At 65.9% G+C, this 57,671-nt stretch carries 24 protein-coding genes (2 of these 24 cut by a window edge); 20 read left to right on the forward strand and 4 right to left on the reverse strand.

Translation table 11 applies throughout. The features are described from left to right. Positions 1-27,659, forward strand: the 3' portion of a protein-coding gene (locus C811_RS13970) for a PASTA domain-containing protein (RefSeq protein ID WP_016310330.1). It extends 10,507 nt beyond the left edge of the window; 27,659 of the gene's 38,166 nt are visible here — the last part of the coding sequence; the start codon falls outside the window, past its left edge; its stop codon occupies positions 27,657-27,659. Positions 27,660-27,884: 225 nt separating this feature from the next. Then, on the forward strand, positions 27,885-29,186 hold the full coding sequence (locus C811_RS13975) for an amidohydrolase (protein ID WP_016310331.1): 1,302 nt from the start codon (positions 27,885-27,887) through the stop codon (positions 29,184-29,186). 95 nt (positions 29,187-29,281) lie between these two features. Here C811_RS13975 and C811_RS16035 read toward each other — a convergent pair whose 3' ends face one another. Continuing rightward, positions 29,282-30,127 carry an Rpn family recombination-promoting nuclease/putative transposase gene (locus C811_RS16035; protein WP_016310332.1) on the reverse strand — a complete coding sequence of 282 codons (846 nt, stop codon included), beginning with the start codon at positions 30,125-30,127 and terminating at the stop codon, positions 29,282-29,284. A 315-nt stretch (positions 30,128-30,442) separates the two neighbouring features. Here C811_RS16035 and C811_RS16040 point away from each other — a divergent pair, with 315 nt between their 5' ends. The 6 genes from C811_RS16040 to C811_RS13995 all read left to right on the forward strand — a co-directional run bounded on the left by C811_RS16040 (position 30,443) and on the right by C811_RS13995 (position 37,821). Further along, positions 30,443-31,774, forward strand: coding sequence for a D-alanyl-D-alanine carboxypeptidase family protein (locus tag C811_RS16040; protein WP_016310333.1), 1,332 nt, complete (start codon positions 30,443-30,445; stop codon positions 31,772-31,774). A gap of 15 nt (positions 31,775-31,789) precedes the next feature. Next, a complete protein-coding gene (locus tag C811_RS16045) occupies positions 31,790-32,713 on the forward strand; it encodes a transglutaminase domain-containing protein (protein WP_016310334.1) in 924 nt (307 codons plus the stop codon). A gap of 31 nt (positions 32,714-32,744) precedes the next feature. Further along, positions 32,745-34,160, forward strand: coding sequence for an MBOAT family O-acyltransferase (locus C811_RS13980; RefSeq protein WP_016310335.1), 1,416 nt, complete (start codon positions 32,745-32,747; stop codon positions 34,158-34,160). A gap of 12 nt (positions 34,161-34,172) precedes the next feature. Then, complete coding sequence (locus C811_RS13985) at positions 34,173-35,684, forward strand: alginate O-acetyltransferase AlgX-related protein (protein ID WP_016310336.1); 1,512 nt, start codon at positions 34,173-34,175, stop codon at positions 35,682-35,684. A gap of 92 nt (positions 35,685-35,776) precedes the next feature. Then, a complete protein-coding gene (locus C811_RS16975) occupies positions 35,777-36,397 on the forward strand; it encodes a hypothetical protein (protein ID WP_016310337.1) in 621 nt (206 codons plus the stop codon). Positions 36,398-36,567: 170 nt separating this feature from the next. Further along, a complete protein-coding gene (locus C811_RS13995; protein WP_016310338.1) occupies positions 36,568-37,821 on the forward strand; it encodes a glycoside hydrolase family 3 N-terminal domain-containing protein in 1,254 nt (417 codons plus the stop codon). On the opposite strand, the gene C811_RS14000 is transcribed toward C811_RS13995, so the two are convergent. Further along, positions 37,818-39,209, reverse strand: coding sequence for a Tat pathway signal protein (locus C811_RS14000; RefSeq protein WP_244874329.1), 1,392 nt, complete (start codon positions 39,207-39,209; stop codon positions 37,818-37,820). The genes C811_RS13995 and C811_RS14000 overlap by 4 nt on opposite strands. 335 nt (positions 39,210-39,544) lie before the next feature. Between C811_RS14000 and C811_RS14005 the strand changes: the two genes are divergently transcribed. The 5 genes from C811_RS14005 to C811_RS14025 all read left to right on the forward strand — a co-directional run bounded on the left by C811_RS14005 (position 39,545) and on the right by C811_RS14025 (position 48,230). Next, positions 39,545-40,249 (forward strand): response regulator transcription factor, encoded by a 705-nt coding sequence (locus tag C811_RS14005; protein WP_016310340.1) that lies wholly within the window; start codon positions 39,545-39,547, stop codon positions 40,247-40,249. 110 nt (positions 40,250-40,359) lie between these two features. After that, complete coding sequence (locus C811_RS14010) at positions 40,360-41,943, forward strand: ATP-binding protein (RefSeq protein WP_016310341.1); 1,584 nt, start codon at positions 40,360-40,362, stop codon at positions 41,941-41,943. Positions 41,944-42,656: 713 nt separating this feature from the next. After that, on the forward strand, positions 42,657-43,538 hold the full coding sequence (locus C811_RS14015) for a phosphoribosylaminoimidazolesuccinocarboxamide synthase (RefSeq protein ID WP_016310343.1): 882 nt from the start codon (positions 42,657-42,659) through the stop codon (positions 43,536-43,538). A gap of 12 nt (positions 43,539-43,550) precedes the next feature. Beyond that, the gene (locus tag C811_RS14020; protein WP_016310344.1) at positions 43,551-44,300 is read left to right on the forward strand and encodes a hypothetical protein; all 750 of its coding nucleotides are present in this window, start codon (positions 43,551-43,553) and stop codon (positions 44,298-44,300) included. 111 nt (positions 44,301-44,411) lie between these two features. Beyond that, a complete protein-coding gene (locus tag C811_RS14025) occupies positions 44,412-48,230 on the forward strand; it encodes a phosphoribosylformylglycinamidine synthase (protein WP_016310345.1) in 3,819 nt (1,272 codons plus the stop codon). 449 nt (positions 48,231-48,679) lie between these two features. Here C811_RS14025 and murB read toward each other — a convergent pair whose 3' ends face one another. Continuing rightward, on the reverse strand, positions 48,680-49,603 hold the full coding sequence (gene murB / locus C811_RS14030; protein ID WP_016310346.1) for a UDP-N-acetylmuramate dehydrogenase: 924 nt from the start codon (positions 49,601-49,603) through the stop codon (positions 48,680-48,682). 123 nt (positions 49,604-49,726) lie between these two features. On the opposite strand from murB, the gene C811_RS17205 reads away from it, so the two are divergent. From C811_RS17205 to C811_RS14050, 6 genes are all read left to right on the forward strand, one after another. Further along, the gene (locus C811_RS17205; RefSeq protein WP_022926665.1) at positions 49,727-49,858 is read left to right on the forward strand and encodes a hypothetical protein; all 132 of its coding nucleotides are present in this window, start codon (positions 49,727-49,729) and stop codon (positions 49,856-49,858) included. 4 nt (positions 49,859-49,862) lie between these two features. Continuing rightward, the gene (locus tag C811_RS14035) at positions 49,863-51,386 is read left to right on the forward strand and encodes a TrkH family potassium uptake protein (RefSeq protein WP_016310347.1); all 1,524 of its coding nucleotides are present in this window, start codon (positions 49,863-49,865) and stop codon (positions 51,384-51,386) included. Positions 51,387-51,403: 17 nt separating this feature from the next. Further along, positions 51,404-52,273, forward strand: coding sequence for a hypothetical protein (locus tag C811_RS16050; protein WP_022926666.1), 870 nt, complete (start codon positions 51,404-51,406; stop codon positions 52,271-52,273). Further along, positions 52,273-53,328 carry a ribosome small subunit-dependent GTPase A gene (gene rsgA / locus C811_RS14040; RefSeq protein WP_016310349.1) on the forward strand — a complete coding sequence of 352 codons (1,056 nt, stop codon included), beginning with the start codon at positions 52,273-52,275 and terminating at the stop codon, positions 53,326-53,328. The genes C811_RS16050 and rsgA overlap by 1 nt, the downstream gene beginning before the upstream one ends. Positions 53,329-53,425: 97 nt before the next feature. Next, a complete protein-coding gene (locus C811_RS14045; protein ID WP_016310350.1) occupies positions 53,426-54,859 on the forward strand; it encodes a glycosyltransferase family 2 protein in 1,434 nt (477 codons plus the stop codon). Between the two features lie 3 nt (positions 54,860-54,862). Continuing rightward, positions 54,863-55,687 carry a sulfite exporter TauE/SafE family protein gene (locus C811_RS14050; RefSeq protein ID WP_022926667.1) on the forward strand — a complete coding sequence of 275 codons (825 nt, stop codon included), beginning with the start codon at positions 54,863-54,865 and terminating at the stop codon, positions 55,685-55,687. Here the strand turns inward: C811_RS14050 and C811_RS14055 are convergent. Further along, positions 55,684-56,655, reverse strand: a complete 972-nt coding sequence (locus tag C811_RS14055; RefSeq protein ID WP_016308429.1) for an IS481 family transposase — start codon at positions 56,653-56,655, stop codon at positions 55,684-55,686. The two genes, C811_RS14050 and C811_RS14055, sit on opposite strands and share 4 nt — an antisense overlap. A gap of 157 nt (positions 56,656-56,812) precedes the next feature. On the opposite strand from C811_RS14055, the gene C811_RS14060 reads away from it, so the two are divergent. Further along, positions 56,813-57,671, forward strand: the 5' portion of a protein-coding gene (locus C811_RS14060; RefSeq protein ID WP_016310352.1) for a GAF domain-containing sensor histidine kinase. The gene runs 611 nt beyond the window's last position; only the first 859 of its 1,470 coding nucleotides appear in the window; the start codon lies at positions 56,813-56,815; the stop codon falls past the right edge of the window.

The raw sequence follows: 57,671 nt of genomic DNA on the forward strand, positions 1-57,671 counted from the left end.
TGGTGAACCTCGGTATGCTGTCGGGTACTGTGTCGGGCACGGGCACGAGCGCCACCTTCACGGGCGACACGAACACGAGCGCAGCCTACCCGGGCACCTACGCCGTCGACCTTGAGAAGTACCTGCGCCTGACCGAGCTGAAGCAGGCGAAGCCCGGCCTGTCGGCCACCCAGCTCTTCGATGAGCTGGCGGCCAGCCACGGGCTGAACCTCGTGGGCCGCACGGGCGATGCGGCTGCGGCCAAGGAGGCCGTGGTGGGCCTCATCCAGGGCGGCATCGTGGGCCACTACAAGGCGGCCGATGACACGGGCTACACCTACACCAACACGCTGGGCGGCAAGTACCTGACCGACGAGAAGGTGAACCTCACCTACGCGGCGCCCTATGTGACGAGCGCGCAGTTCACCTTCATTTCGCCCAACTCCTCCCGCGAGAAGCCCGAGACCATGCTGGATTCGGGCGAGTGGCTCGGCGCCAACTACCAGCGTCCGAGCGGCAAGTCCTACAACGAGGACTACCAGAACAACTTCGCCTTCGCCTATGACGGTGTGTACGCCGACCGCGAGGTGACCGACTTCCGCACCGCCAAGAAAACCGGCAATGACCTGGAGGATGGCAACTGGAATTACTGGTCCACGCCGTCCTTCGACAAGATGGGCAACGCCTTCGCGGGCCAGGATATGTGGGATTACCTGACGGTGTCCAACGTGGTCACCCGCGACCCGAACAAGAAGACCATCGTCAAGCACGAGTCCAACGAGCGCGGCTACGACTTCTCGCACCAGCTAGGGGCGCTTACCACCGACATGCAGCGCGGCAAGAAGGTGACGATGAACGGCAAAAGCCAGACCATCTTCGCCTACGACGCCGACGATTACTCGGTGACCACGCCGGCCAGCTACGCGCCCGACGCTACCCGCGGCGCCAACGGCAACGGCATTCCCAACGGCGACTTGTACGCCGGCGACTACGTGGAGTACTCGCTGTACGTGGGTGCGGGCAACGAGAAGATCCGTACCGACCTCACCTACGATGGTGGCGCCGGTTTCGAGCTCGCCGCCCTGCCGCTCCAACACGTGTCGGCCCGCTTCCAGGTGCCGCGTGGCCAGCGCATCGTGGGCTGGGAAGTGGAGAAGGCCTACGAGGGCGGTAAGTGGGTGGAGCGCAACACCACCGGTCTGCCCGTGACGGCCGTGCTCACCGACGACGGCAATGCCAACCCCGTGGCCGTGGATCCGCAGGTGGACCTGTCGCGCGCCACGGTGAACAGCGACGGCTCCCGCACTTTCGGTACGGGCGACGAGCAGTACGACCAGAACCGCAACCTCATCTTCTCGGTGGGAGAGGCCTACGACGCCTCCAGGGACAACGCGGCTGCCGTGGGCAAGCAGGTGCAGCCGGGCTGCGGCGTGTACATCCGCGTCATCACCCAGGTGACCGACGAGCTGCAGGTGGATGCCGAGGGCAACTACACCGGCGACGCCTACAACAGCAGCGAGAACCAGTCGAACCGCAGCGACAACCCGGTGTACCAGGGCGCATCCATCCCCGCGAACTTCTACGCCGTGGCGGCCCCGCTGCACGGTTTCACCCAGTACCGTACCTATAACAAGAGCGGTTCGGGCGGCGGCAACAACAAGGCCTCCAAGGACTTCGCAAGCGACACTGCCGAGGCTGGTTACATTACCGGTGCCCACACGACGGGCGCGGGCGTGGCCGACAACTGCGTGGCCAACGATTCCACGTTGCTGAAGTACAGCTTCACCCGCGACGTGTCCACGGAGCTTAATGGCTACGAGCAGCTGGCGGCCCACGACCACTCCAACGTGGTGTTCCACAACCATGTGAAGGAGAAGCAGGAGGCCTCCGGTTCCGAGAGTGACCAGAACCGCGTGGGCATCTACCCCGAGTTCTACGACTGGGAGCCCGCCCTGGCCGATCCCACGAAGCCGGGCATCCTGGACCCGAAGTCCGCTTCGGGCCGGCTGGCCAACGCCGACGGCAACCGCATGCGCCTGCGCATCACCAACATCCGCAACAGCACCTGGCATGAGGCCTCCATGACCGTCACCGTGTCGTTCATGCGCTCGGTGGTCGGCGACACCCAGGTGAGCCAGGGCACCTACACCGATGGCACCATGGGCTTCGATGCCAACGGCAACCCGGCCGGTGAGCGCTACTTCGAGCTGACCCGCGTGCCCACCTACACGGCCGACGAGTCCATCCCCGCCCTCGGCTACCCGCTTGCGAAGGTGACGGGCAACGCCAAGTGGAACGACACCACCCCGGCCAAGCGCCTCGGCACCGATGCGGCGGCCAAGGACCAGGCTCTGCTGCCCGATTCCGTGGTCGGCCCCGACCACGATGCAAAGGGCCGCCCCGAGGTGAAGATCGAGTACTACGTGCCCGACTGGAACAAGACCACCACGCCTTCCTCGGTTCCGCTGGAAAGCCGCGAGACCGTGGTGCCCGTGGCCCTGGCCGCGGCGTCCAACGACGGCGCCTGGGTGTCCTACGAAGAGCTCGAGGCCCGCTACGGGTCGGCGGGTTCCGTGGAGACCCCCGAGGGCCACACCGCCAACGGCAACGTCTTCCGCGACGTGACCGGCGTGCGCTGGACCTACTACGACCTGCCCGCCACCGCCGACGGCACCGCGGCCTTCCCGCTGGACGACGTGTCGCTGCTCGGCGTGGCCCGCTACGAGGACACGCGCCTGAACTCCACGGCCGTGAACCACAGCACCGGCGAGCAGCCGAATCTGTGGAGCCCCTTCGGCCAGGTGGACGTGGCCTTCACCCACACCGACCGCCAGAACACCGTGCTCGACTTCGTCGATGTGGCGAAGAGCGGCACCAGCGCCACGCCGACGCTTGTGGACAACGATGCCGTGCAGCACGACACCCTGCTGACCAAGCAGGACGAGGGCAAGCGCAAGCAGACCACCGTGTGGCGCCGCACCCCCGTCATGCGCTTCCAGAACCAGGTGTTCCAGACCGAGAAGGGCGCCAAGAAGCCGTACGATCCCAACGCCATCCAGAAGACGGGCTACGTGGCCGGCGAGCAGTTCTGGTACAAGAACACGCTCGTGAACGTGCCGAAGAAGACCAACACGGGCGTGACCACCCTGGAAGGCGAGCTGTACAACCCCGTCTTCTACGAGATGGTTCCCACGAAATACCTGAAGAACGAGTCTAACGAAGAGATTGACGCGGAGTACTTGGCCAATCACCTGACGGTGAAGTGGTACGAGAACTTCAACCATCAGACCGACCCGTCGCTGTCCACCAAGGACAAGGACGTCTACAACGCCCGCACTAACGGTATGAAGCTGGTGGTGGAGCCCGTGGCCGACTACACCGCGCCCGACTACGGCGGTGCCATGGTGTACAACAACGGCAGCTACCCGAACTACCGCGGCGGCCATGGCGACTACTTCGCCGACCTGGATCCGCGCACGGCGGGCGTGAGCCAGAACACCGAGTTCACCCTGTTCAAGATTTCCTGGTACCCGAAGGACGCTGAGCTGCCCGAGGAGGCGGCGGTGGCCCGCGAGCCTGAGAGTACGACCGGTGCCAGCGGCTCGGTGATCGAGGACAAGCTGCAGTACGATCGTCCCATCGACGAGGTGACCCCCGATTCCACCCGCATGGAGGTGGGCGACCGCATCGAGCTGTACTTCGACGTGTACGCCTCGGTGGACGACCTGCCCCAGGTGTACGCCCGCAACGGCGTGGTGAACACCGCGGCAGCCAACATTACCGGCTGGGGCGCACGCACGGGCGTGGGCACCACGGGGCTGGAGCCGGCTTACTTCCCCCGTGCGGGCGAGTACTACCAGGCCGACTACGCCTCCTGGAGCGGCAGCAACTGGTCGGGCCGTATCTTCCCGCTGTACGGCGACTGGACCGAGTCGGGCCAGAGCTACCACCTGGCCGGCCTGCACGATACGTGGGGCGCGTTCAACTTCGCCACCAACGACGTGCTCATGGACATGGACTACCTCATGCTGGACTCGGCCTTCTCCGGCGACAAGCCCGAGCAGACCGACACCTGGGAGATGTTCGACGGCTCCTACACCTACATTCCCGGCGAGAGCTCGTCCTACGGCCAGTACTCGTCCGGCTGGGATGTGAACGGCTGGGGCGCCAACGGCATGGGCATGTACGCCTATCCCCACAGCACCGACGGCAACAACCAGAACTACCACAGCAACATTAGGAGTAGTGGCGGTACCGACAGCGTGTCGTCGGGCTATTTGTTGGACACCGACATGAAGGCGGCTAACAACAAGCAGGTGGTACGCTACACGCCGCGCCCGTACGAGGGCACCAAGGGCAACGTGGCCACCAAGCTGCCCAACGACGCGCACTTCGTGTGGTGGTACGACGGTTCCAACGGCTGGAACCGCGGCGGAAGCGCCCAGCACGAGGAGAACAACCTCTCCCAGGGCGCCGGCTCGCTGCGCAACCGCCACCGCTACGTGCGCGACTGGTATCAGCTGGTGACCAAGGCCCGTACCCTCGGCACCGCTTCGGTGGACATGACGACCGAGACGGATGCCGAGACGGGCGAGGAGAAGCAGGTGGAAACGGGCACCCGTTGGCATTCCGATACCCCGCTCGTGTGGTCGGAGACGCGCCTGCACATGCAGAAGGCATGGCTGGCCACCTCGTCGCGCTTCATCTCGGCGGCGGCTGCCACCGATGGCTCGGGCGTGAGCAACTACGAGGCCCAGCGCTTCTACAACTCCGAGGACTCCCATGCCGGGTGGATTCCCGGCCGCTACGACTACTCGGGCCAGCACTACCGCGATCATCGCGGCGTATTCGTGGGCCAGTACACCACGGCGCTTCAGTACAACCAGGACTTCGTGACCGAGCTGACCGCCTACAACTACGGCGACCGCAACCTGGATGGCGTGGAGTTCACCTACGTGATGCCCCGCGGCGTGGAACCGCTGCTGTCCGGGTCCTTCGTTCCCGACGCCGATGACGACGAGGAGCTCGAGGGCAACGTGGTCACCTACAAGGGCGCTGTCACCATGACGGTGAACGCCGAGGGCCTGACGGCCCCCATCAAGGTGAGCGTCGTGACGGCCACGGGCAACACGGTGCTGACCGACTTCGAGATCACTCCGAACGAGCCCTGCGTGCTCGGCGGCGAGACCGACGCGGGCCCCTACACCTTCCCCGAGGGCGACTATTGGCTTGTGGTGACCGAGGTGGGCACCACCGAGGAGGGCCTGCCCTTCGAGGAGGGCGAGTACAGCTACCGCGTACTTGTGACCGACGAGGACGGCAACGAGAGCGTGGAGGAGCGCACCTGCGCCTTCAAGCCGCTCAGCTTCCACGTGACCGCCCACGACTCTATGGAGGAGTCGAACCCGGCTACCGACAAGGACGGCAACTCCACAGGTATTTCCGCCTCGGTGGATAATGCCACCGAGGGCACCATGAAGGTGTACGCCGAGAATGGCGTGCCGGTGCGCCTGACCCGCTGGACCGGCGGCGTGACCAACGACAACACGACCCCCGACGGGGTGGGTGTCATCACCATCGGCAAGAAGAACTACATCAAGGATGCGGCGGGCAAGTACGTGGAGTGCTCCGATGCGGGCCGCTTCGTGGAGGTGCCCCGCTACAATCCCGAGACGCCCTCGCAGGTGACCGCCGAGCTGACGCTCAACCGCATCGAGAAGCCGAGCGCGGTGTCGGTGACGGTGAACGCCGAGGGCGCGAGCCCCGACTTCCCGGCTACGGCCCAGATCGTCTCCATGATTGAGAAGCAGGTGGAGCGCGAGGTAGAGGTGCCGGAGCTGAACGAGGACGGCACGTCGAAGCTTGACGCGAACGGCAACCCCGTTACGACCACCGAGACCATCACCGAGACCGTCTACGAAGAGGGCGACGTGGTGGAAGGCTTCGAGAGCATTGCCGTGAAGGCCAACGAGCCGGTGCAGGTGGCCGAGCTGCCGCGCGGCCACTACGGCCTGAAGTTCTTGGCCGCGCCTCAGATGGATGCCGAGTACGGCGGCGGTCGCGGCTTCACCCTGCCCGAGGGCACCCAGCACTTCTACGTGGTGGGCTTGGGCGATGCCATCGAGCTTGCCAGCTACACCCTCGACCACATTTGGGACAAGGCGGCCGTGAACATGACCGTGTCGGCCTACGGTGCCGAGACCGAGGCCTCTTTTATCGTGCGCGATACGGCCGGCAATCCCATCGACCCGGCTACCGGGGAGGCGGTGGTGGCCGCCGAGGGCGAGACGATCGACGAGAGTGCCTACTATGTGAAGGTGGCCCCCGGCACGAAGACCCAGCTGATGGCTCTGCCGCGTGGCAGCTACACGGTCTATATGGTAGAGGCGCCTTCCATGAGCTTCCGCTACACGGTGAAGGAGCCCGAGATTGTGGACGGCGCCCCCACGGGCGGCGATATTGACGTGGAGAAGGTGGGCACCTGGCCGTTCATCGCGCCGACCGAGCCCATCGAGATCGAGGCCGACGGCCATGGTGCCGCCTTCGATCTGGCCATGGAATGCAAGCTGGGCGACATCTCGGCCGTGGTGGCCGGTCAGACCACCATCCGCGCCGACATTCACGCCGAGGGCGCCCGCGCCGACGACGTGCTGACCTACGCCCTGGTGAAGGTGACGACCACCGGCGAGGGCGAGGATGCCGTGGTGGACGAGACCGAGGTCGTGCAGACGGCCACGGTGGGCCTGAACCGCCCGGCGTTCCTGCAGAGCCTGGCCGCGGGCACCTACCGCCTGCGTGTGACGAAGTATCCCACGCTGGCCGACGGCAGCACCTTCACCCTTGACGGCGGCTACTACGAGTTCGAGGTGCCCGAGGGCGCCGAGGGCATGGATGTGTCCTTCACGCTGACTCCGGTCGCCGCCGATGCGGGCGAGCCGAGCGTGCTGTCCGCTATGGTGGACGAGTGCTTCGCCGAGGCCGCCTGGGTGGCCGAGACGAGCGCGTCGGCCATGGCGGCTCAGGCCCGTGCCACGGTGACCTCCGAGCCGGTGCCGCTGGAGAACCGCTCCTTCGACCGCAGCGCCCAGATGACCGCCGACATGTCCAACGACATCGCCGATGCCGATGGGGCCACGGTCTCCGGCGACGGCGTGTACTTCGTGGAAAGCGACCAGCAGGCCATCGAGCAGTTCGCGGCCTCTCTGGGCGCGCCCGATGCCGCGGCGGCGCCGACGAGCGAGACGGCCGATGAGGGCGAGCCTGCGACGCCGGGTGTCACCGACGAGCTGGTGGCCTTCGCTGCCTCCACCGAGCCGGGCGAGGCGCCTTCCGAGAGCGCCGTGGACACGAGCCTGGGCAGCGAGGAGTCCCGCAAGGAGCTGACGTCGCGCATCAAGCAGCAGGTGAAGGTGAGCCTGCTCGGTGCCACGACCGGCGTGGCGGGCAACTACTCCCAGGATCCGCAGATCAGCTTCAGCAGCCCCATCGACATCAGCGACCTGTTCGACATCGAAGTGGTGCAGACTCCCACGAGCGAGTTTGCCGGCTACTACGCGCCGAGCGCCATCCAGGACCCCTACCGCTCCACGGTGGACGCCACGGCCAACACCGATAAGAGCACCTACGAGGCCGTGCGCGCCGAGGGCACGGGCAACCACAGCGTCAGCTACCGCGACAGCTCCCAGCCCTGGGTGCTGAAGATTACCGTGAAGCAGGATCTGGCCAAGTGGTTCGGTCGCACCATCGACGGCACCCCCGAGGATGCCGCTGACCCCGACTTCGTGCGCGAGTACGGTGTCTATCACCAGTATGCCGACGCCATCAGGGAGGCCTTGAACGGTACGGGCGGCTACCAGATTAAGGTGAACATCGCCTCCCACGTGTTCGGCAACAACGAGTCCGAGCGCTGGTACGACCGCGTGCTGACGCGCCCGTGGGACCGCCCCGCCGCCGAGGGTGGCGTGACGGGCCAGGACAAGGCCAGGGGCGAGGAGCCGAGCCGCTCGAGCGCCTACTACCAGGTGTACGACCTCGACCACTTCGAGGGAGAGCACACCGGCTTCGCGGCCACGGGCGGTTCGGGCAAGAGCGCCCACATCCAGCCCTTCGGCATGGACCACAAGTACACCCTGCAGCGCTGGTACCGCAACGGGCCCGAGACCCAGCTGGCCGGTTCCCCCAACATGCCCACGGTGAACGGCTGGACAGTGCTGAACAACACCGTGCGCATCACCGATCCGAATAACCCCTCTCAGGTGGTCGACCCCATGGGCACCGCCGCCGCCAACCTGGACTTCTGGAAGAAGGCCTACAAGGACGAGGGATCTGCCGGCCCGGTGCTCTACGCCCAGACCGGCACCATGGCCGTGATGCGCAAGCCCGTGGTGCGCGTGTGGAATACCATCAGCCTGGCCGATGAGCTCAGCGGCGACCAGGAGAGCGGCACCGTGACCGATGGCGTGGGCTCCACCTCGGCGCACTACTACATGGAGACCGAGACCGATACCCGCCAGGTGAACGTGCATGTGGAGAACCGCTTCTGGTGGGACGCCTTCGCGCGCCAGTACGACAACGACTACAACTACCGCGACTGGGTCGTGAACGAGAACCGTTGGCACACCTATTCCCGCGAGGGCGGCCAGATGGGCGACTTGGTGCTGCCCGTGGTGACGGTGGTGCTGCCCTACGGCATCACGCCGGTGCACCGCGAGACCCGCAAGCCCTACGGCCAGTGGCGCGATGAGGTGCAGGAGTTCCTCTACGAGGACTGGGATATCGCCCAGTCCACGAACGCCACCTGGGGCAACGTGGGCGAGGTGAACCAGAACGAGCCTTTGGAGTGGCTGAAGGCCAACTTCCGCGCCACGGTGACCTACGAGAAGATCGAGGCCGATGCCACCCAGTACCCGGCCGACGAGATCAACGACGACAACTACCGCTTCGTTATTCGCTTCCTGCCCAAGGGCGACGATCTGAACAACGACCGCGAGACCGAGCAGCGCATCAAGTCGCACCAGATGGATACGTTCAAGTTCTCCATCGCCATGACCAATGAGCCCGAGTGGGGCGAGCTGCCCGATCACAAGGAGGCCTCGCGCACCACGGAGAGCATCCGCACCTACGTGTCGAGCGCCATGACCGGCTACAAGGCCCTCACCGACGAGGACATCTCCGGCAACCCCTACACCGTGGGCGCCCCGGCCCGCTTCCGCGGCGCCGGCGACTGGCGCCAGCGCGACGTGCGCCTGGATGCCGTGTCGTCCGCCTATATGTACCGGGTTGACAACAATAGCGACTGGGACGACAACATCTGGCGTACCGGCAGCTATCTGGGCACCACGGCCTACAACGACAGCCACGGCCGCCCGGCCTACCGCTTCCAGTGGGAGTACGACAACGTGTTCCCGGGCCTCGGCAACGAGAACGTGTCGCTGAACACGAACCGCGCCGGTGCTTACAGCGTGACGGGCTACAACCGCGACTGGTACTGCTCGAGCAACTACTATTGCGATGTGAATCGAGAGAGCCACAACCGCACCCACGGGTTCGAGATGGTGTGGCGCATGCCCTACAACTACTACAACGCCGGCACCCAGACCAACGACGGCGTGCAGTACAACCATCTGCTCGGCTACTTCGGCAAGTACACCGAGCAGGGCGGCTCCACCCGCGCCGGCGGCACCACGGTGCCCCTGACCGGTCCGGCCGACAACCTGGGCATGAACGTGTCGGAGTACAACTTCCGCACCCAGTACGGCCTGTCGTCCGAGACGACGAAGAACCTGAACAACAGCTATGTGGACGCCGAGGGCCGTCCCACCACCGACAGCACCAACTCCGAGGCCACCAAGACCGAGAAGTTCGCCAACCGTGCGACGGGCCAGAAGGCCACCCATGTGGATGCCGGCGTATTCGCCGCCAGCAGGCTGCGCCTGAAGACGCCCACCCTGGGGTCGTCCTTCGAGATTCAGAACGAGCCTGCGACCCAGCCTTCTGATACCACGCCCGACAGCGTGGTGTCCCAGGGTAACTTGGGCTCCGATGAGATGCTGCCGCTGCCCGGTGCGGCCAACGGCGCCGAGCTGAAGAACAACGCCGCCGACGCCAAGGAGGGCACCTTCGAGTACGACGACGAGATGTGGTTCTCGGCCACCTTCCGCAACGCCGTCATCGGCAACAAGCGGGCTTCGGGCCAGCAGGGCAAGGAGGGCGCGCTGCTGCACTCGAAGCTCGTGTTCTCGGTGTATCTGCCCGAGCAGGTGACCTTCTACGACCAGGACAAGCTGCGGAATTTGGGCGAGACGGTAACCACCGCCGACTTCGAGCGCTTGTTCTGCGACTACGAGGACGATGAGTATCCCTTCTACGTGGAGTACACCTACCGCGACCGCCATTCCGACACCGGCACGGTGAAGGATCCGGTGACGGGCTCGTCGGTGTACCCGAAGCGCGAGAACCAGCAGAAGAAGTACCTGCGCCTGACGCCCAAGCAGCTGGTGGAGGCCGGCTGGACCGTGCGCGTGCGCGTGCAGCCCGACTACGACAAGGATGCCTACGCCAACCAGACCAACGGCACCTACGGCAAGCATAAGGACTACGGCAAGCCCGACGTGGACGACCCGGACGATCTGGCCGATGGCGAGGACGTGAAGCCGCGAGTCCATGGCGGCGAGACCCTCGTCTTCGAGCTGACGCCGCCCGACGACGCCAACGACGCCGAGTTCGTGAAGCACGACAGCATGCTGTCGGCTTACTGGGACAACGTGCGCGCCGACGGCTACGTGGGCGCCGGCGATGTGGTCACTTTGAAGCTGCGCACCCGTATCGACAACGTGGGCTCCGAGGAGGAGGCCCTGGCCGATCTGACCGACGAGAACGGTGAGCCGCTCACCTACGCCCAGCAGCTGAACCTCATCCGCACCTGGTCTACCGAGGCCTCGAAGGCCTACTTCACCACCGAGGACCGCGACGTGGCCTGGCTGCCCCAGACCACGGGCTGGTCGCATCGCTTCACCGCCGATGTGACGACCACGGTGTCGAAGGACGCCAAGGTGTACCGCGCCATGAAGGACGCCAAGGGCAACGTGCTCTACGACGAGCAGGGCTTCGCCCAGATCGAGCCGGTGGTGGATCCCGACGGCGCCGACGAGCAGGAAATCACCTTCAAGGCCGGCGAGCTGTACTACAAGCCCACGGTGCCGACCGATTCCGCCAACGGCTACGGAGTTGCCGGCTTCAACAACCAGTCGCCCGAGTACTTCCAGTGGGTCGACGAGGCTGGCCTGTCCTACGACGTTGAGGGCCATGAGGACCCGGACACCAAGGACTGGGTAGACGACGTGGACTTTGACAAGGACGGCAAGTTCGAGAGCGGCGGCCGCCCCGAGCGCCACATGACCTCCACTTCGGGCGTCTTCAAGATTCGCAAGCCCTCGGCCTCGGTGCGCATTGACACCGGTGCCGTGCGCGTGCCCACCAACGAGGTGAACTCCACCGACTCCACCCAGTCGGGCAACAACTATCTGTACGTGAACCAGGCTATCAACACCGGTGCGGCCGTGAACAGCTTCATCGTGGACTGGCAGGTGCCCCTGTGGGCCCTGGGCTCTCAGTCGGCCGAGAACGCGCCGCTGAACTCAGCCACCATTCCCACGGGCAAGGTGACCCCCGATATCGACAGCGTGAGCTCCGGTGTGTGGGAGATTCCCGGCACCTACCAGCACGTGCTGAAGAACCCCTACCTGAAGGACGCGGACGGAAAGCCCGTCGAAACCGTGGTGGGCGAGGGCACCTACTACTTCCGCGCCGACGGCAGCCAGGTGGGCGCCTGGCGCGTGGACACGAACCGTTCCATTACCGTGAACGGCGAGACGCGCTACCCCTACTTCGTGAACGAGGACGACGAATATGCCGGCGCCAACGGCGGCCCCAACATTCCCTACAACGACTTCGATCGCGTGCACCGCGAGGATGGCGAGAAGGGAACGACTTCCTTCGACACGGTACAGGCCGTCCGTACTGAGCGCGTGCCCGTGGATACCCCCGAGGCTGCGGCGAACCGTGAGATCGAGAAGAAGCTGTGGGTGCTCGTGTACGTGCGCCGCGCCTCCACGAATCTGCGCGATAAGGTCAACGGCTACGTGGAGCAGAACGGCAGCACGCCGCAAGATCGCGAGAACTTCTCGGTGCCCGGCACCGATGCCGATCGCGACTACTTCTTCGGCGAGGATGACGCGAGCGACTTCAACACGGCCGACCCGGGCATGTACCCCTGGGAGTACGTGGGCTCGGTGCAGGTGTCCAAGAAACAGAACCAGGCCTTTACCAACATCGTGAAGGGCGGCACCCAGATTCGCCAGGTGCGCTGGGTCATCCGCGCCTGCGATGTGGACGAGAACGGCCGGCCCATCATCGACGACGAGACGCTGTCCCACGAGGTGCCGGTGCCCACGGGCTTCCGCCTGGCCACCGACGCCGATCCGGACACGGCCGCCGTCGAGGAGCCCGATGCCATCGACGCGGCCCGCAACAACACCGCCTGGTCCAAGAAGAAGAGCTACACCGACGATACGGTGGAGTACAAGTACACCGAACGCAATCTGGGCAACGTGAACTACCTGGATATGAGCCAGATCTATAAGATCGGACCGAACGAGCTGTACTTCTACGGCGATGTGATCAAGACCGAGAAGGGCGGACGGGTGGATCGCACGCTGAGCGCTGCCGAATACCAGGCGGCCCTGAAGGGCACCGCGCCCAATCCGGCCGTGGGCGGCGAGGACTGCTGGGATCGCACCATCCAGGGCGACCTCATCGTGCGCGAGAACAGCCCCGTGTGGGTGATTGGCTCTTCTATGCCCAGCTCCATCACGAACAATGCCGCCTGCGTGCACGGCTCGGCCTTCATTACCGAGCTGCCCAAGATCCAGGGCACGCCCCAGGCGCTCTACGGCACGCGCACCCTCTCCAATGATGCGGAGGTGGGCCAGTCGCTCACCTTGCTTGCCGACGACGACACGCCGAAAGAGGCGGTTAATGCGGTGGCGTCGGCCTTCGAGGCCAACGGCGCCAAGGTGAATGTGACGTCGGGCGAGACAGGCGGTACCCTGGGCGAGGATCCCGATGTGGTGAAGTCCGACTCGGTGCATGTGAATCACTTTGCCACGGTGGTGCCGCGCTACGATGACACCAAGTATGCTTCCTACGAGCGCAGCCGTTGCGGCTTCTTCCGTTCCGAAGAGAAGCCCACCATCAAGATCGACGCGAAGCAGTGGTACTTCTCCGGCACAGCCAACGACGGCTACGGCTGGAACAGCGAGTCCATCATGCTCGACCCAACCGACTCGTTGTTCCTGCGCTACGAGATCACGCTGTACAACCTGTCCGAGGGCCAGCTGAACCTGCTCGGCCATTCGGCACTCGGCAGCGGGCTCGATAACAGCGGGGAAGTGGGCTACCACGTGGACACCTGCACCAATCCGTCGGTGTCGGCGCTGCTGCCTCGTATCCAGAACTTCGGCCCCACGCCCGGTTCGATGTTCTCCGACCTGCCTGCGCTGACCCGCGATCAGCAGACGCGTCTGAGCCAGGCCGATGCGGTGCAGGCTCTCGGTCAGAAGGTGCAGACCTTCAACTACGACGCGAGCGAAGATATCGTGGACGCCGATGGCAACATCACGCCCGGCCCGTCGCACCAGACCTTCATGAACAACGTGGCGGCCCTGGTGAAGGAGCTCGAGGCCATCAAGATCCTCACCGGCGATCGAGTGCCCGACGGCTCGCGCGATGAGGTGGACAACATCATCAAGGCCATCAACGCTCAGATTGAAGTGTTGAAGGGCTATCAGAAGCGCACGGTGGACGAGAACGGCAACGTGACTGAGGCCCACTACGCGCCCGAGAAGGTCACGCCCACCGATGCGGTGCGCTCCGGCAAGAACATCGTGGCGCAGTCCAATGCGCTGCGCAACCGCGTGACCAAGGAACGCCCCTACAGTCGCGTGGTGAAGTACGTGCCCTACACCGATCTGGACAAGAAAGCCACTCACGATGGCCAGGTGGACGACACGGGCCTGGCCCAGAAGGCCGGCGCGGCCTTGAGCCCCCTGAGCGAGAGCTATCGCCGCAACCCCACCGAGAAGAACGCCTCCAATGCATCGCATATGAACTCCACGGTGCCGCTGTGGACCTACCGCGTGGTGAAGTTCAAGGAGTTCCAGCGCGACACCGAGGGCTACCTGTGGTCGAAGAATGCCGACGACACCTACAACTTCGAGGGTATGGCCGACAGCAACGGCACTATCATCAAGAACCCCGTGCTGCCTGAGGGCGTGCAGCTGCCCACCGAGCCGGTGGGCACCCTGACCGCCTTCGGCAGTCTGACCGATTACGATCCGGTGGAGATCGGCTCGTCGACGGCCGCCCTGCGCGAGGACCCCACCGACCAGACCACGGGCCAGCCGAAGCTCGGCCGCGGCATGGTGGCCAACGGCGGCACTTCCATCTCCGCCAAGGACGAGTTCGCCTACTTGTACAACACGGGCAACGGGGGCACTTCGGCTACGGAGCCCGAGTCGGAGGGATCGACCACGTCCAACACGCGCCGTTCCTTCACGTGGAACTTCGTGGGTCAGAACGACTCCCGCGGCACCCTGAACGCCGGCCAGGCCATCATCGTCGACTTCATGATGCAGTTCTCGCCGAATTCCTCGGCCTCCACCGACGTGGGCAGCGCGCTCGTCTTGTCGTCCTACGCCGACAAGACCGGCTCCTACGACTTCTACGACTGGCCCCTGTTCCAGGTGGAGAACGACCCGGTGACGGGCCAGAAGGTGACGAAGCTCGTGACCAAGGCCATGCTGAACGCCGCCGACAGCTCCATTCAGAAGGACTCCTCCTACCGCTCCGACCTGAACGACGGTAACGGCAACGGCGACCGCTCCGAGACGCTGCTGCGCAAAGACACTTCCTCCATCGGTTGGGCCAACAACGACAACGTGGTGCAGGAGAAGATGGTGCAGCCCGAGTACACCGACGAGAAGTTCTCCAAGCGCTCCCAGACCGCGGCCGTGCCCGAGGGCAGCTCGTACACCTACGAGAACATCCAGCAGTACACGGGCATCAACGAGTCTACGGCGCTTCTGTACAAGCACCCCACCTTCGTGGATGCGCTGCCCTACCCCGGCGACCATATGACGTCCACGTGGGATAGCCGCGCCAAGGCCTACAACCTGCGCCAGTCCCAGTGGTCCGGTTGGCTGGAGGATCTGGACTCCATCAAGGTGGAGTACACCGACACGCGCTCGGTGGAGTCGCTCACCGAGGCCGAGAAAGACGAGCTGGGCCTTACCAACGCCCAGGACGGCGATATTGTAGGCAAGTACGACCTGCGTATCGTCGGAGAGACCGATAAGGTTACCGGCCAGCACCTGGATGCCCAGGCCCAGGTATGGGTGGGCCCCTTCAGCGTGGAGGGAGACGGCGCTGCCAAGAAGATCATCCCGCTTACCCATGAGGATATCGTGCATCCCATCAAGGTGGCCGAAAGCCAGCCCGAGTTCGCCGAGTGGGAGTCCGATAAGGTAGACGAGTTCATGACCCGCTGGGTGGCCGAGCGCACTACGGGCATCGTCGTCGGCGACGATGGCAAGGAAGTGGAAAGCATGGCGGTGTCCTCCTCCATGGCCAAGGCCAACATGGTGGACCTGAACGAGCTGAAGGAGTATGTGAAGGCCCATCCGGCCGAGGAGGAGACTATCACCCGGGCTATCCAGTCGGTGTGGTGCCGTGTGCTCGATGACGAGCTCATCCTCATGGCCCGCAATGGCGACGCGCGTTTGAAGTACACGCTGAAGGCGCCGCTGAACCTTCCCAAGTACCTCGGCAATGCCGGCAAGACCTTCAAGTCCATTGACGGCCTGAAGGAAGACTCCACCGAGCTGCAGAAGCGCCTGTGGGAGACGAGCCAGTGGAACACCTTCATGTCGCAGGTCGACTACCGTTCTGGCGAGAAGGGCCTGACCTATCGCAACCTGGAGGATCGTCCCGCCGGCGTGTACGTGGACGCCCCCGACGGCTACGGCTACATCGGCAGCTACGTGTGGATGGACACCAACTGGGACACGCTGACCAACGACACCGAGGGCGAGCTGACCACCGATACGCTCGGCCGGGAGACCACCTACCACAAGGCCGCCAACGGCCGTTACATCCTGTCCACCGAGAAGTCGGTGAAAGACGGAAAGTACGTATACACCTACGACGGGGGCAAGGACACGAGCGCCCTCATGAAGGACCTCAACTACGACGGCAAGCCCGACGATCCGGGTGTGAACGGCGTGAAGGTAGAGCTGCTGAACGAGTGGGGCGTGCCGGTGAACCGCGAGGGTCAGGCGGTCACCCAGGTGAAGATGGACTCCACCTCTTCGCAGCTGACGTGGGTGAAGGCCGACCCGAAGACCGGTGCGGCCATCCGCGGCCTGTACGGCTACGAGCCGGTGACCACCGCCGAGGGTGTGGATTTGGGCGCCTACGTGTACACCACCGAGTCCGATTACTACAACAACCGGGGCTACTACATGTTCTCTATGCTGACCCCGGGCAAGTACCGCCTGCGCTTCACCTTCCCGAAGCAGTACGCGAACTACGCGCTGACCACCAAGCGCATCGGTGCCACCGAGGCCCCGGTTATCAACGACAAGGGCGTTGACCAGGGCACCACCGAGAATATCTCCTCCTACATGACGGTGAAGCGCTCGGGCAGCACCATGGTGGCCACCTCCGACGTCATCGACGTGAAGCCGGTGGCCTATGACGCCGACAAGTACTCGGTGGGTCAGGATCCGCAGCACGAGGTGTACGACGCGAAGATGACCAGCTACAACGTGGGTATCGCGCTGCCGGTTACCTACGAGGGCGTGGCCTACCGCGACGACAAGCTGGCCGGTTACGAGGATCAGGAGGAAGATCCCGACTTCGGCGACGGCGACGGCGATGGCGGCGAAGAGGAGGGCCCGGGCAATTCCGGCGGCAACTCCGGCGGCGACATCTTCGGCAAATCGGCTACCGCGTCGGCCGCGCCCGCTGCGGCAACCCCCGACCTGACGGGCGAGGCGGGCATCTCCACGATGTCGCTCACGCCCGACAACGCGCCGGCCTACGACGCCTCCAAGGGCGAGCTTCCTCCGTTCATCATGGTGAACGGCAAGCCCACCCTGAACCTGAACAAGTATCTGGAAACCGACGGGTCGGTGGATCCGGAGCTTATCGACGGCGTGCTCGATTGGGTGAACGTGAACCTGGACGAGCCGAATCCCTACGAGTTCGCCCTGGAAGTGGAAGAGCTGCGCCTGAAGAACATGATGGTGCAGGTGATGGTGTACGACGAGAAGACCCGCAGCTGGAAGCAGGCCTACGACACCAACGGCAACAAGGCCATCACCCAAACCGACTGCAACCTGGAGGTGACGCTCGACGGCGGCGCCACCTGGCAGCGCGCCTTCGACGACAACGGCAACAACCTGGTGAGCGCCGAGGTGATCGACGCGCTCGACCAGACCACCGAGTGGCGATGGGTGCCCGCCGCCAGCGGCGCGGCTGCCGAGGCCTCGGGCTCCTTCAAGTTCAACCTGGAGCCGTTCCACAACTACAAGGTGGTCTGCCGCGACACGAAGAACCGCGTGCTGAAGCCCTCGGTTATGAACTGGGAGGACAGCCCGCTGACCCGGCCCACGAAGAACGCCGAGGACCAGACGCTCGATGCCGACGGCAAGCCGAAGGACCAGGTGGCGGCCATGTGGGACAACGACCTGTGGCTGAAGGGCGGCGTGGCCGAGACCAACAGCTTCTACGCCGAGGTGCCCACCGACGCCTCGGGCCGTGCGCTGTACGAGGATCCGAAGAACACCTGGAAGGGCTATAAGATCTACGACAAGCTGGCGCTTGGCTGGATCGACGGCACCAAGGGCTTCCTCGGCAACTACGTGTGGTCGGACAAGAACGACGGCACCGAAACCAGCGGCCTGTTCTACGACGGCCTGCAGGGCGACGTGCCCAATGTGGGCGTCGGCCAGGTGGAGGTGACGCTCGAGCAGTACTACTGGCTGCCCGATGACGCGAAGACTGACGATCCCGCCAACTACGACCCGGGTACGCCGGGCAAGGACGGCACCGGCCAGGGCCGCTGGGTGCTGAACGATTTGGAGTACAAGACCACGCGCTCCACGTCGGCTGGCAGCTATATCTTCAAGGGCGTGTCCACCTATGTGGCCGACCCGAACGCGCCCAAGACCGTGAAGGACGAGGACAAGACGAAATATCTGGCGGGCTACCGCATCCGCATCGACCGCGATGCGCTGAAGCTGGTTACCCGCGACTACGGCGTGACCTTCCGCAACGTTCCCGCGAACCCGCTCACCGGCACCTTCGACGAGGAAGTCGACTCGGATGCCGCCATGGCGGTGCAGCCGGTGAAGGACGCCGACGGCAACGACTACGTGCAGGACGGCAAGGTGGTGTACGCCTACTACCTGAACGAGGCGCCCTCGGCCCGCAACGAGCTGTTCCCGCAGCCTGCGGGCAACGATGACGACGTGGCCTACCAGACCATGGTGGTGCTGGCCGGCGACACCGATGTGGCCGTGCGCAACAGCCTTATCAGCTACTTGACGAGCAACAACATCATAAGCGAGGACGGCGCCGGCGCTCTGACGGTGGATGAGCTGATCGACCGCCTGTCCACCGAGCAGCTGCGCGACTACCTGCTCGCGAACAACGCCATCGAGGAGAGCGACAACCTGAGCGATGCCGAGATGCGCCGTCTGGCTGCCAACCACTCCGGTGCCTCGGATGAGAACGTGCGCCTCGTGAAGGGCGGCTATTCCAACAGCGCCCCGCTGAACTCCTACGACCTAGGTGCCGCCGAACGTATCGAGCACTGGGACGTGGGCTTGGTGGAGGTGCCGCGTTCGGCCATCACCGGCAAGGTGTGGAACGACGATAACTACGACGGCATCATGGACGACGACGAGCCGGGCATGGCCGGCGAGTCGGTGTCGGTGGAGCAGTACTACTATAAGGACGGTGTCTGGGTACGCAACGACCGCTTCGGCGACGACGAGCGCACGAGCGTGGCGGCCAACTGGAAGACCGAGGCCCGTACCGACTTCCAGGGCAACCCCGAGACCTGGTGGGTGCGCGAGTACCCCGGCGTGGACGGGGCCCCGGTGAAGGTGGAGATGAAGGCCGAGCTGGACGGCGATGGAAATCCGCTTCTGGGGGCCACCTATCCCTCCGGCGAGACGGCTGCGGGCGGTTTCGTGACCGTGCACACCGACGAGGAGGGCGTCTACACCTTCGAGAACCTGCCGACCGCCTACACCGATGCCGACGGCGAGCATTACCTGGCCGCCTATCGTGTGGTGCTGAACGGCCTGCACAAGGACGTGGTGACCGACGACGACGGCAACGAGCTGTACGCCACCCCGTGGATGATGACCCACTACCACCAGGGCGACGATGTGGCTGCCGACTCCGACGTGCGCGACAGCGCCTCGCCGGTACAGGCCTCCTACAAGGTGATCGGCCGCGAGGACGTAGACGGCTCGACGGCGCTGCGCGCCTTGGACGGCCAGATCATCCTGGCTGCCAAGGTGGGCGCCGGTCGTACCCATGCCGGTCAGCCCTCCCAGGTTGAGGTGCCCCGCGCCGACGTGCACGAGGGCGCCGAGGGCACGGTGGCCTACGACTACCTGACCCGTCGCGCTGAGGAGGTACCGGGCGGCGATGTGGGCGAGCTGGCTGTGCCGCGCCGCGAGATCGCTGGCCGTGTGTGGCATGACGCCGACTACGACGGCGTGCAGAAGATGACCGAGAAGGTCACCGACGAGCCGCTGCTGGACGCCGAGGGCAACCCGGTGCTCGGCGAGAATGGCCAGCCGGTCATGAAGACCGAGAAGGTGTACGACCAAAGCGAGCCGGGTCTTGAGGGCGAGACGGTCACCCTGACCCAGTACTACTACGACGAGACCCAGACCAATACCGAGGAGGGCGACCCCAACGAGGGCACCCACTGGATTCGCAACACGGCCTTCGCCGCCGACGGCTACAACGTGCTGGCCGCCATTGCCACCGACGACTGGGCGGCCGATGCGGTGCTCACCGACGACGGCCAGGTGACCATTACGACCCAGGCCGACGGCCTGTACCGCTTCCGCAACCTGCCGACGGCCTACATCGATAGCAAGGGCACGCTGTATCTGGCCTCCTACCGCGTGGTTTTGGGCGGCCTGCACAAGCAGGAGGTTGAGGATGCGAGCGGCACGGTGACCTCGGCGGTGCCGTGGATGATGACGCGCACCCACGCCGGGAGCGACTACGAGGCCGACTCCGATGTGCGCGACAACCTGTCGGGTATCGAGGAGCGCTACCACCTGGTGGGCCGCGATGCCATCAGCGCCGATCTTGACGGCGTGCGCGGGCTGGAGGGCCAGGTTATTCTGGCGGCTCCGCGTGATGCGGCCGTGCCCGCCGGCGATCAGACGGTGCAGCAGGCCGTGAGCGCCGGCGAGGTGATCGAGAACGCCGAGGACAGCGTGATCTACGACATGCTGAGCGCCCGCAAGCCGGCCGACGAGGCCTACGACGGCGGCGACGCCGGCCAGCTGCCGGTGCCTACCCGCTCGCTCGAGGGCCTGGTGTGGCGCGATGCCAACTACGACGGCCTGCAGGATACGAAGACCACCGAGCAGATCACTCTGCCCGACGGCACCGCGGCCACGAAGCTCGTGGAAGAGGGCCTGGTGGACCAGGTGATCACGCTGGAGCAGTGGTACTACGACCCGGCTAACGTGAACCCCGACAGCGCTCCGGCCTTCCTCACCCCGGACTACGATCGAGACGAGCTGAACCTCTCGGGCAAGATCGACCCGGCCTACGACACGAGCCACTGGTTCCGCAACGAGAACTTCGGTGCGGACATCTATACCGGCCTGCGCGATGCGGATCACCCGCTCGTGAAGGGCACATGGGACACGGCCGACACCACGGTGACCGATGGCGTCATTACCATGAAGACCAACGAGGACGGCCTGTACCGCTTCGACAACCTGCCGACGGCCTATACCGACGAGACGGGCAAGCAGTATCTGGCGGGCTACCGTGTGAAGCTGCACCGCCTGACCGAGAACTACGACCACGAGCACTACGGCATGCCGGAGGAGGGCGCGTGGATGATGACCCGCTTCCACGAGGGCACCGAGGCTGCGGCGCTGCCGACCGACTCCGACCTGCCCGACAACCTGGGGCTGACGGGCGGCTACCCGCTCATCGGGCGCGAGGCCTTCGTGGCCGACGAGGCCACCGACGAGGACGGCAATGTCACCGTGACGCCCAAGCGCTACCTGGGCGAGCGTCAGGAGATGCTGGAGGGCCAGGTCATCCTGGCCGCGCAGAGCGACAAGGCGCGCGGTGCTACTGCCGAGCAGGCCATTGCCGCCACCGATTTCCAGAACGATCGCGCGGCCGACGAGCGCATCACCTTCGACTGGATGGGCGCCCGGGCCTACGAGGACGGCGCCGACGCCGTGGAGGGCGGCGATGCCGGCGAGCTGCCGCCGCCGACCCAGGACATCGTGGGCATCTTCTGGAACGACGCCGACAACGACGGCGTGCAGTCCCTCGACGATGCGGGCAACCCCATCGTGATGAATCCTGAGGGCGAGCGCGTGATCGTGGACTACGACGAGGACGGCACCGTGCAGGTCTACGAGGCCATCGTCTCGGGTGCCGAGGGCGGCGAGGTGGATGCCGACACGGTGACCACCCGCGGCGAGCGCATCCAGTACTCCGAGAAGCAGGCCGACGGCTCGCTGGTGCTGTACAAGCGGAATCCCGACACGGGCGCCTTCGATGTGCAGCATACCTATGCGCCTACCGAGGTGGGCGAGGCCTACCGCGACGGCACCGTGTACGACGAGAACACCAGCGAGGACGGCATCAACAACGCCCGCGTCACGCTGGAGCGCTATATTCCCAGCGAGGACGGCGGCTGGGTGCCTGATCCCGAGTGGGTTGACAGCACCAAGTACGATCTGGACGGCAAGACCTGGGAGGATTACCGGAACAGCCCCTCCACCGTGTGGGGCGACGACCCGCAGCACGTGCAGCACACCAAGGTGCAGGCCTACGCACCGGCGGATGAAGAGGACGCCGAGCCGGTTATGCGCGCCGGCGTGTACCGCTTCGAGGATCTGCCGACCCAGCGCGCCGACGAGAACGGCAAGAAGATCATCTACGGCTACAAGGTGCGCTACACCGACGCCGGCTACAAGCAGCGCGCGTGGATGATCGCCAAGTATCAGCAGAAGGACAACTTCACGCAGGACTCCGACCTCATCAACACCAACGCGAACCTCATGCAGGGCAGCGAGTACGACGTGCTGCTGAACCGCCGCGACGAGAGCTCGGTGCTCGGCAACCTGACGGGCGGCAACCCGTCCAATAACGACAACCAGGACAAGGGCGTGCTCACTTTGGAGGAGGCCCTGGCCCAGAAGAAGACGGCGGTTCGCGAGGCTGCGGCGGGCAACACGCCGGCGGTGGCCCTCGCCTCGGTGATGGCCTCTACCGTGGTGGCAACGGCCATGGCAGCGGGGGCGGACGCCACGGCGGCTGAGGCCGAGCTGTACGATTTGGGTGCCGGCTCCGACCGTGCCTACAACGACGCGGCCCTGCTGAAGCGCAAGACCGGCACCATCGAGGGCGTGTTGTTCCAGGACGCCGACTACGACGGCGTGAACGACGCGAGCGAGCCGAAGCTCGAGGGCAAGCGGGTGTACCTGCGCGCCTGGGGCCTGAAGCTCGTGACCGACGGCAGCGACGAGTGCCACTGCGACGAGCCCGCCGAGGGCGCAGCTGGCGAGCTGCCGGTGGCTCCGGGCCGTGTCACGGCGCTTGACGTGACCGGCCAGCCGTTGGCCCCGGGTCACCACTACGAGTGGGTGGCCGAGGAAGGCGAGCCGGCATCCGTGCTCACCGACGCCAACGGTCGCTTCGCCTTCGACGATCTGCCCGCTGCCACCCGCAACGTGCGCAACGGCAACGAAGAGGGCAACGACGACGTGCTCGTGACCGACGACTGGGGCGACTGGTATCTGCTCGGCTACACTCTGGAGGTGGAGGGCAACAGCAGCTCCGAGGGCGTGCTCGGATTGCCGGTCACGCGTCTTCTGGACGATGCCGACGACGATCCGGTGAGCCGTGCCGCCTCGAAGGTGCACCGCTCGATTGACTCCGGGGCCCTGAACGACCGCCTGGCCACCTCGGCGCAATACCGCGACGATCGCTACGTCATCACGCTCGCGGCGGTGAACGAGCAGGGCGACGACAAGTCGGTGCTCGACGGCCGTCTCGTGCTGGCCGATCATGCCACGACGGCTGAAGACGAGGTGGGCGCCACCGAGGATGTCTACTATGTGAACGCCAACGGCATGGAGTTCGACCTGTCTACCATCCGCGATGCCGACTGCATGAACGGCGGCTTCGGGCCCTTTGGCCGCGGCACCATTGCCGGCGTGGTATGGGACGATGCCAACTACGACGGTATCCGCAACTACAAGAGCTCGCTCGACGTGCCCGAGGAGGAGCCGGGCGAGGGAGATGAGTCCGACGAGGGCGCCTCGACGGCCGCCGAGACCGGCGATGTCGCCGGTGCCGACGATCCCGCCGGCGACGATGCCGAGGGCGATGGCCCCACCTCGGTGGTGGATCTGGAGGATCCGCTCGTGGGCGAGACCATCTATGTGACCCAGGAGTACTTCGACCAAGCCAGCGGCCGCTGGGTGCTGAATCCCGACTTCGGGGGCACCTTGAAGCCGCAGGTGGGCGACTTGACCGCCACGGACGCCTCGGTGTCGGTGCGCTATGTGACCGCCGGAACCCAGTACGCCATCGGCCGCTGGGTGAACGGGGCCTTCGAGCCGCTGGCAGTGAACGCGTCGGGCGACACCGTGTGGTTCGCCGATGAGGAAGACGCCGATGTGGACAATGCGACGGTCTTCCCGTGGGTGACCGATGCCGCGGGCCGCTTCTCCAACGGTATGGCCGCCGGTGCGGGGGCGCTGGCCATTGCGCCGAACACCGAGTACGCCGTCATCTGCCGTCAGAAGAACTCCGATGGCGCATGGGTGGTCAGCGATCCCACGTACGTGTGCACGCGCGGTGGCGCCGAATTGGCCGACGTTCCGTTCGCCGAGGGGCCGGTCACGGCCGAGGCCGGGGCCATCGCGTTCACCGAGAAGGCTGACTGGTGGAAGACCGTGGCCGGCTGGGAAGACGCCGATGCCCGCAACGGCTGGGAGTACGCGGCGGTGCCGGTGGATGCCGTTGACACGACCGGCGCGCGGTGGTTCCGCAAGAACGCCGAGGGCGTGGTAACCATCGCCGGGCTCGATGCGCGCACCGAGTATCGCCTGGTGGCTCGCATTCGTGCCTTCGACGAGTTCGACGTGCCCGATGTGACCTATAAGAAGTACGAGGACGCCGTGGCCGAGCTGGAGGCGCTGGGTCTGGTGGTCGATCCGGACGGTGCGGTAGAGGAGTACAGCTACACGGTGCCGGCTGGCGCGGTCGTTCGCACCGAGCCGGCCGCCGGCGAGGCGGTACGCGCGGGCATGACGGTGCAGATCGTCGTGTCTACCGGCGAGCCCCAGGCGATGCCGGTGCCCGACCTGTCCGGCATGAGCCGCGAGGACGCCGAGGCCGCTCTGGCCGCCGCAGGCTTGAAGGTGGGCGTGCCCATCTCCGAGACGAGCATGACGGTGCCCGAGGGCCACGTTATCCGCACCAATCCGGCCGAGGGAACCGAGGTGCTCTCCGGCGCGACGGTGCGCCTGGTGGTGTCGGCCGGCAAGCCGCAGGCCGCGGTGCCCGATGTTGAGGGCATGACCCGTGCCGATGCCGAGGCCGCCCTTGCGGCTGCCGGCTTCGCGACGGTGGTTTCCGAAGAGGCCGACGCCGCGGTTGCGGCGGGCACCGTGTTGCGCACGGAGCCTGCAGCGGGTACATCGGTGGCCGTTGGCGCCACGGTGACCCTTGTGGTGTCGAGCGGGCCTGCGGGCTCTGGCGATGGCTCCGGCGAGGGTGCCGGCGGCGAGGCCGGCCAGCCCGAGGGCGGCTCGGGCGAGGGCTCCGGTGGCGGCGACGCCGCCGAGGGCGGCTCGGGCGACGGCGGTGCGACCGGGGGCGGCGAGGCTGCGGCAGCGGCGCTGTTCGCCTCCTTCCAGGCCATGCCGCTGCGGGCGGCGGCTCCGGCTGCGGCCTCGCCCTTCGCCATGGGCTCCCATGACGAGTTCGACGGCGGCTTCACCCTGCGCACCCTGGCTGCGGTGACCGGCGACTCCGTCGACTACATCCCCGAGGGCGGCACCGATCCGCAGCCCTCGGTGAAGCCGGCGCCTCCCGGATCGCGCTCCACGGTGACCGACTCCGAGGGCATCTACCGCTTCGACGGCCTGCAGTGCTTCGTGCAGAAGGGCCCCGACGGCAAGCTCGTGGAGTACGAGGTGCGCGGTGCTGCTGACGAGGTAATTCAGACGCGCTACACCGTGTACATGGCCGAGCTGAACAACGGCTATGTGATGTCGCGCTTCCATGTGGGCGGCGGTCTGGATTCCGACCTGACCCGTAACGACTCGGGCTCCCTCACGCTGCGCAAGGCCATGACCTACCGCAACGGCATTACGCTGAACGACGGCCATGTGTATCTGAGCCGCGAGACGCGCAACCCCGAGGACGCCAACCCCGACGAGCCGCTGTTCGGGTCTCAGTACGACGACGACCCCGCCGATGCGACGCGCGTCATGTTCGACGTGCCCGCGCCGCTGACCTCCAAGCTGGACGCCGGTGCCAAGGCGCCGAACCTGAACACGATCTCCGGCATCGTGTGGAACGACGGCAACGGCAACGGCGTGCGCGAGGCTGGCGAGGCCGGAGTGGCCGGAGCGACGGTGCGGTTGACTCGCTACTGGTACGACGTGGAGAGCTCCACGTGGGTGTACGACAAGGAGTACAACGAGCGCGTGCCCGAGAAAGACGAGACGCCGAGCACGCTGGTGACCGGGTCCGACGGCCTCTACGAGTTCGACGAGCTGCCCGCTACCGACGAGATCGTGGTGCACAACGCCGCACTGAACGTGGTGTACGGCTACCGCGTGAACGTCGTGGACATCCCGGCCCGCTTCATGGTGTCGAAGATGAACGCTGGCGACGACATCGTGGTGGATTCCGACCTGAACGAGGCCAACACCCGCCTGGATCCCGAGGGCGACGTGGCGGTGGACGGCCTTATGGTGCTGGCGATGATGGCCGATGAGGCCGATGCTCCCGAGTCGAAGATCGACGGGCCCGACGGGGCCGAGTGGTCAACGCTCGGGTCGGTGTCGAGTCCCCACAACGATGCCGGCCTCGTGCCCTTCAACAATGTGAGCTTCGGCGGCCATGTGTGGCTTGATGCGAACAAGGACGGCCTGCAAGCCGACACCGACGAGCTGGCGGTGGGCAAGGAAGTCGTCCTGGAGCGTCAGACCACGACCTTCGCCGACGCCGTGAGGAGCGGCTGGATGAGCCGCATCACCGACGGCGTTGCCACGAGCGACCTGAACGTGGAGGGCGAGCCGCTGAAATCGACGGAGCGCTATCTGGATATCGCCTGGGTGCTCGGCGAGACCGACGAGAAGCCCGACGCCGATGACGAGCCGGGGGTGGATGCTCCGGGCACGAACGACGGCGCAGACGACGCGACCGGCAACGACGATACGGCCGGCAACGATACGGGCGATACGGCCGGCGACGGCTCCACGACGCCCGATGCTGGTGCCGCGGTGGCTCGGAGCAACGAGGCGGCCGACGGCGATAATGCTGGCGATAACACCGCCGGCGACGGTGCGACGGGCGATGCTGATGCCGGCGACGGCTCGGTGGTCGACGCCGAAGTGGCCGCAGCGCGCCTCGAGCGCTTGCTGGCCATGGACGTTGCCGATCCGAAGGCCGGTCTCGATCCGGTTCAAACCGACGGCATCCTGTCGGAGGGCAGCTGGACCGAGGTTGCCCGTCAGCAGACGGACATGGAGGGCGCGTACCTGTTCGGCGGCGTGCCCGCTATGGACGAGTACGGCAAGCCCTACGTGTACCGTATTCGCCTAGAGAAGCCGGCCGAGGCCGAGTTCGTGCCCGTGAACGTGGGCACCGACGACAACCTCGACAACGATCTGGCGCACCTGAACCTGCGCGGCGAGGAGGCGCCGGAGGATATGGGCGTGACCGAGGTTCTGGGCGTGGTCAGCCCGCGTGGCATGACCAACGCCTACGGCCTGGCTTACCATGCGGCCTCGGCGGGCAGCTGGGTGCGCGAGACCGGTCGTGCGGTGGATCCCGGCTATTATGTCGAGAGCGAGCCGCTGCCGGGCACTAAGGGGCCTGACGACTGGATCACCAAGGTCTTCGAGAACGATTGGCTCACGCGCATCTTCAAGGCGCTGTTGCCGCAGACCGGCGACACCACCTCGCTGCTGCGTCTCATCTTGGCGGCCATCGCGGGCTTCGCGGCCATGATGATCATCCTCTCGCTGCTGCGCCGCCGCGAGGAGGAGTCGCAGGAGCCCCGCTGGGTTGATGTGACCGTGTAATGACAACGCGCTCCGGGCAGAGGTTCAAGGCTCGGGGCGCGCCGTGGCGGGGAAGGGCCTGACGGGCGCTTCCGCGGCGACGGAGAGCGGGACGGGGCACGGCCTCGTCCCGCTCTTCTGCTATGATGGGGTGCGCTGTGCCGTGCTGGCGCCTCGTGCTCGTTTGGGACGCGATCGTGCGACCAGCAGTCTTCCAAGAGGCGACCCCGATAAGAAAGGCTCCCCATGCTCTTCGCCGATATCGACATCCTCGATGAGAACTTCACCGTGTGCCCCCACCGGTGGGTGGGCGTGCGCGACGGCCGCATTGCCTACGTGGGCGCCAAGCCGCCCGCAGCGGAGGTGGCGGCCTCCTTCGGCGAGGTGTACGACGGCGCGGGCAAGCTGCTCATGCCGGCGCTCTACAACGCTCACGCCCACGCCCCCATGACGCTTCTGCGGGGCTATGCCGAGAACCTGCCGCTCCAACGCTGGCTCGAGGAGCGCTGCTTCCCCTTCGAGGCCAAGATGACCGCCGAGGACTGCTACTGGGGCACGGTGCTCGCCTGCGCCGAGATGGCACGGTTCGGCGTTGTGAGCTTTTCGGATATGTACTACGCCTCCGAGGGGCGCTCGCGCGCGGTGTTCGAGGCGGGCATGAAGGCCAACATGTGCGAGGGGCTTGTGGCCTTCGAGGAGAAGCCCTATGCGGAATACCCCATCTGCGCCCAGATGGAGGAGCTCGTGCGCCATTGGCACGGGGCGGGGGACGGGCGCATTCGCATCGACTACAACATCCATTCCGAGTACTTGTCCACGGAAACGGTTTGCCGCGATATTCTGGACATCGTGCGTGACACCGATTTGCGCCTGCATATCCACCTGTCCGAGACCGAGAAAGAGGTGCGCGAGTGCCGCGAGCGCCACGGAGGGCTCTCGCCGGTGGCGTATTTCGACAGCCTGGGTCTGTTCGACGTGCCGGTGACGGCGGCCCATTGCGTGTGGGTCGATGACGCCGATCTGGATATTCTGGCTGCCCATGGCGTGTTCGTGGCCAACAACCCCGCTTCCAACATGAAGCTCGGCAGCGGGTTCGCCCCCATCCCCGAGATGCTGCGTCGGAATATTCCCGTGTGCCTCGGGTCGGACGGTATGGCGTCGAACAACAGCCACAACCTCTTCCGCGATATGTACCTGCAGGCGCTTATCTACAAGGGGGCCGACCTCGATCCGACGGCGGTGACGCCCCAGCAAGCATTGGCGTCGGCCACTCGTGCGGGCGCTCTTTCCCAAGGTCGTGACGACTGCGGAGCCGTCGCCGAGGGCATGCGCGCCGATCTGTGCGTGCTGGACACGTCGGGACCCTCGTGGTGCCCGGCGACCGACGTGGTGTACAACATCGTGTACGCGGGGGATGGGACCGATGTGGTGCTCACCCTGTGCGACGGCGAGGTGATCTACCGCGACGGTGCCTGGCCCACCATCGACGTGGAGCGCGCCAAGGCCGAATGCGCCGCCCGCGCCGCCCGCATCATCGCCGAGCTGTAGAGGCGGTTTTGCAGAGAGGGCATGCTCGCCTCCCGCATTGCGGCGCTCAGCGCTTGATAGGGCTGTCGTTTTAGGACGTTGTACCGATGGCGGGCCTATAGCCCATATTCGTTGAGGAGGCGCGCCCGAATGCCGGCGTCGGTTGCTGCCCGTCGGGCGTCCTCGGTTCGACCCTCGGCGAAGAGCCGCTCCATGAGCGCCGCCATGGCGGCCTCGCCCTCCGACCGTCCCTCGGCAAGGCCTTCCGACCGACCCTCGGCAAGGCCTTTTGACCGCCCGTCCTCGTAGCTGATGCGGGCCTGGATGCGGGCGTCGTCCTCCACGGTGAGAAATGGCATCATGCTCTCCTTCCACCTCGCATTGGCGTTGGCCTCGGCCATTTCGCTCTCGATTAAGTCGATGAGTTCGTCGTTTCCTGGAGCGCGGCCAGTGTCCACAAATGCGAGTAAATCGCGTAGTGGGCCTGCGGCAACTTCACGCCATCGACTCGCGTCAAGGATAACCCATCGGAAGCCATGCCTGCAATCGAAATCCAGCGCTTCGCGACAGCAGATGTCCAGCGTGCTGATAGGGAGCTTCGTTCCGAGGAAGTCTCCCGTGCAAATGAAGGCCACATAGGTCTCTGGTAAGAGGTCGTAGTCTCTTCCTTTGCCGAGGGCAGTCACATCGAGCGATGCCTGGTAATAACGCAGTCGTCGCGCTAGGCGTCCTTGCTGGTAGGTTTGCACCTCAACATCGTAGGTGCGCCCGTCGGCCGCCATCATCGCATCCAGTCGCACGCCGTGGCTCCCCAAGCGTGGCTCGATGGACTGCTCGGTAACGATGTTCTCCACTTCTGTCACCTTCAGGCCCAGCACCCGCTCGACCACCCCTTTGCAGATCTCCTCGTTGCCCATAAGGTGCTGGAACATCGGGCCGTCGGTGAATGTCAGATCGCGCATCTCCACGGTTGCCTCCCCTGCCTCGCGTTTCGGCCAGCATACCTCCGCAGAACCGTCGAACGATCCCCGCGCTGTCCCGAAACGAGCCGTCCGTCAGCCGCCTCGGAGCCGTTTCAAAACCGTCCCGAAACCGTACAACGGCCGATGCCGGGTTAGCTCAGGGAGTCGCAAGAAGGCGAGGGGCTGCACGAGGGAAGCTCTTCTTTCCCAGGCGAACTCCGGTTTCGGATAAATATGGAATCTGGCATTGTTCTCGCAGGTCAAATGTGGTTACAATAGGCCTATCAGAGAGAGTGAATGATTGGGGAATCATCCATGGATAGAACTGTCTCCGCGCTGATGCGGCGCGGCGTGGCATTTGCACTGTCTGCGGTGCTGGCGGCCGGGGCTCTGGGAGCGCCGGCCGCATTCGCCTACGCTGCCGAGGGCAACGCCGCCGATACGCCGGCGACGGGTACGCCTGCTCTCGACGCGCCCGCACCGGAAGCGCCCGCACCCGACGCGCCGTCCGCCGATGGCGATGCGACCGTCGATGGTTCTGGCGGAGGTGCTGCCAGCAACTCGCCGTCGGCTGACGATGTTCCGGCGAAGCCCGCCGCCAAGGTTGCCACGAAGGTGTCGGGGCTGAACCGGACTATCTCGAAGAAGCCGTCCGACACCATTAAAGACACCATCAAGGTGTCTCCGGCCGGCAAGCGCACAGTGCAGCTGCAGCTGTACAACGGCGCCGCGAAGAAATGGAAGACCCGCGCCACCTTCACGACCAACAGGGCGGGGAAGGTCACGCTGAAGTACCCCGCCGACTGGAAAAAGAAGAACACCACGAAATGGCGCGTGGTGGTAAAGGCCACCGATACCGCCAAGAAGTACGTGAGCAAAACGGTGCAGGTGACCACCTACAACCGCTCCACGGTGAAGCTGAAGGCCAAGAGCGCCGTTATCATGGAGGCATCCACCGGCCAGGTGTTCTACGCCAAAGCCCCCGACACGAAGCGCCAAAACGCCAGCACCACCAAGATGATGACGGCGCTTCTGGCGCTCGAGCGCAACAAGCTGAGCGCCCCGGTGGCCATCACCAAGCAGGCGGCCACCACTGACTACTCCAACCTGGGCGCAAGGGCCATTGGCGACGTGACCACGGTGAAGAACCTGCTGTACATGACGCTTCTGCCCTCCGACAACGGGGCTGCCGAGGCCCTGGCTATCCACACGGCCGGCAGCGAGAAGGCATTTGTGGCGCTCATGAACGCGCGGGCCAAGGAACTCGGCTGCACGCACACCTCGTTCAAGAGCCCCCATGGCCTTACCCGGAAAGGCCACGGCTCCTCGGCGCGCGACCTGGCGAAAATCGCCCGGGTGGCGCTGAAGAACCGCACCTTCGCCAAAATCGTGAACACCAAGTCGTACCGCTTCACCACGAGCCGGGGCAACAGCTACACGATGAAGACCACCAACAAGCTGCTCGGCAAGACGGCGGGTGTCCGCGGCGTGAAGACCGGCTACACCGACGCCGCCGGCCACTGTTTCGTGGGCGCCTTCAAGTACAAGGGCAAGGCCTACCTGACCGTTGTGCTCGGCTCGCCTTCGAGCGATCAGCGCTGGAGCGATACGAAGGCGCTGCTAAAATACGTGAAGAAGTACTTCTAGGAGAAGGGAAGACGTGTGAAGAACCTGAAGGCCCGCAAGGGAATGGCCGCGCTGGTGACTATCGCCTTGGTCGGATCGACGATGGCCCTCGCGCCGTCCGCAGCGTACGCTGCGGACAAGGGGTCTGATCAGACCCCTAAGAACGCCTCTATGGCCAAAGTGCAGAAGGCAAAGACGAAGATTTCCAAGCTGAGCAGCGATCAGAAATCGATCACGGTCAAGTGGAAGAAGCTCAGCTCCTCGAAGGCCGACGGCTACCAGGTGCGCTACGCCGCCAACAGCACGTTCAAGAAGGCCAAGACCGTGAAAGTGAAGAAGGCCTCTACTGCCAAAGCCGTCCTAAAGAAGGGCGTGAAGCCCTTCACCACCTACTACGTGCAGGTGCGTGCTTACAAGAAGGTGGGCAAGAAGACCGTTTACAGCCAGTGGTCGGCTACCAAGACGGCCACCACGAAGGCCAAGGCCAACACGGGGGACAAGAAGCTCGATAAGAAGATCAACAGCATCCTGGATAAGAAAATCAAGAAGACCGGCGATGCGGGCTTGAAGAAGGCCTTCGACTATGTGGCCAAGCTGCCCTACGGTACCAAGGGCGCGACGAAGCCGAAGGGGAAGTGGGCTGTGACCGGCGCCAAGAAGATGATCGCCAACAAGGGCGGCAACTGCTACGAGTCGGCAGCGCTGTTCTGCCAGCTGGCGAAGGCCATGGGGTACAACGCCAAGGCTGTGGCCGGCAAAACCTCTGGTCGCCCTCACGGCTGGGTGGAGATCAAGGTGTCTGGCACGTGGTACGTATGCGATCCGAACAACACCACCACATTGCTGAAGAGCCCCAATTCCAAGATTGCCAAGCAGATCGTGGAGGAGAAGGGCTTGGCCCTGGACTCGTGCCTGTTCATGCAGCCTAAGTCCGACACGCTGTTCGTGTACAGCAAGTAGGCCCGCTCGACAGAATCGGACGGAGCTTCCCGTGGTCTTCAGTTCCCTCACATTTCTCTGCGTGTTTCTGCCTGTGGTGTTCCTGCTGGCCCTGGCCATCAGGAACATCCGGTGGCAGAACGTCATGCTCATGGTGGCGAGCTTGCTGTTCTACGCCTACGGCGAGCCGGCCTACGTGGTGCTCATGATCGTCATCTCGGTCATGTCCTACGTTTTCGGCCGTGCCATCGGGGCGACCGAGGTGCCCTCGCGGCGCAAGCTGTATGCGGGCATCGCCATTTTGGTGGCCCTTGCCTGCCTCGGCATCTTCAAGTACGGCGAGTGGTTCACCGGTATGCTCGGCCAGCTTATCGACGAGTCCATGGCCATCGCCGGCATCGCGCTGCCCGTGGGCATCTCGTTCTACACGTTCCAGGCCATCTCCTACATCATCGACGTGTACCGGCGCGATGTGCCGCCGCAGCGCAATCTGCTGCACGTGGTGCTCTACATCTCGTTCTTCCCGCAGCTCATCGCCGGCCCCATCATCCGCTACCACGATGTCGACCAGCAGCTGGCGCACCGCACCATCACTTGGGAAGGGGTGTCGGTGGGTCTTAAGCGCTTCATCGTGGGCCTGGCGAAGAAGGTGCTCATCGCCGACGTGCTGGCGGTGGCCGTCGACGCCATCTTCGGCGCCGAGCTGGGCGACGTGACGGCGCCGGCGGCGTGGCTCGCGGCGTTCGCCTACCTGCTGCAGATCTACTTCGACTTCAGCGCCTATTCCGATATGGCCATCGGCATTGCGCGCATGTTCGGTTTCACCTACTTGGAGAACTTCAACTACCCGTTCACGTCCACGTCCATCCAGGAGTTCTGGCGCAAGTGGCACATCTCGCTGTCCACGTGGTTCAGGGAGTATCTCTACATCCCGCTCGGCGGCAACCGCAAGGGCCGTCCGCGCACGGTGTTCAACAAGTTCATGATCTTCTTCTGCTGCGGCCTGTGGCACGGCGCGGCCTGGACGTTCGTGGTGTGGGGCCTCATCCACGGCTTCTTCCTGCTTTTGGAGGAGTACCTGCCCATTCGCAAGCTGCCCAAGCCCGTGGGCTGGGTGTACGCCATGCTCGTGGTCATGCTCGCCTTCGTGCTGTTCCGCGCCGACACCTTCGAGCAGGGACTGCACTTCCTCAGCCAGATGTTCGTCGGCTGGGGGCCGCTGACGAGCGATGCGCAGGTGCTGCTCATGGGGCAGCTCACGCCCCTGTTCCTGTTCACGCTCGTGCTCGGCGCCATCGGCTCGTTCCCGTGGCTGCCGAAGCTGAAGGAGCGCCTGGCAACGCTTTCCGTTCCCGCCCAGCGCCGCGCCGATGCCCTTGCCAGCGTAGCCTGCCTGGGGCTTTTGGTGTTATGCCTGGTCACGCTGGCCGGCGGTGCCTACAGTCCGTTCATTTACTTCAGGTTCTAGGGGGTGGCGAAGATGGCGAGAACCTACAACGACATCTCGAAGAGCCTGGACGCGTCGCCGCCGGTGCGCGCGGTGTTTTCGGTGCTCGTGTTCGCGGTGCTGCTACTTCCGCTCGTGGGCATGGCGTGGGCCCCGACCGAAGAGTCGGTGGAGAATCGCGAGCTGGCCTCGTGGCCGGCGCTCTTCGATGAGGGGTCGGGCCTGAATGCCGACATGCTGTCCCAGATGGGCGACTACTTCTCCGATCACTTCGCCTACCGGGTGCCCATGATTGATGCGGGCGCTCATCTGTACGCGGGGCTGTTCGGCGTGTCCACGGCCGACACCGTGGTGGCGGGCACCGACGGGTGGCTGTACTACGCCGGTACGCTGAACGATTACCAGAACCGCGCGCCCTTGCGCGAGGGCCAGCTGCGCAACATCGCCCACAACCTGCGCATGCTGCAGGACTACTGCGAGGAGCGCGAGGCCGCCTTCCTGTTCACCGTGGCCCCCGACAAGAACAGCCTGTACGGGGAGCACATGCCCTTCTACTATCCGGGTGTGGCCTCCGACGATATGGATCGTCTGGCCGCGGCGCTGGCCGAGGCCGGCGTGAACTACGTGGATGTGTGCGCGGCGCTGGCGGCCTCCGACGAGCGTCTGTACTTCCTGCGCGATTCCCACTGGACCGAGAAGGGTGCGCTTGCCGCCCACGACGCGCTTGCGGCGGCCGGCGGCTTCGCGACCGTCGGCATTACCGAGGCCGACTTGCGCGAGGTCGACGACTATACGGGCGATTTGGCCGCGATGCTCTATCCGCTCTCGCCCGACCCGGAGCCTAACTGGTACGCAGAGGGCGTCAACGACGGCACCGGTGATGCCGGTACGCTGCGCAGCGGGTCGAAGTGGCGCTTCACCGAGGGCACATCGGTGGAGGACTCCACGGTGGCAACCGAGCCGGCCGAGGGGGCCTTCGGCGAGACGGCTGCGGGAAACGGCGGCCTGCTCATGTTCCGCGATTCGTTCGGCAACAGCCTGATACCGTACCTGGCCTGCGAGTTCTCGTCGGCCACCTTCAGCAAGAAGCTCCCCTACAACGCCCTGCTCGTGGAAAGCGAGCAGCCGAGCACGGTCATCGTCGAGCGCGCCCAGCGCCACGTGGGCCTGTTCGCCGAGCAGGCCCCGCTCATGGTGTGCCCCTCGTTCGACTTCCCCGAGGACGCGACGCTGGAGGAAGGCGAGGGCACCACGACCTGCGAGACGTCCGAGAACGGCCCGCTTGCCTGCTTGCAAGGCGCGATCGACGGGATTCAGCTGGCAGCCGATGACGAGGTGGTCGTGCGCCTGACCGACGAGGAGGGGGCTGCGCTCACCTATCGGGCCTTTCTGCTCAGCGACGAGGAGACGGGAAGCGATCAGGGCTGGTGCGTGTACGCGAGCCGCGATCTGTGGGCCGATCAGGCCGTCATCGCCGAGGTGATCGTGCAAAACGAAGACCATGCGCATCTGCTGGGCACGTTCGACGTGGCCTTCGAGGCGTAGGAGATAGAAGGAGCGGCGCCTCGGCGCCCGGAGAGCGGGATCGCGCGGCGTGGTCCCGGCGGGGCTTTTGCCCCGAGAAAAGGAGAACAGCTATGAAGATGTCGAAGAGCGCAGCGGTGCTGGGTTTGAGCCTGTGTCTGGCCGTGGGCCTGCTGCCGGGTTGCGGCGGTGCGCCAGAGGCCGAGGGCAATGCCGATGCGCCGGCTCAGGCCGAGCAGAGCCAAAAGGACCAGGAGGCTGCCGAAAAGGTGGAGGCCGAGAAGAAGGCCGCCGACGAGAAGGCTGCCGCAGCGAAGGAGGCGGCCGAGAAAGAGGCGGCCGAGAAGAAGGCTGCGGAGGAGAAGGCCGCCAAGGAGGAGGCCGAGAAGAAAGCGGCAGAGGAGAAGGCTGCCAAGGAAGCCGCCGAGAAAAAGGCTGCCGAAGAGAAGGCTGCCGCCGAGGCGGCCGAGAAGGCTGCTGCCGAGGAGAAGGCGGCAAAGGCTCAGGCGCAAAAGTCGACGAAGAAGTCGTCGAGCTCCTCGACGAAGAAATCCGAGAAGAAGTCCTCTTCAAGCGAGAAGAAATCCGAGAAGAAGTCGGAGAAGAAGAGCGAGAAGAAATCCGAGAAAAAGACGGAGAAGAAGCCCGAGAAGACCGAGAAGCCCAAGAAGGACAACAAGGTCGATCAGGGCGATGATAGCTGCATCGATCCCGACGACCTGGTTCTGAAATAGAGCGAATCGGCCTGAATGGGAGCGGCTCGTCTCTCGGCCCTATCGGGCGTCCGTCGTCAGGGCGGGCGCCCGATTGTTTTCGTTGCCAAACGCCATATACTGCTTTATGCTGGTAAAACGCACCGTATTAAGGTGAATTTCCGCTGCACTCCCGCTGAAGGAGGCCCCCTATGAGTCTTTTGCCCGACGCTCTGACACGCCGCCGCTTTCTGTGGCTTTCGGCGCTCGCCGGCGGTACGCTCGTCTTGGGAGGCTGCTCTGACGAACCGCGCGAGCAGGCGCCTTCCTCTACGACGTTCGACGAGGAAGAGCCGGCTGCTGGCGAGGGCGCGGGCGGCAACGACGCCACCTCGGCGGAAAACGATGCCGAAGTGGTGCGCTCTCGCGTGGACGCCATGACCCTGGAGCAGAAGGTGGCCCAGCTGTTTGTGGTGGCGCCGGAGGCCCTGGTGGAAGACGTGGCCCAGGTAACGGCTGCCGGCGATATGACCCACGAGGGCGTGAAGTCCCATCCTGTGGGCGGCATCGTGTACTTCGCCCAGAACCTCATCGATCCCGATCAGACTACCGAGATGCTTGCTAACGTGAAGCACTTCTACTCGGAGGACGGCAACATCGCGCCGTTCCTGGCCGTCGACGAAGAGGGCGGCACGGTGGTGCGCATCGCCGACAACGAGGCCTTCGGCGTGCAGGACGTGGGCGATGCGAGCGCCCTGGGCACGGCGGGCGATCCCTCGGCGGCCAAGGCGGCGGCTGAGAAGATCGCCGACTACCTGAAGCCCCTCGGCTTCAACCTCGATTTCGCGCCCGTGGCCGATGTGGTGGACCCCGCCCGAAGCGACACCATGGGTCTGCGCTCGTTCTCCTCCGATCCGGCAGTGTGCGCCGATATGGTGCGTGCCGAGGTGGAGGGCTTCCTCGGCCAGGGCATGCTCTGCTGCGCGAAGCACTTCCCCGGCATTGGGGCGGCGGCAGGCGACTCCCATGACGATGCCATCACCATCGAGAAGACCATCGATGAGCTGCAGGAAACCGATCTGGTGCCCTTCAAGGCGGCTATCGAGGCCGGCGTCCCGCTCATCATGGTGGGGCATCTGAATCTGCCGAACATCATCAGCGACGGGGTGCCCGCGCCGATGAGCGCGGTGGTAGTGCAGGATCTTCTGCGCGATACCCTGGGGTATACCGGCGTCGTCGTTACCGATTCGCTTTCCATGGGGGCTATCACGAACTACTACACGCCGGCCGAGGCGGCTGTGGCGGCGCTCAAGGCGGGTTGCGACATTCCGCTTATGCCCGAGCGCTTCGGCGAGGCCTATCAAGGCGTGCTCGATGCGGTAGCCGCCGGCGATCTTACCGAGGAGCGCATCGACGAATCGGTCACGCGCATTCTGGCGGCCAAGCAGCGCACCATCGGGCTTTAGGCCTCTTCCCACACTTTCACCAGGCAGTATTTCTCCTGCTCGCCTCCGATGGGGGTGTAGTCGATATTGCTGAAGGACACGGCCCGCTTGCCCAGGTGGGTGGATGCCAGGAAATCGCCGTAGTCGTTGGCGCCGTTCTCGGCAGCCAGCGGGAATACGCGCCGACCGGCCAGGTCGATGGCGCACAGGTTCGTCTGCGAGCGGATCATGAGCCAGTTTCCGCACCAGCTCGGTGCTGAACGGGGCTCGCGGGCGAAATGGAACCAGGGCACCTGGCTGTAGGCCCGCGTGGCGGGGTTTACGGCCTCAATGGAAACCGAGTGCTGGGCGTCGGTGCTGGCGTTCTCGGTTTTCTCGTCGCTTGCCAGCGCGTTGGCTACAGGCTCGTAGGGCAGGTAGGTGCCCAGATTGGCAATGCCGTCGCCGTAGCTGTAGATGCCGTCGAAGACGAAGGTGAACCCGTTCGGCGCCCAGCTGCACTCCATAGGCTTCATGGACGAGGGCAGCACGCAGGCGTCGGTCACGGCGCCGGTGGTGCCGTCGATGCGGGTCATCTGGTAGTAGGTGCCGCTCGTGCGGGCGCGCGGCGTGGCGATAATGGCGTCGCCGCAGGAGGTGGGGGCGCAGGCCATGCGACCCTGGGACTCGTAGACCACCTCGGCCGCATCGGTGCCGAAGGCGGCGCGCTTGAGCAGCGAGTCTTCCACGCGGGCGTTGCCGTCCAGCTGGGGCAGGCGTTGCCAGTAACCGTAGTCGCCAGAGCAGGCCAGTGTGGGCATTTCCCAGTTGACGTCGCCCTCGTCAAGCAGTTTCGCCTCGCCGAGTCCCTTCTTGCTGCGCGCGGCGGCGTACACGCGCCACACGCCGTCCAGAATGTCGGCCTCAGTCCAGATGGCGCCTGCGGCGTTGGCCCGCACATCGTAAATCTCGAAGCCCTCTTCCTCGGCTATGGCGTGCTCGAGCACGGTGACGCACTTGCCCGACTTCAGGTTCAGAAGACCCATCTCCACGAGGGGCTTGCCCGTCTCGGTGGGAAGCAGGCAGGCGGCGATGTCGTCGTCGCAAGCCCAGACGAGCGAGCCATAGGGCAGCTTGATGGTGGTGTTCGCCACGACGGGGGCGTCGGCGTCCTTGACGCTCTCGAAGTCGTTCGAGCTGACAACGGAGGATTCGGGCACGCTTAAGGTGGCGGTTCCGTCGGAGTCGCGCGATTGGCTGGCTCCGTAGGCCGCCCCAGCGCCCATGAGGGCGAGCGCGGTTACGCCGGCTACGCCGTACAGGAAGTGGCGTCGGGTCAAGGTGAGCTCGCGGCCGCCGGGCAGGGTGATTTCCCGGGCCGGCACCTCCGCGGCGCGACGATGCGGAGCCGCTCCCTTGCGCACGCGCACGGTTCGGCCCGAAGGGGCGGAATCGTGGGAGCGGGACGGCCGGGAAGCGCCTCGGGCGGCGCGGGGGGTATGGGATGAAGCACGGGCCGAGGCGTTTTTCTGGGCGCCGGCGGCGCGGGGGGCCGTGGGCCGCGTGCGGGGGGTTCTTCTCTGTGGCATGGGTGTATTGTGTCATTTCCCATACACATCGGCGACCGTTCGGCGCTAAACGCTACAATAAACGCAAACACGACCGCCGGGCTGATATATACCGAGGCAGCGAAATAATCGCAGGTCAAGGCTCATTTCAGCTTGGGTACCCGCAGTTGCAACCAGCGAGCCGCAAGGAGTATCTCATGAGCAACGAAACACGACGCATTCTGCTCGTCGAGGACGAGAAGGCCATTCGCGATGCGGTGACCGCCTATCTGGAGCGCGAGAATTACTGGGTGACCGCCGTCGGCGACGGCCAGGACGCCCTGGAAGAGTTTCAGAAGCACCACTTCGATCTGGTGATCCTCGACCTGATGCTGCCCCGCGTGCCCGGCGAGCGCGTCTGCCGCGTCATTCGCGACACGTCGGACGTGCCCATTATCATGCTCACCGCCAAGGGCGAGGTGGAGGACCGCATCATCGGCCTGGAGCTCGGTGCCGACGACTACCTGGTGAAGCCCTTCAGCCCCCGCGAGCTGGTGGCCCGCGCCCGCGCCCTGCTGCGCCGCGTGCACGCCGATTCCGAGCCCCAGCGCGAGGTACTCGAGTTCGGCGAGCTGACCATCGACGTGTCGGGCCACAAGGTGCTTGTCTCCGGCGAGGAGATCGACCTCACGGCCAGCGAGTTCAAGCTGCTCACCACGCTGTCGCGCTACCCGGGCCGCGTGTACTCGCGCATGGAGCTGGTGGAGAAGGTGCTCGGCTACGACTTCGAGGGCTACGAGCGCACTATCGACTCCCACGTGAAGAACCTCCGCGCCAAGATCGGCGACAATCCCCGCAGCCCGAAGTGGCTCCACACCGTCCATGGGGTGGGCTACCGCTTCGAGGATCCCACCAAGCAGTAGCCGCCCGGGAGCCGACCGCGATCGGGAGACCGAGGGTTGCGGGAGGTCCGGCTGTTCCGTCCGATCCCGTCGTCCGCGGCGCCTGCGCCCGGCCGGTTTGAAGGAGTCCTATGACTGAAGCGGAAGACAAGCCGCGCATTCTGGAAACTGCTGAAGAGGTCGCCCCGCCGGCGGCCTCTTCGCCGTCTCGGGCGCGCAAAACGAAGAAGCGCCAGCACCTGCGCTGGTCCGATTTCTCCTACACTACGCGAGTGACCCTGGCTTTTGCCCTTATCGCTGCTATGACGGCGCTCGTGGCCATTGGCGTGGTCTCCTTTGTGTGGGAGCAGCATTTCCGCACGTACACGGCCGACAATATGAAGACACTCTGCGAGACTACCGCTGATCGCATCGCGGTGCTGTACAAGAAGGTGGAGGAGGCCTCCGGCGACGAGAACGTAGATCCGCTGCGCAACGAGGAGGTGACCAAGCCCGCCGCGCAGGCCGCCGAAATCACGAGCGGCGTGGGCGTGAAGGTGGTCGATGCGCGCGGGGGCACGCCCTTCGATTCGTCGTGGGTGGTGGACGAGAACGACGGTGGCCACGAGCGGTCGCTGGAGCCGCCCGATGAGACCCAGGTGGCGCAGTCGCCCATCATGGTGGACGGCAAGAAGGTGGGCACCGTGCGTCTGTGGGTGTACGGGTCGGAGGCCCTTATGCGCCAGCCCGACCAGGAGTTCCGCGATAATTCCTACCAGGCCATGTTCATTGCCGCAGCCGTGGCCATCGTGCTGGCCTCCTGCATCGGCTTCCTCTTTGCTCGCAATCTCGTGGCCCCCATCAACCGCATCATGGGGGCGGCTCGGGCTATCGGCGACGGCGACCTGTCGGCTCGTACAGATCTGCGGGGCGAGGACGAGGTGGCCCGTCTCGGCGAGACCTTTGACGCCATGGCCGAGTCAGTGGAGAAGGACCGCGACCTGGAGCGGCGCCTCACCACCGACGTGGCCCACGAGCTGCGCACGCCGCTCATGGCCATCCAGGCCACAGTGGAGGCCATGGTCGATGGCGTCTATGAGGCCGACGAGGAGCGCCTCGTCACGGTGAACTCCGAGATCCAGCGCTTGTCACGCTTGGTGAACGCGCTCTTGAAGCTGTCTCGCCTGGAGAACCGCGCCGATCCCATGAAGGAGGAAGTGGTGAATGTGGGCGAGCTCATCGCCGGCATCATCGCCACCCACGAGATGTTCGTGTCCGATTCCGGCCTCACGCTCACCTATGACGCCCAGCCCGACGTCATGGTGGTGGGCGACGCCGACATGATCCGCCAGGCCACGGCCAACCTCATTTCCAACGCCGTGCGCTACACCCCCGAGGGCGGCCATATCACCGTCGCGGTGAAGAAGGGCGATATCATGGCATCCATTGCCGTGAAGGACACGGGTATCGGCCTGACCAAGGAAGAGGCCCGCATGGTGTTCTCCCGCTTCTGGAGGGCCGACGCCGGCCGCAACCGCGAGAGCGGCGGTTTGGGCGTGGGCCTGGCCGTGGTGAAGGAGATTGTCGATCGCCATGGCGGCTGGGTGCAGGTGGAAGGCGAGAAGGGCAGAGGTGCCTGCTTCACCATCCACATCCCGCTTTACGACGAGGGCGCCGAGAAGCACCGCGCCTTCGGCTCCGGCAAGAAGCGCACTCCCCATAAGAAGCAGCGCTAGGCCCGCAACGAGGAGGCGGCTCCGGCCATCCTATCCCTCCCATCCATCCCTCCTATCCTATCCCTCCCATCCCATTCTATTCGTCCCAACTGCCCCAACTGTCTCGTCCCAACTGCCCCGACTGTCCCGCAAGTGCCTGCATCCCTAGAATTTGCGGGGCAGCAAGGACGGCATCCAATGGTCCCCGCCACAGGTGCCCGGTTCGGTACGCGGAGCGAGAGGTGCATGTCGCAGATGCCCGGCTCGGCACCGGTGGCGAGAGGTGTATGTCGCAAGCGCCGGTTTGACACCTCGGCAGCACCAAACAGCCCCTTTGCGACATCGCCTTCGAAAAATCTGTCCGAGAAGGGCTCTTTGGTGCCTTTTTTCGCGTCGGGGTCGGCCTCTTTGGTATGGGATTTGAAGAAAACGCAGGTCAGAAAGTTTCTCTGGTGAATTATTCTGCTGCCTGAAGCACCAAACTCCCCCTCTGAGACGGAAAAACAAAAGCGAATGTCGGAGAGGGCCTGTTTGGTGCTTCTGCCGGCGTTCGCGTCCCGCCGTCGGCGGGGAAGCCGTCGGCAATATGGTTTCATGGCGTTCCTTTGATTGGTGGGTTGGCGCAGGCGGGAGACTCAGTGGTCAAGGACGCCCTTGTTTGTGCCATAATGGCGGAAGCGGAAAAATGGCGCTTGGGCGGGGCCCGGCGTGAGAGTCAAGGAGAAAGGGCATCCATGGCGGGAATCGACATCACTCCCGACGCGCAGGGCAAGGTGCGCGATCTGTACGATCTGGGCGACAGGCTGCTGCTGGTGGCCACCGACCGCATCTCGGCCTTCGACTACATCCTGGAAGACGAGATCCCCCATAAGGGCCAGGTGCTCACCCAGCTGTCGAAGTTCTGGTTCAACCTGCTCGACGGCGTGGTGGAAAACCACCTCATCTCCACCGACGTGGCCGACCTGCCCGAGCAGTTCCAGCCCTACGCCGACTACCTGCGCGGCCGCTTCATGCTGGTGCGCAAGGCCGACATGTTCCCCGCCGAGTGCATCGTGCGCGGCTATCTGGCCGGCAGCGGCCTGAAGGAGTACAACCGCGAGGGCACCGTGTGCGGCATCGCCTTGCCCGAGGGCCTCGTGAATTCCTCGAAGCTGCCCGAGCCCATCTTCACCCCCTCCACCAAGGCCGAGATCGGCGACCATGACGAGAACATCTCCTTCGAGCGTTTGGTGGAAATCCTCGGCGAGGAAGATGCCACGGCCCTGCGCGATCTGGCTTTGAAGGTGTACACCACGGCCGCCGACCACGCAGCCGCCCGGGGCGTCATCATCGCCGACACGAAGTTCGAGTTCGGCCGCCTGGGCGACACCATCATCCTGGCCGACGAGGTGCTCACCCCCGACTCGTCCCGCTTCTGGCCGGGCGACACCTACGAGGAGGGCGCCGACCAGCCCAGCTTCGACAAGCAGTTCGTGCGCGACTGGCTGACCGCGAACTGGGACAAGACCGGCAACCCGCCGCGCCTGCCCCAGGACATCATCGACGCCACGTCCGCCAAGTACATCCAGGCCTTCGAGACCATCACCGGCCAGAAATTCGACCCCGCGACTTTCTAGGAGTTCCATCGTATGTCCCAGCGTAACCCCATGAACGAGCGCTACACCTCCGAGGAGCGCACCGGTGTGACCCGTAAATCGGCCGCATCGGCCAAGCCGAAGTCGAAGGCCGCCGCGTCGGTCACCGTGAAGTCGGCGAAGAAGACTCCCGAGCAGCGAAAGGCCGCCGAGAAGGCCGCCCGCAAGGAGGCCGCCGCCAAGCAGCGCGAGGTGGAGCGCAAGTACTACAAGCCCGACACGCCCCGCTACAAGCGCCTGCGCGCCATCTGGTGGGTGATGCTCATCGCGGCTATCGGCTGCACCACCTTGAGTTTTGTGGGCCAGGGCGCTCTGCCGCAGTGGCTCAGCGTGACTACGCTCATCGCGGCCTACGTGTTCATCATCGGCGCTTTCGTGCTCGATTTCTGGAAGATCAAGAAGGAGCGCGTGGCCTACCAGGAGCGCATGCTGGCCTTGGAGGAGAAGAACGCCAAGGCCGAGAAGCAGGCGCGCCGCGTGCAGCAGGTCAAGCAGGCGAAGGCGAAGGGCTCCGGCAAGAATCAGAACCGCCACGCCGCGCCGAAGCAGGGGAGCGCCGAGGCGACCGACGATGCCGCCAGCGCCGGCGAGTCCGACGAGGCGCCCGCGAAGCCCCAGCGCCGAGGCCTGTTCGGCAGCGGCTTCCGCCTTTCCAACCGCGAGAAGATGCAGGCCGAGAAAAAGGCCGCCCGTGAAGCCAAGGCCGCCGCGAAGGGCGGCTCCGGCGCGTCCGACCAGCAGTAGCTTGCAAGGGGTGCCCACAGGCGCCCCTTTGCGCGTCCCGCCGGGCAGGGTGCGGGGCGCGCCTTGTCCGTCCCCGCTCGTTCACTGAAGAGAGAAGAGAGAGGCACATCCATGGTATCTCGCGTCTATGTTGAGAAGAAGCCCGGGTTCAACGGCGAGGCCCGCGCGCTGGCCGCCGAGCTGCGCGACATCGTGGGCATTCAGGGGCTCACGGCCGTGCGCCTGGTGAACCGCTACGACGTGGAGGGCATCGGCGAGGAGCTGTTCGCCGCCTGCGTGCCCACGGTGTTCTCCGAGCCGCAGTCCGACGTGGCCACTTTCGAGCTGCCCGAGGCCAACGGAGCCGCGGTGTTCGCCGTGGAATTTCTGCCCGGCCAGTTCGACCAGCGCGCCGATTCCGCGAGTGAGTGCATCCAGCTCATCAGCCAGGGGGAGCGCCCGCTGGTGCGCTCGGCGGTGGTGTACTACCTGGAGGGCGATCTGGACGAGGCCGCCGTGGAAGCCGTGAAGCGCTATGTCATCAACCCGGTGGAGGCCCGCGAGGCCTCGCTGGATACCCGCGACACCCTGGCCATGGCCTTCGAGCGTCCGGCCGACGTGGAGGTCATCGACGGCTTCACCGAGTTTTCCGACGACGAGCTGGCCACCTTCATCGCCGATCGCGGCCTGGCCATGGACTTGGCCGACATCCAGTTCTGCCGAGCCTACTTTGCCGAGGAGGGGCGCGACCCGTCCATCACCGAGATCAAGATGATCGACACCTACTGGTCGGATCACTGCCGCCACACCACCTTCGGCACCGTGCTCGATGAGGTGGCCATCGCCGACGCCAACGTGCAGGCTGCCTTCGACCGCTATCTGGAGCTGCGCCACGAGCTGGGCCGCGACGAGAAGCCGGTGTGCCTCATGGACATGGGCACCATCGGCGCGAAGTGGCTGAAGAAGCAGGGCATTCTCACCGGCCTCGACGAGTCCGAGGAGATCAACGCCTGCACCATCAAGTGCAAGGTGGATGTGGACGGCGTGGAAGAGGACTGGCTGTACCTGTTCAAGAACGAGACCCACAACCATCCCACTGAGATCGAGCCCTTCGGCGGCGCGGCCACCTGCGTGGGCGGGGCCATCCGCGACCCCTTGTCCGGCCGCTCCTACGTGTACCAGGCCATGCGCGTCACCGGTGCTGCCGACCCCACGGTGCCTGTGGCCGATACCATTCCCGGCAAGCTTCCGCAGCGCAAGCTCGTGACCACGGCGGCGGCGGGCTATTCTTCCTACGGCAACCAGATCGGCCTGGCCACGGGCCAGGTGCACGAGCTGTACCATCCCGGCTACGCCGCCAAGCGCATGGAAATCGGCGCCGTGGTGGGTGCCACCCCGGCCGACCACGTGCGCCGCGAGACGCCAGCGCCCGGTGATGTGGTGGTGCTCTTGGGCGGTCGCACGGGCCGCGATGGCATCGGCGGCGCCACGGGCTCTTCCAAGGCCCATTCCGTGGAATCGCTGGAAAGTTGCGGGGCCGAGGTGCAGAAGGGCAACGCGCCGGTGGAGCGCAAGATCCAGCGCCTGTTCCGCCGCGGCGATGCCTGCCGCATGATCAAGCGCTGCAACGATTTCGGCGCCGGCGGCGTGTCGGTGGCCATTGGCGAGTTGGCTGACGGCCTGGACATCAACCTGGATGCCGTGCCCAAGAAGTACGACGGTCTCGATGGCACCGAGCTGGCTATTTCCGAGTCCCAGGAGCGCATGGCCGTGGCCCTGGCCCCCGAGGATGTGGGTGCCTTCATCGCGCTTGCCCACGAGGAGAACCTGGAGGCCACGCCGGTGGCCGTGGTGACCGAGGAGCCGCGGGTGCGCATGCACTGGCGCGGCACCACCATCGTGGACGTGAGCCGCGACTTTCTGGCCAGCAACGGCGCACCGAAGCACGCCGCCGTGGCCGTGCCCGCTCCGGACGACGAGAGCTGTGCCGCCACCCCCTGCGACCGCGCCTTCGAAGCGGCGGCTAGCCTGACCGATCCGGTTGTGGAGGCTGCCGCTGCGGCCGATTCCCTGGAGGCGGGCTTGGCGGCGCTCATGGGCGACATCAACCACGCCTGCAACAAGGGTCTTGTGGAGCGCTTCGACTCCACCATTGGCGCTGGCACGGTGCTCATGCCCTTCGGCGGTTTCCGTCAGCTGACCCCGGCTCTGGCCATGGTGGCGAAGCTGCCGGTGCTGGGCGGGGCCACCACCACGGTGTCGGGCCTGTCCTGGGGCTTCAACCCCTACCTGTCGGCCTGGGACCCCTACGCGGGCGCCTACATGGCCGTGCTCGATTCGGTGGCGAAGCTCGTGGCCACCGGTTTCGAGCGGGCGAACATGTACCTTACCTTCCAGGAGTACTTCGAGAAGCTGCGCCAGGATCCGGAGCGCTGGGGCAAGCCCATGGCGGCCGTGCTCGGCGCCCTTATGGCCCAGGTCGATTTCGGCGTGGGCGCCATCGGCGGCAAGGACTCCATGTCCGGTTCCTTCGAGGATTTGGATGTGCCGCCGACGCTCGTGTCCTTCGCCACGGCCATCGGCAACATCGACCGGGTGACCTCGCCGGAGCTGAAGGCCGCCGGCGATAACCTGGTATGGATCTCCTGCCAGGACACCCTGGCCTCCAGCCTGTGCGCCACCTTTGATGCCATGGAGCACCTCATCGGCGCCGGCGTGGTGCGGGCCTGCGCGAGCAGCGGCGCGGCCGGTCTGGCCGAGACCCTCGTGAAGATGGCCGTGGGCAACGGTTTGGGCGTGGCGGTGGACGCGGCCGTGGGCACCGGCCAGCTCTTCGATCCGGCTTATGGCACCTTCGTGGTGGAGCTGACCGCCGGCGAGACGGCTCAGTCGGTGGTGACGCGCCTGGAGGACGCGGGCCTTGCCGCCAATGTGGACGTGGTGGCCCTGGGCGCGGTGACCGAGGCCTACGAGCTTTCCTGCGACGGTCAGGTGGCCGATCTGGCCCGGGTGCAGGAGGCCTGGGAAGGCGGCATCGAGGGCGTGTTCCCCTACCGCACCTCGGCCGACGAGGCAGCCGCTGCCGAGGAGGTGCCCGCCATCAGCTTCACGGCCAGCGCGCCGGCGGTGTTCCCCGGTCCGGCCGTGGCGCGCCCGCGCGTGGTCATCCCGGTGTTTCCCGGCAACAACTGCGAGTACGACTCCGCCGCCGCCTTCGAGCGCGCAGGCGCGGTGCCTACGGTGTACGTGGTGAACAACCTGACGCCCGAGGCCGTGGCTGAGTCCACCGCCGAGCTGGCGCGCCTCATCGGCGAGTCGCAGATCGTCATGATCCCCGGCGGCTTTTCCGGCGGCGACGAGCCCGACGGCTCGGCGAAGTTCATCACGGCATTCTTCCGCGCGCCCCAGGTGACCGAGGCCGTGCGCGATCTGCTGCAGCGCCGCGACGGGCTCATGCTCGGCATCTGCAACGGCTTCCAGGCCCTGGTGAAGCTGGGGCTCGTGCCCTTCGGCGACATCCGTCCCATGGACGCCGACTGTGCCACGCTCACCTTCAACGACATCGGGCGTCACCAGAGCACGCTCGTGCGCACCCGCGTGGCCAGCACGCTGTCGCCGTGGATGAGCCGCATGAACGTGGGCGACGTGCACACGGTGGCCATCAGCCACGGCGAGGGGCGCTTCGTGGCGCCGCAGCCGCTGCTGGATCAGATGATTGCCGGCGGCCAGGTGGCCACCCAGTACGTGGACGGGGCCGGCGTTCCCTCCATGGACCTGTCGGCTAACCCCAACGGAAGCGTGCTCGCTATCGAGGGCATCATGAGTCCCGACGGCCGCGTGCTCGGCAAGATGGGCCACACGGAGCGCTCGGGCGCGGGCCTGTACAAGAACGCCTTCGGCAACACCTACCAGCCGCTGTTCGAAGGCGGCGTGGACTACTTCCGCGGGTAGGGACGGCTAGAGCGCGGCCAGAACACGGCCAGAGCGACGGCTGGAACGAGCGTCATCAGCGCTATCAACCGAGAAGGGGCCACAAGGCCCCTTCTTCGTGTCCCGCCTCTTTTTCACGATCTGCCCGGGCGCATCGCACGTTTAAGGCAGAAATAAAAAGTACCTCTGAACAGGGAATATGCAAAGAGTTCCCTGTTCAGGGCCATGGCCCCAAATGCACGATGTGCACGGATCTCTGCTACAAATGCGCGATCTGCCCGGGCGCATCGTGCATTTGGGGCAGAAGGGCGGCAACTCTCGGTGCTGCTGAGTTGAGGCTCGCCCATGGGCGGGTCAGCGGGCTCGGACCTCTGCCCCTTCTGAAGCCGCCGTGCACGTGTGGGGACGGGTTCGGGCCTCTGCTCCCCCTGAAGCTGCAGTGCTTTCCGTGGGCTCGTTCGGCTTGCTCCCTACTCCCACAGGCGCACCTCGGGCTCTAGCTGCACGCCGCTCGCCTCGTGCACGCGGCGCTGCACCTCGGCGATGAGCGCGAGCACGTCGGCGGCGGTGGCACCCCCGGTGTTCACGACGAAGCCGGCGTGCTTCTCGGACACCTGGGCGCCCCCGACGGCGAGGCCCTGGCAGCCGGCCTCTTGGATGAGGGCGCCGGCGAAGTAACCCTCGGGGCGCTTGAAGGTGCTGCCGGCCGAGGGCATCTCCAAGGGCTGGCGGCTCTCTCGGCGCTCGCGCAGGTCGTCCATGCGTGCGCGAATGGCGGCGCCGTCGTCGGCGTGCAGCTGCAAGGTGGCACCGAGCACCACCCAGCCCTTCTCCATCATGCGGCTTCTGCGGTAGCCCCATGCGGCTTCGACGGCAGGCACGTCGGCGACAGACCAGCCCCCATCCCCGTCGGGCACCAGGCAGCGCACCTGCACGGCGACATCGGAGAACTGCCCCTCGTAGGCACCGGCGTTCATGATAGCGGCCCCTCCCACGGTGCCCGGAATGCCGCTGGCGAACTCGTAGCCGGCAAGGCTCGCCGCCAGCGCCGCCTCGGCCACCTCGGCATTCGTCGCCCCGGCCTGGGCCTGCACGAGGCCGCCCGGCAGCACTTCCACGGCGGCGAAGTTCTCGGCCAGCTTCAGCGTGACCCCGGCAAGACCCTCGTCGGGAGCCAGCACGTTGGACCCGAGCCCCAGCACGCGCCAAGGCGTAGCGGCAGCGCAGCAAGCCGCCACCACGGCGGCCACCTCGTCTTCGGAAGAGGGCTGCACGAGCCACTGGGCCGCGCCGCCGATGCGGAAGGTGGTGTGCTCGGCGAGGGGCTCGTCGGCGCGCACCTGCGCTTCTCCGACGATTTCGCGCAGTGCGGCGTCGAGGTCGGTGTAGTCCATGAGGCGTTCCTTCCATTCGTCGTGCCCGATGGGTAACTGTTGGTGACCCGTTTGGCCCATTGTACTAGAATACGCCCATGACTATTTCGCCCACATATCGTGCGGAAGCGGGGTGCTAGGCCCGTGGCCCGCAAGCATCCCGTCATCAAGCCCGCCTCGCCGGTGGCGGCCATCACGTTGGTGCTGCTGTCCATCATCAGCTTCATCATCGGGCTGTGGACGCTCATGGCGCTGACGCGAATCGTGCTGGGATAGCGCCATGTGGCAGCGATTCACCTTGTACGACCTGCGGGTCATCGGCCATTACCTGGGTACGCTCACCCTGTTCTTCGCCGTGCTCATGATAGCTCCCTTAGGCACCGCGCTTATCTTCCAGGAATGGGAGCCGGCGGCCCGCTACCTGGTGGCCATCGGCATCGCCATGGTGGGCGGCTGCTCCCTGCGGTTCCTGCGCATCGAGCCGGGGCGCCTCTCGCGGCGCCAGGCGCTGGCCGTCACCGGGTTCGCCTGGGTGGTGCTCGCGCTGTTCGCCTCCATCCCCCTGTACTTCTCGGGGCACTACGCCACCTACCTGGACGCCGTGTTCGACGGCGTGTCGGGCCTGACCACCACCGGCGCCTCGGTCATCGTCGATCTGGACCACCTCTCCTACGCCGACAACATGTTCCGCTTCGCCATCCACGCGCTCGGCGGCCTCGGCCTCATCGTGGTGGCGCTGTCCTTCGGGCTGTTCGGCCGCGGCGGGGGCGCGTCGCTGTTCTCCTCGGAGGGCCGCAGCGAGCACGTGGTGCCCAACGTGGTGCAGACCGCCCAGTTCATCGCCCGCATCACCCTGCTCATCGTGGCCGTGGCCACCCTCATCATCACGGCGCTGTGCCTGGGCCTCGGCATGGAGCCGGTCCGCGCGTTCCTCAACGCCCTGTGGGTGTCCATCTCCGGCTTCATGACCGGCGGCTTCGCGCCCATGCAGCTGTCCATCATGTACTACCACTCCTTCCCCTTGGAGTGCATCCTCATGGTGCTCATGATCCTGGGCTCCATCAGCTTCGTGCTCTACGCCGAGGTGTGGAAGGGCCGCGCCGGGGCCTTCTTCAAGGACTTGGAAACGAAGACCATGGTGCTGTGGATCGCCGTCATGGCCTTCGTGTTCACGGCCACGTTGTCGTCCTGGGCGCTATTCGACGACATGCTGACGCTGCTGCGCCGCGGCCTGTTCATGATCATCTCGGTGTTCACCACCACGGGCTTCCAGGTGGTTACCACCAACCAGATCACCACGGTGTTCTCCAACGGCGCCTTCCTCACCCTGGCCTTCGTCATGGCCGTGGGCGGCAGCTCCGGGTCTACCTCGGGCGGCATCAAGTTCTCGCGCATGGGCATCATCTTCAAGTCCATCGTGGCGAACGTGAAGGAGGCCCTGGCCCCCGATTCGGCCCGCGTGGTGGTGTCCTACAGCCATCTGGGGCGGCGCACGCTCACGCCGAACATCGTGAAAGAGGCCATGACGGTGTTCATCCTCTACGTCATCACCTATGTCGTCGGTGCCCTTGTGGGCATCGCCCACGGCGGCGAGGCCATTCCCGCCATCTTTGAGTCGGTGGCCATGACCTCTAACGGCGGCATTACCACGTCTCTGGCCCAACCGGGCATGCCGGCCACGCTGGAGCTGTTCTACATCTTGCAGATGTGGGCGGGCCGTCTCGAGTTCGTCACGCTGCTGGCGCTCATCGTGGAAGTGGGCGCCTCGCTCGTGCCCCGGGTGAAGCCGAGGTTGAACCCATGAGGGGGCCGCAGCGCCCAATGGCCGCCCTCGCGGCCGCCCTCGCCCTGCTGGTGGCCGTGGGCGGCATCGGCGTGGCTTGGGCCGACGATCCCATCAACCAGCTCGAGGACGTGACCACGAATCAGGACGTGCCCACCGACGAGACCGGTGTGGTAGATCCTTCGGCCAAGGACGACGGCTCCGATCCGAGCGGGACGGCCCCCACCGACGGCGTCGGCCCGGAAAGCCAGGGCAGCGCCGGTGCCGCTGACGGGCCTGCGGGCGTCGCGCCCCCGAAGGGCGAGGGGGATGATCCAGCCCAGAATGCCGATGGAGAGGCGTCTTCGGAAGGTACGCAAGGGGAGGAGGCGCCCATGCCGCCCCCGCTGCCCGACCCGGTCTTCGGAGGGGGCGTGAGCGAGAACAACCTGATGAACCCCCAGCAGAAGCCCGACAGCTCCTTCATTTACGACACCTCCATCGGGGCCCTGCAGGAGGCCGACTCCTACCTGAACAACCAGATCGTGCAGGTGACCGGCGAAGTGGTGGGGGATCGCATCAACGCCGAGTTCAATCCCGGTTTCTGCTGGATCGTGCTCCAGGGCAACGATAAGGGCCGCTCCGAGGTACCGGTGTTCATTGCCAAGGATGCCACCGACGGCATCGATACCTACGGCGCCTACGGGCGGCGGGGCACCATGCTGCAGATTCGCGGCATCTTCTACCTGTCCTGCCCCGAGCACCAGGGACTGACCGATCTGCACGCAGACACCGTGAGCGTGGTGGAGAAGGGCTCGGTTACCGAGCAGGTCTTCGATATCGGCGCCTTTTTGCCGGGGCTGGGCCTGGTGGTGCTGGGGACCATCATGATCCTCGTGTTCCACCGGATGAGAGAGGGGCAGCGCTAGTGGCCGAGGATTTGCGCAGCGAAGGCGGCGCCGAGGAGGGTGCCCTGCGTACCGGCGAGGTGGTGAAGCTCGATCGCGGCTACCCCCTCGTGCGCTTTCCCGACGGCGAGCGTTTGCGCTGCGAGCACGCCACGGCCCTCGTGAAGGGTCACGACCAGCGGGCCGTCATCGGGGACGTGGTCGCGGTGTCGGTGCCTGCGGCCCATGACAAGGGGGTCATCGAGGCCATCGCCCCCCGTACGCGGGAATTCGTGCGGAAGGACCCCACGGAGCGGGCCCTGCCCCAGGTGCTGGCCGCCAACTTCGAGCGGGTCATCGTGGCCCAGCCCGTGGGCGAGGTGAACCTGCGCCGGCTGGAGCGGGAGCTCGTGCTGGCCTTCGAGACCGGGGCCGCCGTCACCGTCGTGCTCACCAAGGGCGACCTGGCCGACGAGGCCGCAACGGCGGCGGTGCGCGAGGCCGTGGAGTCCCTGGCCGGGCCTGCGACCGAGGTGCTCGTGGTGTCCGAGGCCGACCCCGCCTCGGTGGAGGCCGTGCGGCGCCTGCTGGCTCCGGGCACCACCACGGTGCTCATCGGCCGGTCCGGTGTGGGGAAGTCGAGCCTGGTGAACATGCTCGTGGGCACCGAAGTACTGGAAGTGGGGGCCGTGCGCGAGGGCGACGGCAAGGGGCGCCACACCACGGTGAGCCGCGAGATCGTGGCCGTGCCCGGGGCCGGCCGCATCGTGGACATGCCCGGGGTGCGCGGCCTGGGCCTGTGGGATGCCGAGGCCGGCATCGAGGCGGCTTTCCCCGATGTGGAGTCCCTGGCTGAGGAGTGCCGCTTCCGCGACTGCACCCACCAGGGCGAACCCGGCTGCGCGGTGTGCGCGGCCGTGGCCGCCGGCGCGCTGCCCCGCACCCGCTACGATTCCTACCAGGCCCTGTGCCGGGAGGCTGCCGACGTGCGCGACCGCCGCGAGCAGGCCCGGCGCCTGAACAAGGATAAGGCGGCCTACTCGAAGCACTACCGCAAGAAGGGGGCCGGCCCCTCCCGCGGCGGTCGCCGTCGGTAAGATGTGCGTTGACGGACGGTTTTTTGCTCCAGGGCCGTAAGGGGTTACAATAGTGACGTTCGATGTAATCGAACCGAAGATATGCGAGAGGAATCCTATGAACCCCGTCGTCATCATCCCCACCTTCATCTACCCGCGCCGTCATCGCGGCGGCACCGATGTGGTGGCCACCTACGACCACCCCACGGCGCCCAACCAGCCCGGCGAGCTCGGCCGCTGCCTCGCATCCCTGGAGAAGGTGGAGGGCCTGGGGCTCGTCGTCATTCTCGTATCGGCCGATGTGTCCATCGAGGCCCAGGCCGCCGAGAAGGTCCAGGCCATCTGCAACGAGCACCCTGGCGTTACCACCCTGGTCATCGGAGCGGCGGAGATGGCCCTCATCGAGCAGCGCATGGCCCAACTCAACATCGAGCGCCTCTCCAAGGAGATCGGCCTGTCCGGCTACGGCGCCATTCGCAACCTCGGCCTGCTCGTGGCCAACGTGCTCGGCTTCGACGCCGTGGTCTTCCTTGACGACGACGAGGTGGTGGACGACCCTGAGTTCCTCACCAAGGCCATGTACGGCCTGGGGAAACTCACACGCCAGGGCGTGCCCATCGTGGCGAAGACCGGCTACTACCTCAACGACGAGGGCTCCTACCTCTCGAAGTGGGAGGACAAGTGGTACAACCGCTTCTGGCAGCAGGGGCGTTACTTCAACCAGTGGATCACCGCGGCCATGAAGGGCCCGCGCCTGTCCCGCTCCAACCACGTGTGCGGCGGCTGTCTGGCCGTGCACAAGGAGGCGTTCCGCCGCCTGGCCTTCGACCCCTGGATCACCCGCGGCGAGGATCTGGACTACATGCTGAACCTGCGCATGTACGGATCCGATATCTGGTTCGACAACCAGTGGGTGCTGCGCCATCTGCCGCCGGCCTCCAACAGCGAGGGCACTCGTTTCCGCCAGGATATCTTCCGCTGGCTCTACGAGTACCGCAAGCTGGAGTACAGCCGCGCCCTCATCGACCTGCAGCAGGTAAAGCCCGCCTCCCTGGAGCCCTACCCGGGGCCGTTCTTGGAATCGGGCCTGCGCAACCGCATCCGGCTCACGGCCTGGCTGCGCAGCTTCGCCTGCTCCGACAAGAAGGCCTATCGCCTGGCCGCCAAGGCTGCGACTGGAGCCGCCTCGGCCTACGCCGAGGCCCACTGCGCGAAGTACTTCGAGTTCCAGTACGTGTGGCCCGAGGCCATGGGCCGTATGGAATCTGACCAGATCCTGTCCAGCGCTCTTGTGCGCTCCAGCATGCTGCGGGTGGAAGCGGCCGCGGCCGATGCCGCCGAGCGGGCCGCCGTCCGTGCCGCTGCGAATGCTCCCGCCGGCGCGGCCCCTGCGGGCGCAGTTCCGGCCCCTGCGGCCGCCCCGGGCGCACCCGGGGCGCAGGCCGCGGCCGGAATGCCCGGTATCGGCGGCGTCCCCGCTGCTCCGGTCGTGCCCCGTCCCTCCATCGATGCGGGCATGACCACCCAGATTCGCCTCGATATGGAGGAATAGGCGGTGGAGGCAGTCGCAGTCATGGCCGCCGCCTCCCTGGCGGTGGGCTTCGTCGTGGGCGTGCTGTCGGGCCTGCTCGGTGTGGGCGGCGGCATGTTCCTCGTGCCCATCTTCAAGCTCGGCTACCTCATGGACTCCCTCATGTGCACGGCTACCTCGCTGTTCACGATCATTCCCACGTCCATCTCCGGGGCTGTGTCCCGCATCCGCAACCGCACCTGCGTGCCGAAGCTCGGCATTGCCGCCGGCCTCGGCGGGGCCGTCACCTCGCCTCTGGGCGTGTGGCTTGCCACCCAGTCGCCGGATTGGGCCATCATGGGCACGGCGGCCCTTGTCATCGCCTATTCGGCCACCACCATGTTCCGCAAGGCCCTGGCCGTGCCCAAGGGGCCCGCTTTCCAGAAGGGCGGCGCGGGGGAGGGGAGCTCGGCCGACGGCCCCATCGACGTGGGTCGTCGCCAGCTGCTGCTCTTCGCTGGCATCGGCCTGGTAGCGGGCTTGGCCTCGGGCTACGTGGGGGTGGGCGGCGGCTTCATCATGGTGCCCATGATGATCTCCCTGGCCCACCTGTCCATGCGCTACACCTCGGGTACCTCGCTCATCGCCGTCATGATCCTGGCCGTGCCCGGTGTGGTGACCCAGGCCGTGCTGGGTAACATCAACTGGATCGCCGGCATCGCCGTGGCCTGCGGCTCGGTGCCCGGCGCCATGCTCGGCGCCCGCCTCGTGCCGAAGGTGCCCGAGCGCCAGCTGCGCTTTTTGTTCGCCGGCTTCCTCCTCGTGGCCGCCGTCATGCTCGTCGTGAACCAATTCGCCGCCGTGGCCTAGGTGTTGTGTGCCAATAGGTTGTTTACGCCGACGATGCGCGACATGGGCGGCAGGCCCCCGCAGGCGCTGTGCGGCCTGTCCCAATTATAATGCTCGATGAAGGCGGGGAGGGCGGCGGCCCTCCCCGCCTCGCTCTCCCACGCCCTGCCGTACTGCCACTCCTGGGCGAGCGTGCGGTTCATGCGCTCGACCTTGCCGTTCTGCCAGGGGCTGAAGGGCCTCGTGTAGACGTGGCGGACCCCGCGCCCCTCGAGCAGCGCGTTGAACTCGCCGCTGCGGTAGCCCGGCCCGTTGTCGGTCATCACGCGCTCGACCGAGACGCCCATCTCCCCGAAGAAGCCCAGGCAGCGGCCCATGAAGGCCGCGCAGGTGCCCTTGCGCTCGTCGGGCAGCAGCTCGGCGTAGGCCACGCGGCTGAAGTCGTCGACGGCGACGTGCAGGCACGCCGTGCCCGCCCCCGGCCTCGGCCGGCCGGCGCGGCCGCGCGCCCGCCAGCCCCCGCCGTCGGGGACGCGGGCCACCTTCTTGACGTCGACGTGCAGCAGCTCGCCGGGGGCCTCGCGCTCGTAGCGCACCGGCGTCGCGGGGCCGCGGCGCCGGACCTCGCCGGTCACACGGTCGACGTCGGCGAGGCGCGGCATCCCGCGGCGGGCCACTATCCTGGCGCAGGTGCGGGCGGGGACGCCGGTGGCCGCCGCCAGCGCGAGCGGCGCGAGCAGCATGGACGCGCGGGCCTCGGCGACGCGCTCCTCGGCGTCGGGCGGCGTGAGCCTGGCGAGCCTGCGCGGCCGGCTGCTGCGGTCCGCCAGCCCCTCGCCGCGCCGGCTGCGGCGCAGCCACTTGCACGCGGTCTGGCGGCTGACGCCCATCTGGCGGGCGGCGTCGGCCACGCCGACGCCGGATTCTATGCGGGAAACGAGGGTTTCCCGCCCCCTCGGGGTCAGCTTTGCGTTAGGATGCGATGGCATGGGAGGCCCCCTTCGCTGCGAATCTAGACAACTCACAGCTTGGCGGAGGCCTCCCTATTTGTCACCACCCGGATGTAAACAACGTCTTGGCACTAAACACCTAGGGCCCCTGCCTTTGTTATACTGGCGTCAATTTCGGTGACACTCAGGAGGAGCCATGGCGAAGCGGGAAGCGGAATCGGCATCGGCGTTCAGCCGCGGCATCGGCGTGTCGAAGTTCAATCTGGAGATGCTCGGGGCCACTATCGCCGCCATCGCCGCCATCACGCTGGTGTGGACCTTCTCCCAGCCCGATTTCCCCGTGCCGGTGCTCGTGGTATCCGGGGCCGTGTTCACCGTGTCGGTCGTGGTGGTCATTCGCCTCATGATGGACCCGGATTCAGTGCGCGCCCTGCAATCCGACGCCATGCTTCAGCTGGCCAGCTCCATGATCGATGCCATGGGGGAGGGGCTGACGGCCCGCGCCGCTCAGGAGGTCTGCGAGCTGCTGCTGCCCAACACCTCGGCCATTGCCGTGGCCCTCACCAACCGCGAGTCGGTGCTTGGCTATGCCGGCTACCAGGAGGCCCACAACCCGGCGGGCATCGCCATCCGCACGAGCGCCACCCACGAGGCCATCCGCCAAGGGGAGACGCTTGTCCTGCTCACTCCCGAGGAGATCGGCCTGCCCAAGCCGGCCGACGAGAGCCGTATCAAGGCCGCCATCGTGGAGCCGCTGTGGGTGGGCAACCGCGTGGAGGGCACGCTGAAGTTCTACTACCGCAACGGTAACAAGATTACCGAGACCCAGCGCTCCATCGCCCACGGCTTCGCCCAGCTGCTTGCCACTCAGATGGCCGCCGTGGAGATGGAGACCCAGCGCAAGCTGGCCACCGCCATGGAGCTGAAGATGCTCCAGACCCAGATCAACCCCCACTTCCTGTTCAACACCATCAATACCATCGCCTCGTTCATCCGCACCGACCCCATGAAGGCCCGCACCCTGCTGCGGGAGTTCGCCGTGTTCTACCGCCGTA

The sequence above is a fragment of the Adlercreutzia caecimuris B7 genome (assembly GCF_000403355.2).
GTDB lineage: Bacteria > Actinomycetota > Coriobacteriia > Coriobacteriales > Eggerthellaceae > Adlercreutzia > Adlercreutzia caecimuris.

What these genes read in the sequence shown, in the direction of transcription:
- C811_RS13975 (WP_016310331.1), top strand. Translation starts at nt 27,885, where the DNA reads ATGCTCTTCGCCGATATCGACATCCTCGATGAGAACTTCACCGTGTGC.
- C811_RS16035 (WP_016310332.1), bottom strand. Translation starts at nt 30,127, where the DNA reads ATGCGCGATCTGACATTCACCGACGGCCCGATGTTCCAGCACCTTATG.
- C811_RS16040 (WP_016310333.1), top strand. Translation starts at nt 30,443, where the DNA reads ATGGATAGAACTGTCTCCGCGCTGATGCGGCGCGGCGTGGCATTTGCA.
- C811_RS13985 (WP_016310336.1), top strand. Translation starts at nt 34,173, where the DNA reads ATGGCGAGAACCTACAACGACATCTCGAAGAGCCTGGACGCGTCGCCG.
- C811_RS16975 (WP_016310337.1), top strand. Translation starts at nt 35,777, where the DNA reads ATGAAGATGTCGAAGAGCGCAGCGGTGCTGGGTTTGAGCCTGTGTCTG.
- C811_RS13995 (WP_016310338.1), top strand. Translation starts at nt 36,568, where the DNA reads ATGAGTCTTTTGCCCGACGCTCTGACACGCCGCCGCTTTCTGTGGCTT.
- C811_RS14005 (WP_016310340.1), top strand. Translation starts at nt 39,545, where the DNA reads ATGAGCAACGAAACACGACGCATTCTGCTCGTCGAGGACGAGAAGGCC.
- C811_RS14010 (WP_016310341.1), top strand. Translation starts at nt 40,360, where the DNA reads ATGACTGAAGCGGAAGACAAGCCGCGCATTCTGGAAACTGCTGAAGAG.
- C811_RS14015 (WP_016310343.1), top strand. Translation starts at nt 42,657, where the DNA reads ATGGCGGGAATCGACATCACTCCCGACGCGCAGGGCAAGGTGCGCGAT.
- C811_RS14020 (WP_016310344.1), top strand. Translation starts at nt 43,551, where the DNA reads ATGTCCCAGCGTAACCCCATGAACGAGCGCTACACCTCCGAGGAGCGC.
- C811_RS14025 (WP_016310345.1), top strand. Translation starts at nt 44,412, where the DNA reads ATGGTATCTCGCGTCTATGTTGAGAAGAAGCCCGGGTTCAACGGCGAG.
- murB (WP_016310346.1), bottom strand. Translation starts at nt 49,603, where the DNA reads ATGGACTACACCGACCTCGACGCCGCACTGCGCGAAATCGTCGGAGAA.
- C811_RS14035 (WP_016310347.1), top strand. Translation starts at nt 49,863, where the DNA reads ATGTGGCAGCGATTCACCTTGTACGACCTGCGGGTCATCGGCCATTAC.
- C811_RS16050 (WP_022926666.1), top strand. Translation starts at nt 51,404, where the DNA reads ATGGCCGCCCTCGCGGCCGCCCTCGCCCTGCTGGTGGCCGTGGGCGGC.
- C811_RS14045 (WP_016310350.1), top strand. Translation starts at nt 53,426, where the DNA reads ATGAACCCCGTCGTCATCATCCCCACCTTCATCTACCCGCGCCGTCAT.
- C811_RS14055 (WP_016308429.1), bottom strand. Translation starts at nt 56,655, where the DNA reads ATGCCATCGCATCCTAACGCAAAGCTGACCCCGAGGGGGCGGGAAACC.